56 protein-coding genes and 1 other annotated feature (2 of these 57 cut by a window edge) are annotated in these 54727 nt (G+C 70.9%); of the genes, 24 read left to right on the forward strand and 32 right to left on the reverse strand.

What is annotated here, in order from left to right; genetic code table 11:
* On the reverse strand, positions 1-422 hold the 5' portion of the coding sequence (locus ACLBXP_RS08850; protein WP_447667268.1) for an AraC family transcriptional regulator. Its footprint begins 397 nt before the window's first position; the window shows 422 of its 819 coding nt (coding positions 1-422); the start codon lies at positions 420-422; the stop codon falls past the left edge of the window.
* A gap of 105 nt (positions 423-527) precedes the next feature.
* Here ACLBXP_RS08850 and ACLBXP_RS08855 point away from each other — a divergent pair, with 105 nt between their 5' ends.
* Positions 528-1724 carry an MFS transporter gene (locus ACLBXP_RS08855; RefSeq protein WP_447667269.1) on the forward strand — a complete coding sequence of 399 codons (1197 nt, stop codon included), beginning with the start codon at positions 528-530 and terminating at the stop codon, positions 1722-1724.
* Positions 1725-1790: 66 nt separating this feature from the next.
* Here ACLBXP_RS08855 and ACLBXP_RS08860 read toward each other — a convergent pair whose 3' ends face one another.
* The 5 genes from ACLBXP_RS08860 to ACLBXP_RS08880 are packed head-to-tail and all read right to left on the reverse strand — an operon-like array spanning position 1791 to position 7976.
* Positions 1791-2870, reverse strand: coding sequence for a glycosyltransferase (locus tag ACLBXP_RS08860; RefSeq protein WP_447667270.1), 1080 nt, complete (start codon positions 2868-2870; stop codon positions 1791-1793).
* A complete protein-coding gene (locus tag ACLBXP_RS08865; RefSeq protein WP_447667271.1) occupies positions 2867-3814 on the reverse strand; it encodes a glycosyltransferase family 2 protein in 948 nt (315 codons plus the stop codon). The genes ACLBXP_RS08860 and ACLBXP_RS08865 overlap by 4 nt, the downstream gene beginning before the upstream one ends.
* Positions 3815-3872: 58 nt before the next feature.
* Positions 3873-5018 carry a glycosyltransferase gene (locus ACLBXP_RS08870; RefSeq protein WP_447667272.1) on the reverse strand — a complete coding sequence of 382 codons (1146 nt, stop codon included), beginning with the start codon at positions 5016-5018 and terminating at the stop codon, positions 3873-3875.
* A 23-nt stretch (positions 5019-5041) separates the two neighbouring features.
* Positions 5042-5893 (reverse strand): glycosyltransferase family 2 protein, encoded by an 852-nt coding sequence (locus tag ACLBXP_RS08875; RefSeq protein ID WP_447667428.1) that lies wholly within the window; start codon positions 5891-5893, stop codon positions 5042-5044.
* Between the two features lie 28 nt (positions 5894-5921).
* A complete protein-coding gene (locus ACLBXP_RS08880) occupies positions 5922-7976 on the reverse strand; it encodes an HAD-IIB family hydrolase (protein ID WP_447667273.1) in 2055 nt (684 codons plus the stop codon).
* Positions 7977-8036: 60 nt separating this feature from the next.
* Between ACLBXP_RS08880 and ACLBXP_RS08885 the strand changes: the two genes are divergently transcribed.
* Together ACLBXP_RS08885 and ACLBXP_RS08890 are read left to right on the forward strand one after the other, a co-directional pair.
* A complete protein-coding gene (locus ACLBXP_RS08885; RefSeq protein ID WP_447667274.1) occupies positions 8037-9077 on the forward strand; it encodes a glycosyltransferase family 4 protein in 1041 nt (346 codons plus the stop codon).
* The gene (locus ACLBXP_RS08890) at positions 9077-10264 is read left to right on the forward strand and encodes a glycosyltransferase family 4 protein (protein ID WP_447667275.1); all 1188 of its coding nucleotides are present in this window, start codon (positions 9077-9079) and stop codon (positions 10262-10264) included. Before ACLBXP_RS08885 ends, ACLBXP_RS08890 begins: the two co-directional genes overlap by 1 nt.
* On the opposite strand, the gene ACLBXP_RS08895 is transcribed toward ACLBXP_RS08890, so the two are convergent.
* Positions 10252-11235: a hypothetical protein gene (locus tag ACLBXP_RS08895; protein WP_447667276.1), complete on the reverse strand. Its 984-nt coding sequence runs from the start codon at positions 11233-11235 to the stop codon at positions 10252-10254. The two genes, ACLBXP_RS08890 and ACLBXP_RS08895, sit on opposite strands and share 13 nt — an antisense overlap.
* Before the next feature lie 155 nt (positions 11236-11390).
* On the opposite strand from ACLBXP_RS08895, the gene ACLBXP_RS08900 reads away from it, so the two are divergent.
* The 4 genes from ACLBXP_RS08900 (at position 11391) to ACLBXP_RS08915 (ending at position 13790) form a co-directional block, all read left to right on the forward strand.
* On the forward strand, positions 11391-11999 hold the full coding sequence (locus tag ACLBXP_RS08900; RefSeq protein ID WP_447667277.1) for a hypothetical protein: 609 nt from the start codon (positions 11391-11393) through the stop codon (positions 11997-11999).
* Positions 11996-12640 carry a hypothetical protein gene (locus tag ACLBXP_RS08905; RefSeq protein ID WP_447667278.1) on the forward strand — a complete coding sequence of 215 codons (645 nt, stop codon included), beginning with the start codon at positions 11996-11998 and terminating at the stop codon, positions 12638-12640. Before ACLBXP_RS08900 ends, ACLBXP_RS08905 begins: the two co-directional genes overlap by 4 nt.
* A gap of 105 nt (positions 12641-12745) precedes the next feature.
* Entirely contained in the window at positions 12746-13048 is a 303-nt protein-coding gene (locus ACLBXP_RS08910) for a hypothetical protein (RefSeq protein WP_447667279.1), read from the forward strand.
* A 52-nt stretch (positions 13049-13100) separates the two neighbouring features.
* Positions 13101-13790, forward strand: coding sequence for an SDR family oxidoreductase (locus tag ACLBXP_RS08915; RefSeq protein ID WP_447667280.1), 690 nt, complete (start codon positions 13101-13103; stop codon positions 13788-13790).
* 22 nt (positions 13791-13812) lie between these two features.
* Here ACLBXP_RS08915 and ACLBXP_RS08920 read toward each other — a convergent pair whose 3' ends face one another.
* From ACLBXP_RS08920 to ACLBXP_RS08960, 9 genes are all read right to left on the reverse strand, one after another.
* Positions 13813-14076 (reverse strand): GCG_CRPN prefix-to-repeats domain-containing protein, encoded by a 264-nt coding sequence (locus ACLBXP_RS08920; protein WP_447667281.1) that lies wholly within the window; start codon positions 14074-14076, stop codon positions 13813-13815.
* A gap of 171 nt (positions 14077-14247) precedes the next feature.
* Positions 14248-15621, reverse strand: coding sequence for a sensor histidine kinase (locus tag ACLBXP_RS08925; RefSeq protein ID WP_447667282.1), 1374 nt, complete (start codon positions 15619-15621; stop codon positions 14248-14250).
* A complete protein-coding gene (locus tag ACLBXP_RS08930) occupies positions 15621-16349 on the reverse strand; it encodes a response regulator (protein WP_447667283.1) in 729 nt (242 codons plus the stop codon). Before ACLBXP_RS08930 ends, ACLBXP_RS08925 begins: the two co-directional genes overlap by 1 nt.
* A 106-nt stretch (positions 16350-16455) precedes the next feature.
* Positions 16456-17265, reverse strand: a complete 810-nt coding sequence (gene phnE / locus ACLBXP_RS08935) for a phosphonate ABC transporter, permease protein PhnE (protein WP_447667284.1) — start codon at positions 17263-17265, stop codon at positions 16456-16458.
* Positions 17262-18053, reverse strand: coding sequence for a phosphonate ABC transporter, permease protein PhnE (phnE, locus tag ACLBXP_RS08940; protein WP_447667285.1), 792 nt, complete (start codon positions 18051-18053; stop codon positions 17262-17264). The genes phnE (ACLBXP_RS08935) and phnE (ACLBXP_RS08940) overlap by 4 nt, the downstream gene beginning before the upstream one ends.
* Positions 18050-18862 carry a phosphonate ABC transporter ATP-binding protein gene (phnC, locus tag ACLBXP_RS08945; protein ID WP_447667286.1) on the reverse strand — a complete coding sequence of 271 codons (813 nt, stop codon included), beginning with the start codon at positions 18860-18862 and terminating at the stop codon, positions 18050-18052. Before phnC ends, phnE (ACLBXP_RS08940) begins: the two co-directional genes overlap by 4 nt.
* A complete protein-coding gene (phnD, locus tag ACLBXP_RS08950) occupies positions 18859-19881 on the reverse strand; it encodes a phosphate/phosphite/phosphonate ABC transporter substrate-binding protein (RefSeq protein WP_447667287.1) in 1023 nt (340 codons plus the stop codon). The genes phnC and phnD overlap by 4 nt, the downstream gene beginning before the upstream one ends.
* Positions 19882-20011: 130 nt before the next feature.
* The gene (locus ACLBXP_RS08955; protein ID WP_447667288.1) at positions 20012-20452 is read right to left on the reverse strand and encodes a hypothetical protein; all 441 of its coding nucleotides are present in this window, start codon (positions 20450-20452) and stop codon (positions 20012-20014) included.
* Positions 20453-20643: 191 nt separating this feature from the next.
* Positions 20644-21540 (reverse strand): LysR family transcriptional regulator, encoded by an 897-nt coding sequence (locus ACLBXP_RS08960; protein ID WP_447667289.1) that lies wholly within the window; start codon positions 21538-21540, stop codon positions 20644-20646.
* A 161-nt stretch (positions 21541-21701) separates the two neighbouring features.
* Between ACLBXP_RS08960 and ACLBXP_RS08965 the strand changes: the two genes are divergently transcribed.
* From ACLBXP_RS08965 to ACLBXP_RS08995, 7 genes are all read left to right on the forward strand, one after another.
* Positions 21702-23078, forward strand: a complete 1377-nt coding sequence (locus tag ACLBXP_RS08965) for an NAD(P)H-dependent oxidoreductase (RefSeq protein WP_447667290.1) — start codon at positions 21702-21704, stop codon at positions 23076-23078.
* Between the two features lie 121 nt (positions 23079-23199).
* Positions 23200-24504 (forward strand): MFS transporter, encoded by a 1305-nt coding sequence (locus tag ACLBXP_RS08970; protein ID WP_447667291.1) that lies wholly within the window; start codon positions 23200-23202, stop codon positions 24502-24504.
* Positions 24505-24961: 457 nt separating this feature from the next.
* A complete protein-coding gene (locus tag ACLBXP_RS08975) occupies positions 24962-25726 on the forward strand; it encodes a calcium-binding protein (RefSeq protein ID WP_447667292.1) in 765 nt (254 codons plus the stop codon).
* Between the two features lie 328 nt (positions 25727-26054).
* Entirely contained in the window at positions 26055-27263 is a 1209-nt protein-coding gene (locus ACLBXP_RS08980) for an MFS transporter (RefSeq protein ID WP_447667293.1), read from the forward strand.
* Positions 27264-27300: 37 nt separating this feature from the next.
* Complete coding sequence (locus tag ACLBXP_RS08985) at positions 27301-28464, forward strand: MFS transporter (RefSeq protein WP_447667294.1); 1164 nt, start codon at positions 27301-27303, stop codon at positions 28462-28464.
* Between the two features lie 86 nt (positions 28465-28550).
* Positions 28551-29465, forward strand: a complete 915-nt coding sequence (locus tag ACLBXP_RS08990; RefSeq protein ID WP_447667295.1) for a manganese catalase family protein — start codon at positions 28551-28553, stop codon at positions 29463-29465.
* Positions 29466-29629: 164 nt separating this feature from the next.
* On the forward strand, positions 29630-31468 hold the full coding sequence (locus ACLBXP_RS08995) for a DEAD/DEAH box helicase (protein WP_447667429.1): 1839 nt from the start codon (positions 29630-29632) through the stop codon (positions 31466-31468).
* A gap of 33 nt (positions 31469-31501) precedes the next feature.
* Here the strand turns inward: ACLBXP_RS08995 and ACLBXP_RS09000 are convergent, their stop codons facing one another.
* The 7 genes from ACLBXP_RS09000 to ACLBXP_RS09030 form a co-directional block, all read right to left on the reverse strand.
* Entirely contained in the window at positions 31502-31693 is a 192-nt protein-coding gene (locus ACLBXP_RS09000) for a ComEA family DNA-binding protein (protein WP_447667296.1), read from the reverse strand.
* A 38-nt stretch (positions 31694-31731) separates the two neighbouring features.
* A complete protein-coding gene (panB, locus tag ACLBXP_RS09005) occupies positions 31732-32631 on the reverse strand; it encodes a 3-methyl-2-oxobutanoate hydroxymethyltransferase (protein WP_447667297.1) in 900 nt (299 codons plus the stop codon).
* Positions 32632-32712: 81 nt separating this feature from the next.
* Complete coding sequence (locus ACLBXP_RS09010) at positions 32713-33009, reverse strand: DUF6166 domain-containing protein (protein WP_447667298.1); 297 nt, start codon at positions 33007-33009, stop codon at positions 32713-32715.
* Positions 33006-33224 (reverse strand): hypothetical protein, encoded by a 219-nt coding sequence (locus ACLBXP_RS09015; RefSeq protein ID WP_447667299.1) that lies wholly within the window; start codon positions 33222-33224, stop codon positions 33006-33008. Before ACLBXP_RS09015 ends, ACLBXP_RS09010 begins: the two co-directional genes overlap by 4 nt.
* A 26-nt stretch (positions 33225-33250) precedes the next feature.
* Entirely contained in the window at positions 33251-33640 is a 390-nt protein-coding gene (locus ACLBXP_RS09020; protein WP_447667300.1) for a hypothetical protein, read from the reverse strand.
* 64 nt (positions 33641-33704) lie between these two features.
* A complete protein-coding gene (locus tag ACLBXP_RS09025; RefSeq protein ID WP_447667301.1) occupies positions 33705-34496 on the reverse strand; it encodes a sterol desaturase family protein in 792 nt (263 codons plus the stop codon).
* A 116-nt stretch (positions 34497-34612) separates the two neighbouring features.
* Entirely contained in the window at positions 34613-36028 is a 1416-nt protein-coding gene (locus tag ACLBXP_RS09030) for an MFS transporter (protein ID WP_447667302.1), read from the reverse strand.
* Between the two features lie 165 nt (positions 36029-36193).
* Here ACLBXP_RS09030 and ACLBXP_RS09035 point away from each other — a divergent pair, with 165 nt between their 5' ends.
* From ACLBXP_RS09035 to ACLBXP_RS09050, 4 genes are all read left to right on the forward strand, one after another.
* Entirely contained in the window at positions 36194-36961 is a 768-nt protein-coding gene (locus ACLBXP_RS09035; protein ID WP_447667303.1) for a GntR family transcriptional regulator, read from the forward strand.
* A 196-nt stretch (positions 36962-37157) separates the two neighbouring features.
* On the forward strand, positions 37158-37862 hold the full coding sequence (locus ACLBXP_RS09040; RefSeq protein WP_447667304.1) for a L,D-transpeptidase: 705 nt from the start codon (positions 37158-37160) through the stop codon (positions 37860-37862).
* A 200-nt stretch (positions 37863-38062) separates the two neighbouring features.
* On the forward strand, positions 38063-38617 hold the full coding sequence (locus ACLBXP_RS09045; protein WP_447667305.1) for a PAS domain-containing protein: 555 nt from the start codon (positions 38063-38065) through the stop codon (positions 38615-38617).
* Positions 38618-38783: 166 nt separating this feature from the next.
* Positions 38784-38960 carry a hypothetical protein gene (locus tag ACLBXP_RS09050; protein ID WP_447667306.1) on the forward strand — a complete coding sequence of 59 codons (177 nt, stop codon included), beginning with the start codon at positions 38784-38786 and terminating at the stop codon, positions 38958-38960.
* Positions 38961-39001: 41 nt separating this feature from the next.
* Here ACLBXP_RS09050 and cynS read toward each other — a convergent pair whose 3' ends face one another.
* The 4 genes from cynS to ACLBXP_RS09070 all read right to left on the reverse strand — a co-directional run bounded on the left by cynS (position 39002) and on the right by ACLBXP_RS09070 (position 42806).
* Positions 39002-39490: a cyanase gene (gene cynS / locus ACLBXP_RS09055; RefSeq protein ID WP_447667307.1), complete on the reverse strand. Its 489-nt coding sequence runs from the start codon at positions 39488-39490 to the stop codon at positions 39002-39004.
* A 116-nt stretch (positions 39491-39606) separates the two neighbouring features.
* Complete coding sequence (locus ACLBXP_RS09060) at positions 39607-40584, reverse strand: ABC transporter ATP-binding protein (RefSeq protein WP_447667308.1); 978 nt, start codon at positions 40582-40584, stop codon at positions 39607-39609.
* Between the two features lie 8 nt (positions 40585-40592).
* On the reverse strand, positions 40593-41432 hold the full coding sequence (gene ntrB / locus ACLBXP_RS09065) for a nitrate ABC transporter permease (protein ID WP_447667309.1): 840 nt from the start codon (positions 41430-41432) through the stop codon (positions 40593-40595).
* A 3-nt stretch (positions 41433-41435) separates the two neighbouring features.
* Complete coding sequence (locus ACLBXP_RS09070) at positions 41436-42806, reverse strand: CmpA/NrtA family ABC transporter substrate-binding protein (protein WP_447667310.1); 1371 nt, start codon at positions 42804-42806, stop codon at positions 41436-41438.
* Between the two features lie 213 nt (positions 42807-43019).
* On the opposite strand from ACLBXP_RS09070, the gene ACLBXP_RS09075 reads away from it, so the two are divergent.
* Positions 43020-44873, forward strand: a complete 1854-nt coding sequence (locus ACLBXP_RS09075) for a sigma 54-interacting transcriptional regulator (protein WP_447667311.1) — start codon at positions 43020-43022, stop codon at positions 44871-44873.
* A 114-nt stretch (positions 44874-44987) separates the two neighbouring features.
* On the opposite strand, the gene ACLBXP_RS09080 is transcribed toward ACLBXP_RS09075, so the two are convergent.
* The 4 genes from ACLBXP_RS09080 to ACLBXP_RS09095 are packed head-to-tail and all read right to left on the reverse strand — an operon-like array spanning position 44988 to position 47068.
* Complete coding sequence (locus ACLBXP_RS09080) at positions 44988-45452, reverse strand: hypothetical protein (RefSeq protein WP_447667312.1); 465 nt, start codon at positions 45450-45452, stop codon at positions 44988-44990.
* Positions 45449-46105 (reverse strand): hypothetical protein, encoded by a 657-nt coding sequence (locus ACLBXP_RS09085; RefSeq protein WP_447667313.1) that lies wholly within the window; start codon positions 46103-46105, stop codon positions 45449-45451. Before ACLBXP_RS09085 ends, ACLBXP_RS09080 begins: the two co-directional genes overlap by 4 nt.
* Entirely contained in the window at positions 46102-46665 is a 564-nt protein-coding gene (locus ACLBXP_RS09090) for a GNAT family N-acetyltransferase (RefSeq protein ID WP_447667314.1), read from the reverse strand. The genes ACLBXP_RS09085 and ACLBXP_RS09090 overlap by 4 nt, the downstream gene beginning before the upstream one ends.
* A 4-nt stretch (positions 46666-46669) precedes the next feature.
* Positions 46670-47068: an ABC transporter ATP-binding protein gene (locus tag ACLBXP_RS09095; RefSeq protein ID WP_447667315.1), complete on the reverse strand. Its 399-nt coding sequence runs from the start codon at positions 47066-47068 to the stop codon at positions 46670-46672.
* Positions 47069-47238: 170 nt separating this feature from the next.
* Positions 47239-47294: a sequence feature (sul1 is cis-regulatory element that is thought to sense ions involved in sulfur or methionine metabolism; They are found in Alphaproteobacteria), on the forward strand.
* Positions 47295-47359: 65 nt separating this feature from the next.
* Here ACLBXP_RS09095 and ACLBXP_RS09100 point away from each other — a divergent pair.
* The 4 genes from ACLBXP_RS09100 (at position 47360) to ACLBXP_RS09115 (ending at position 53351) form a co-directional block, all read left to right on the forward strand.
* A complete protein-coding gene (locus tag ACLBXP_RS09100; protein ID WP_447667316.1) occupies positions 47360-48844 on the forward strand; it encodes a SulP family inorganic anion transporter in 1485 nt (494 codons plus the stop codon).
* Positions 48845-49010: 166 nt separating this feature from the next.
* Entirely contained in the window at positions 49011-51890 is a 2880-nt protein-coding gene (locus ACLBXP_RS09105) for a response regulator (protein ID WP_447667317.1), read from the forward strand.
* A gap of 31 nt (positions 51891-51921) precedes the next feature.
* Positions 51922-52281: a response regulator gene (locus tag ACLBXP_RS09110; protein WP_447667318.1), complete on the forward strand. Its 360-nt coding sequence runs from the start codon at positions 51922-51924 to the stop codon at positions 52279-52281.
* Between the two features lie 35 nt (positions 52282-52316).
* A complete protein-coding gene (locus tag ACLBXP_RS09115; protein ID WP_447667319.1) occupies positions 52317-53351 on the forward strand; it encodes an adenylate/guanylate cyclase domain-containing protein in 1035 nt (344 codons plus the stop codon).
* A gap of 291 nt (positions 53352-53642) precedes the next feature.
* On the opposite strand, the gene ACLBXP_RS09120 is transcribed toward ACLBXP_RS09115, so the two are convergent.
* Positions 53643-53864 (reverse strand): DUF3658 domain-containing protein, encoded by a 222-nt coding sequence (locus tag ACLBXP_RS09120; protein ID WP_447667320.1) that lies wholly within the window; start codon positions 53862-53864, stop codon positions 53643-53645.
* 198 nt (positions 53865-54062) lie between these two features.
* On the opposite strand from ACLBXP_RS09120, the gene sorT reads away from it, so the two are divergent.
* Positions 54063-54727, forward strand: the 5' portion of a protein-coding gene (sorT, locus tag ACLBXP_RS09125; protein WP_447667321.1) for a SorT family sulfite dehydrogenase catalytic subunit. The gene runs 562 nt beyond the window's last position; the window shows 665 of its 1227 coding nt (coding positions 1-665); its start codon is at positions 54063-54065; its stop codon lies beyond the right edge, outside the window.

Here is a 54727-nt window from a genome sequence, read left to right on the forward strand (position 1 = left end):
CGCCGGATCTCGTCGAGCACCAGCGCGGCGAGGTGCCCGCCGCGCCCGGCCTCGTCGTAGTGCACGGGCTCCTCGGTCAGGGCGCTCAAGGCGGCGGCGAGGAGGGGCGAGACCTCGATGACCCGCGCTCGGCCCGGAAAGCCCGCCAGCGCTTCGACTGCCAGGTAGGCCGAGCACATCGCAACGGAACCGTGCATCGCCACCGCGTGGGGCAGGCGCGGCGGGATCCAGAGCGCGTGGCCCTCGGGCACTACCCAGGTCCCGTCATCCGCCGTCGCCATCATCAGGCCGGCCGTCGCGTAGAGGAGCTGCGCGCGGGGATGGGCGTGCAGTCCCGTGCGGCTGCCGGCCGCGAATTGCTTCGGCATCACCGCGACGGCGCGCGGAACGTCCTGGTAGTCCTCGGCCCGGATCGACCGCATCGTGCTCTCCCGAGCCTCCGGTTTGGCCCGAACGCGTACACCTTCGGCCCGACGCCGTTCAACGGGTCAGCTAGAATGGCGCAGGCCCGTGGAGTTGCCCGCCCGATGGAAGCCGAGACCTTGTCCCGCCGCACCCTGCGCTTCGTCAACGTGGCGCACGCCCTCGATCACTTCGTGCTGCTGATCTACCCGACTGCGGTGCTGGCCATCGCGGCGCAGACAGGCCTGAGCTACGGCGAGCTGATCGGGCTCGCCACGGGCGCCTTCGTGGCGTTCGGCCTCTGCTCGCTGCCCATGGGCTGGCTCGCCGACCGCTTCGGGCGCCGGACCATGCTGGCGATCTTCTTCTTCGGCTACGGCCTGTCCTGCCTCGGCGTGGCGAGCGCCGCGAGCCCGACGGCCTTTGCGGCGTGGCTCTGCGTGCTGGGGCTGGCCTCGGCGATCTACCACCCGGTCGGCTCGACCATGCTGGTGACCCACGCCCGCCGCCTCGGCCGGGACCTCGGCATCAACGGCGTCTGGGGCAACTTCGGCGCCGCCACCGCCTCCGGCGTCACCGCGCTCCTGGCCGCCGGGCTCGGTTGGCAGGCGGCCTTCATCGTGCCGGGCCTCGTCTGCCTCGCCTGCGGGACCGCCTTCCTGGCGCTCGTCCCAGGTGACGGCGCGGGCGTCGCCGGCAAGGGCGGGGCCGCATCCCTCATCCCGGTGGCGCGCCCGTTGCCGCTCCTCGTGGTGTTCGCCTTCGCGATCGTGGCGGGCGGCATGACCTTCAACATCACGACCATCGCCCTGCCGAAGGTCATCGACGAGCGCGTCGGCGACGGGCTGCCCCTCGCGCTGATCGGCTCGCTCGCGACGCTGGTCTTCGTGTTCGGCGCCCTGACTCAGCTCCTGATGGGGCGCCTGATCGACCGCTACAGCCTGCCGACGCTCTTCCTCGCGCTCTCCACCCTGCAACCGATCGGCCTCGGCCTCGCGGCGGTCAGCACGGGCGTGCCGCTCCTCGTCGGGCTCGTGCTGACGATGGCGGCGCTCTACGGACAGGTCGTGATCAACGACGCGATGGTGGCGCGCTACGTCCCGCCCGCCTATCGGGCGCGGGCCTACAGCGTGCGCTACTTCCTCGGTTTCACGGTGAGCGGCTTCGTCGTGCCCCTGATCGCCCTCGTGCACGACCGCGGCGGCTTCGGCCTCGTCCTCGGGATCTCGGCGGCCTTCGGGGCCGTGATCGTCGCCTCGGCCCTCGGCTTCTTCGCACTCACGCGGCAGGAACGGTCCCGCAGCCTCGCGCCCGCCGAGTGAGGCCATGCGCCGCTGCTGCTCGGCGGGCGGGGCGGCGATGCCTCACGCGTCGTGGTTCGATCCGATCTACCGGGCGGGGATCAGGCTCGGCGATCCGGCGCTCACCTGCGCGTAGAGCGCCTCGCACCGGTCGAGCCAGCGCTCTCGGGTGAACAGGCGCAGGACGCGGGCGCGCGGGATCGTCCGTGGGATGGCCGAGGCCTTCGGGATCGCCCGCGCCAGCTCGGCCTCGTCCCCGCACGGCACCAGGGTTCCGGCCTCGCCGACGATTTCGGGGGCCGCCCCGGCCGCGAACCCGGCGACCGGCAGGCCGCAGGCCATCGCCTCCACCGCCGAAAGGCCGAACGGCTCGTCCCAACAGGGCGTGAACAGGAAGACGGAGGCGCGGCCGACCGCCTCCGCCAGCGCAGGGCCGGCGAGGTGGCCACCGTAGCGGACCGGCCCGCCGAGGCGCGGAGCGACCTCGCTCGTCCAGTAATCGGGATCCTCGACCGGGCCGAACAGGGTGAGGGGCACGCCAGCCCGACGGGCCGCAGCGACCGCGTGGTGCGTCCCCTTGACCGGCGCAACGCGCCCGACCCAGACGGCGCTGCCGTCGCCGCTCTCACAAAAGGGCCAGACGGCCGGATCGATGCCGTTGTGCAGCACCGAGACCTCCGGGGGCGCCCCGTCCGGCCACCAGGCCCTCCGCTGCGCCTCCGACGTCACCGTAAGGCGGTGGGTCGGGCCCGGGCTCGCCTGCACGAACCAGCGCAGCGCGTCGTAGGGCGGCACGTGCAGGCTGGTGAGCGTGGGCGTCGCGGCCGTGCGCCGTGGCTCCAGGGCGAGGCGGCTGAGGCTGTTGTTGTGCACGATGTCGAAGCCGCCGGCCGCGATCCGATCGCAGGCCGCGCCGTAGCCGGCATCCAGATGAGCCTTGAGCCCCGCGTCGCCGCGGTGCTCCAACCCCGGAAAGCTGCGCTCGTGGTGGACCGGGATCACGGGGTCGAGGACGAAGCGCCGATCGCTGTCGCCGGAGGCAAACAGCACGACCTCGTGTCCGCGCTCCGTCAGCCCCTCGGCGAGGTGCCAGGTGTAGGCCTCCATGCCCCCCGCGAAGGGCGCGGCGACGGGGTGACGCAGGTGGGCGAGGAGCGCGATCCTCACGCCGAGGCCGGCAGGGGCTCGCCCGCCGGCGCCGCCGTGGCCCCTGCGTCCCGCGCCGCGAGGTGTCGGATCACCGAGGCGGCGTTGGTGTAGGGTTCGTGGCTCCGCTGGCCGGTCAGCGCCAGATCCTCGGCGCCGGGGCGCCGGAGGATGCGGATCGGCCGGTCGGGTGCGTCGTCGATCAGGCCCATCATGCGGAACGCGTGCAGCCAGTGGCCCATGGTCCGGTAACCCCACTTGGCCTCGAACAACTCGGCGTTGCGCACCACGCTCTCGAGGTGGTGGACGGGGGGCATGTGATGCGGATGGTACTGGTGATAGGCCAGGGCGCCCTTCATCCATGCGATCGGGATGCCGCTGCAGTCGAGGAGCTTCCCGAAATCCGTGTCCTCGCCGCCGTAGCCCGTGTAGCGCTCATCGAAGCCGCCGGTGGCCCGGAAGGTCTCCCGCCGGATGGCGAAGTTCAGCGACCAGAAGCAGCGGTAATCATTGCAGATCTCGATGCCGGAGGCTGGGGGGCCGCGCCGGTCGGAGTGCCGCTCGGCCACCGCCGCGAGATCGGCGTAGTCCCAGGCGCCGAGCGTCGCGCGTTCGGGCAGGTGCAGCACCTCGCCCATCAGGAGCCCGTCGAGCTCGCCGAGCCCGCGGGCGTAGTCCGCCACGAGGTCGGGCGCCGGGATGCAGTCGACGTCGAGGAACGCGACCGCCTCTCCGCTTGCCGCCGCGACGCCCCGGTTGCGCGCCGCCGCGAGCGGCAGCTCGCGACCCGGCACCGGGATCTGGCGGACCGGAAAGGCGACCTCCGGCAGGTCGTAGGGCGCGTCCTGCATCACCGCGACGATGAACTCGGCGGGCGGCTGCGTCTGTCGCGCGAGGCCGGCGAGCACGTTGCGCAGGTGCGCCGGCCGCCCCTTCGCGAGGGTGACGACGGAGAGGTTGAGCATGCGGCGGTCGGTCTCCGGCAATGCGGGGTGAGAATAGCGGGGCAAGATTCCTGAGCGGTCAGCCCGTGGCGACGACCCGGAGGGGGGCCGAGGCCGCGCCGGTGCTTTCGCCTGTCCAGAGCTCGTCCGTGAGCGCCTCGAGCCAGTCCGCGGCGCGGGCGGCGGCGTCCGGCGCCCAGAGGCCGTGCAGGACGCCGCCGTCCAGGGCGCGGGCGCGGGTGAGCAGGTCGCGCCAGCCCTGCAGGTCCCCGGGCCAGGCCGGCGCCTGGACGGCGGCGCCGAGGCGCACCAGGGCTTCGGCCTTGCGGGTCTGCTCGGCGAAGTAGCGCCATTCCGGCATCACGATCAGGCGGCCGCCGACCCGGGCGACCTCGTGAACCGTGTTGTCGCCGGCCGAGGCGATCACGATGTCGGCCGCCGCCAGGTAGTCGGTGATCCCGGGGACCCAGCCGAGCTCGCGCAGGTTGGAAAAATCGGTTTCGTGCCCCTCCCGGTGGGTCGGGCCGAGGGTCAGCCAGAGCGCGTCCGGCGCCGCGCGGGCCGCGACCGTGAGCGGCGCGTAGGGCGTGCCGCTGCCGCCGCCACCGGTCACCGCGACGACGATCTCGCGCGCCGGGTCGAGGCCGAGGCGGGCGCGGGCCTCGGCGCGGTCGGGCACGCGGTCGAGGGTGGTGCAGAGGCCGCCGCTGTAGAAGGTCTTGGCCCGCAGGGCCGCTGGGTAGTCGTCCTGCTCCAGGCGCGCGTCGAAGGGCGCGAGCATCCCGACGCAGGCTTCGTAGGCGCCCAGGTGCCCCACGTCGGAACGGTCGCCGTGCATGCGGATCTGCACGGCCGGCACGCTCGCGATGCGGGAGAGCAAGGCGATCTCGGCCGAGACGTCGACGACGAACAGACCGATCCCGCGCTCGTCGAGGTGGTCGAGGATGCACCGCATCGTCCGGCGCATCTCGGAGAGGCCGAGGGGCACGCAGTGCATCACACTTGGCGTCGGCTCGGCGTAGAGGCGCGGCGTCGGCACGGCGGCGCCGATCATGTTCGGCAGGGCCACGATCTCGATGTCGCGGGAAAATCCCTCGAACAGGTGCGGGCCCGCGGTCAGCACCGACACCGGGCGGTCGCGGGCGAACTCGGCCGCCACCGCCATCGTGCGGTTGGCGTGGCCCCGGCCCTGGTGGTGGACGAAGAATACAATGGGCTTCTTCATGGCTGGCGGGTTCGCGGCTCGTCTCAGGAGAACAGGGCGCCGGGCCGCAGCGCGGCGGCGATCTCGCCCGCGCTCGGGCGGCGCACGACGCGGATCGCATTCGAATCCGCGTCCCAGTCGATCAGGCCGGCCGCGCGGAACTGGCCGAGCCAGTAGGTCATGCACCAGCGGCCGTGCCGCGCGTGGAAGCGGGTGGCGTTGGCGACGATCGGCTCGAAATGCTGCAGCGGCGGCACGTGCACCGGGTGGTGCTGGTGGTAGGCGCGCGCGCCCGCGACCCAGAAGGTGGGCAGGCCCGTCGCCGCGAGGCGGGCGGCGAGGTCCGTCTCCTCCCCGCCGTAGCCCGCATAGGCCTCGTCCATGCCGCCGACCGACCGCCAGTCGGCCGCGGCGAGCGCGAACGACAGGCCCCAGAGCTGCCCGGGATCGAGCTCGCGGCGCAGGCCGGCCGCGGGCACGGGCGGGCGTGCCGGGTGGGCGCGGCCGAGCCGGTCGAGGGCTGCCGGGTCGATGGGGCCGCGCGATGTCGCCTCCGCCGGCAGGTAGAGGACTTCGCCGAGGAAGAGGCCGCGCTCCGTCGCGGCGGCCTGCCCGTAGGCCGCGACGAGGCCGGGCGCCGGGATGCAGTCGACGTCGAGGAAGACGAGAAGGTCGCCCGCGGCCGCCTCCGCCGCCCGGTTGCGCGCGGCGGCGAGCGGCATCGGCTCGCCCGGCACGCGGAGGTGGCGCACCGGGCAGCCGGGATCGGGCAGGTCCGGGGCGATGTCCGGCTGCATCCAAGCGACCACCAGCTCGCGGGGCCGCGCGGTCTGGCGGGCGATGCCGCGCAACAGCTCGCGCAGTCGGTCCTCCCGGCCGCGCACCAGGGTGAGCACGCTCGCGGCCGCGCCGGACGGGGACGCGTCAGTGCGCAAGGGCGAGCATCCGCCGGAAGTGGCCGACGCCCTCGATGATGCCGCGGGCGTGGGAGCTGCGAGCGACGTAGGAGTGCTTCAGCGCGCCGTGGCTCGCGAGATCGTCGGAGTAGTTCGCGACGATGATGGCGTGCACCCGGGCGCGCAGCATCTCGACGTCGTTGCCCGAATCGCCCGCGACGAACACGGCCTCCTCGGGCAGGCCGTAGAGGGCCCGGACGTGATCGACCGCCGTTCCCTTGGAGGCGGCCGCGGGCAGCACGTCGAGGTAGCGGCCGTGGCTGTGGATGACCCGGGCGGCGAGGCCCGCCCGGTCGAGCCGCATCCGGACATTGTGGGCCGCGGCGGCGTCGCCGAAGTAGCTCAGCTTCAGGTCCCGCTGCTCCAGCGGTCCCTGCGCCGCGAGGCCCGGTAGGCCGGCAAGAGCCTCGCGCGCCGCGTCGCGCTGCCAGCCGGCGGAGATCGCGGCGCGCCACGCGGCATCCGCCGTGTAGGTCACGCCATTGGCGTCGAGGTGGTAGATCTCCGAACCGACCGAGGTGATCATCACCTGGGGGCGCGGGCTCGCCTGCTGCTCCAGCACCGCCATGGCGCTGTGGAAGGAGCGGCCCGTGGCGACCCCGAAGGCGAGCCCGGCCTGCCGGCTGCGCCAGCGGCGGAAGGTGTCGAGCGAGGCCGCGCAGCCGATCAGCGTGTTGTCGATATCGCAGATCAGGAGCTGCCGCGGCGCCCGCATCGGCGGCACCGGCGCCAGCAGCGCGCGCACCAGGGCGTGGTAGCGCGTGGCGTGGCGGTCCCAGTCGTAGGCCGCCGCCGCACGGGCGCCGCCCGCGACGCAGCGGGCGTAGAGCTCGGGATCGCCGAGGAGGCGCAGGCAGGCCGCGGCGATCGCCGTCGGGTCGCGCGGATCGACGAGCAGGCCGTTGCCGCAGGTCTCGACGATGTCGTTCGGCCCGCCGCTGTCCGTGGCGACGAGGGGAAGGCCGGCGGCGGAGGCCTCCAGCAGGGTCAGGCCGAAGGGCTCGTTCAGCGCCGGGTTGACGAAGACGCCGCCGCGCGTGCCCGCGTAGGCGTAGACGGCCGGCACGTCGTCCGACCGGTGCGTCTTCGGGTAGGCCACGCGGCCGTAGAGGTCGTAGCGGTCGATCAGCACGAGGAGTTCGCGCATCGTCGCGGCCATGTCGCCGTCGAGCGCGTCGATGTCCTCGCGCGTGCCGGCGACGATCACCAGGTTCGCCCGGGCCTGAAGCTCGGGGCTCTCGCCGTAGGCCCGCACCAGCGCCGCGAGGTTCTTGCGCGCCACCGGCCGGGCGAGCGCCAGCAGGGGCGGCTTGCCGGGGGCGTGCAGGAAGCGGTCGATCGCGCCGTCGACGCGCGGGTGGCACCGGGCCTCGGCGAAGCGCGCGAGGTCGCTGCCCGGCGGCAGGATGCGGATGCGCCCGGGATCGTAGGCGGCGTAGCCCGCGTACTGAACCTCGGCCTCGTCGCGCGAGGAGGCGACGACGAGCCGCGCCCGCGCCAGGGCGCCCTCCTCCGCGGCGATCCGATGGGCGAGGTCGGCGCGCGCCTCCGCCCCGGGGCCGAACATCGCGGCCTTGACCCGGCCGAGGGAGTGGGCGGTGAACACGAAGGGGATGCCGAGGCGATCCTCGACGATTCCCGCGACGCGCGCCGCGTCGGCGTAGTGCGCGTGGATCAGGTCCGGCGCCCGCGGCTGCCGCGCGATCCAGGCGACGAGGTTCTCGGCGAAGCTCGCCACCTCCCCGTGCAGTTCCTCCTTGGCCCGGTAGCCCGGCGACGCGCTCGCGAGCCGCACGAGGGTGACCTTGTCCGAGATCGGCTCTTCGGGCACGGCGTAGTCGGGGCCGGGCGCGCCGTGGAACAGGCGCGTCGCCACCACGATCCGCGCGACGCCGACATCCTGGGCACAGGCCCCCACGAGATCGAGCAGGTAGCGGATGTGTCCGCCGGTATCGGCAGTGATCCCATAGGCGACGTCCGCGCCGCGCAGGCAGCCCTGCAGGGCGACGTGCAGCACGAACATCAGGCGACCGGCATCGAAATGGCGGCCAAGCGACAACATATGTTAGAAAAGGTGCAGCGTGTGATCCGTGTCGCCCAAGTGGCTCCGAACATCTTCCCCGTTCCCCCGAAGCATCATGGCGGCACGGAGCGGGTCATCTACGACCTCTGTACAGCGCTGCGCAGCTTGAATGCCGAGGTAACGCTGTTCGCGCCGTCGGACAGTGCGACAGACTTACCTTGTGTTGGCAACCATCCGAGCCTTTCTGCTTTGGAGACGCGGTACGGCCGCGTCGCCCCCGGCGTGCCGGCGGCCCTCGACGCCCTGCAGCTTGAGGCCCTGCGCCTGCGCCTCGACGCGTTCGACATCGTCCACTGCCACGGCGAGTTCGCGCACGCCGCACTCCTCGGCGCGCGCCGGCGCCACAGCCTGACGACGGTGCACTGGCGCGTGGACGAGCTCGACCGCGCCCTGTTCTTCGCGGGCTTTCCCGACCTGCCCGTGGCGGCGATCTCCGCGGCGCAGGCGGCCGGCATCCCGCCCTCGAACCGAGCGGGCGTCGTCCATCACGGCATCGCCCGGGACCGCTACTCCTTCCGCGCCGAGCCCGAGGGGCACGTCGCCTTCGTGGGCCGCCTGACCGACCAGAAGCGCCCCGACACCGCGATCCGCGTTGCCCGCGCGGCCGGCCTGCCGATCCGGCTCGGGGGCACCGTCGATGTGGGCAACCCGGACTATTTCGACGGGCAGGTGCGCCCGTTGCTCGGGCCGGACGCGACCTACCTGGGGCCGGTCGACGACGTTCGGAAGGGCGAACTCCTTGGAGGTGCCCGGGCGCTGCTGTTCCCGATCGACTGGCCCGAGCCCTTCGGCCTCGTAATGATCGAGGCGATGGCCTGCGGGACGCCGGTGATCGCCTGGAACCGCGGCTCGGTCCCGGAGATCGTGGAGGACGGCGTGACCGGCTTCGTGGTCGCCTCCGAGGCGGAAGCGGTCGCGGCGCTCGCCCGGATCGGCGGGCTCGACCGCGCCCGGGTGCGCCGCCGCTTCGAGGAGCGATTTACCGCCGAACGCATGGCGCAGGACTACCTCGCCCTCTACGAACGCCTTCTCGCGGCCTGATGCGCACCGCCCTCCTCGCCTGGGACTACCCGCCGGCCCCGAGCGGGCTCTCGACCGCGGCCCGCGAGATCGCCGAGAGCCTTGCGGAGGCGGGTGCCGATGTCACGGTCTTCACTCTCGACCGCTCCGGCCGCGAGCAGGCCGGCGGCGTCACGGTGGTGGGCCTCGCGATCCCGCCCGGAAGCGCCCTGGCGCGGCTGCGCCTCTGGGGCTCGGCCGGGCACCTAGCCGCGCCACTCGCCTTCCGGCGCGCCGTCCTCGCCGCCCATACCCGTGCGCCCTTCAGCGTCGTCGAGGCGACGAACTGGTACGCGCCGGCCGCGCTGCTCGCCGGCCGGCCGAACCTTCCGCTGGTGACGCGGAGCTCGACGCCGGCCGCCTTCACGCGCGACCACGCCACGACGATGCGCGACCGCCTCGATGGCCGGTTGGCCGATGCGCTGGAGCGCCGGCAGGCCCGGGGCAGTGCCGGCCTCATCGCGAACACCGCCGAGCACGGAGCGGTGATCGCGCGCACCTATCGCCTCACCGGCCGGCAGCCCGCCGCCGCGATCGGCCTCAGCCTGCCGCCGGAGATCGAGGCGGCCGGCCGCTCGGCGCCCTACCCGGATGCCGACGCGCCGGTGCGGCTGCTCTTCGTCGGGCGGGCGGAGACGCGCAAGGGCTTCGACGCTCTGCTCGGCGCGGTCGCGATCCTCGGCGCGGAGCAGGCGCGGGGCGCCCTGCCGCCGTTCCGGCTCGACCTCGTCGGCGTGCCGCCGGAAGATCTCCCGGCGGACCTGCCGGAAGTCGCGCGTGCCCGCATCCGCGCCCGCGGGCGGATCGACGGCCGCGACCTCGCGCAGGCCTACGCGGAGGCTCACGTGGTGCTCGCTCCCTCGCGCTATGAGAGCTTCGGCCTCGTCTACCAGGAGGCGCTGGCCTACGGCCGCCCCGTGGTGGCCTGCGCCGAGGACGCGAGCGCCCGCGCCTTCGTCGGCACCCCCGGGGCGGGGCCGCTGGCGCAGGCCGCCACCGGGCTCGCGCTGGCCGATGCCCTGCGCCCGCTCCTGAGCGATCCTGCCCTCCGAGCAGCCTACCGGGCGCGCGCCCTCGCGGCGGCCGGGCGCTTCGACCGCGCGAGCCTCGGGCGCGAGACCCTGGCGCTCTACGAGCGGGCGATCGAGGCCGCCTCTCAATCGCGGTAGGGCCGCAGCAGTAGCGCCGCCTCCTCGAGGCGCCCGCGCCCGGGGTCGAGGGCCTCGTAGCGCTGCGAGCGCGCCCGGACGTGGGCGCGGCTCAACCGGTGCTCGATCGCCCCGTGCAGGGCGATGAAGCTGCGCGGCCAGCCCCCAGTGAGGACCGGGCGCTCGTGCACGCGGCCGGAAAAGCGCAGGCCGGTCCGGTTGAGGCGGTACTGCACGTCGGGAAACACGTCGGAGAGCACCCCGTCGACGCGGTTGCGCCGCGCGAGGCCGATGGAGACCACGTCGCCCGCCTCCGCGAGCGCGGCGAGCGCGGGCAGGAGCCGGCCGGCTGCGGGATCGAGCGCCTCGTCGGCGTCGAGCTGCAGCATCCAGGGGTGGCGCGCGAGGTCCTGAAGCGCGTTGCGCTGCGCGGCGAAATCGCCGTCGATCGGTCCGGCCGCGATCCGAACCGCGCCGGGGGGGAACCCCGCGACCGCGACCGCGCGTTCGGCCGAGGCCTCGGCGTCGAGCAGGATCGCGACATCGTCCGTCCATGCCGCGTGCGCCGGGAGCGCCGCCAGCACCGCATCGCGCTCCGCCGGGCGGCAGAGAAGGCCGAGCGATACCGGGCGCCGCCCCGCGGTGCCGAGCGCGAAGAGACCTGCTCGCGCTGCCCGGCTGCTGTGCGGATGCCGGAGGGCGGCGTGGTCGTCCGCGTCGAGGGGACGGATGCCGAGTCCGACGCGGGTCGCCGCGCTGCGCAGGGTGTAGAGGTCGAGGCCGTAGGGGGCGTCCGGGTCGGACGCGAAGGTCGGGGCGTCCAGGCGTCGGGCCAGGTGCTCGCGGCAGGCGGCCGGCTCCGCGTCCCGGTCGAGCAGGACGCCGCAGGAGGCGCAGGCCCGCAGGAAGCTGCGGCGGCGTCCGTTCTCGAAGGTCAGGGACCGGTCGCTCGGCCCGAGCATGTCGGCCGCGCAGACGAAGCATCGGCGCATGGTCGTCGTTCCGGCCTTCCCGAATGCGGTGCAGGGTCTGGTTGTGCTGGGCCTGCGCCATACCTTGGCGTTTCCCCGCAGCCCTCCCCGCATCCCTGCCGCAAGTGACGAGCACCGTCGACTCCCCCACAGGCGCGTGCGCCCTCACCGCGAGCATGCCCCCCGGCTCGTCCCTCGCGATCGTCGGCAACGCGCCCGGCACGGGCGGGGCCGCCGCGATCGACGCCGCGGACTGCGTCGTGCGCTTCAACAACGCGCCGGGCTTCGGCGACCGCGCCGGCCGAAGGGTCACGCACCTCGCGCTGGTCAACCGCGGCGGCCAGCCCGGGGAATGGCTCGCGGACCCGCATTTCCTGGAAGGCGAAGCGATCCGGGCGGCGCAGGCCTTCATCCTGCCGTTCCCGATGCTGCCGGCCGAGCAGAACAGGCCCGAGCCGATCTGCTGGACCCGCGAGATGATGGTGCGGCTGCGCCCCCTCGGCCGCCCCATCTACGTCCTGCCGGAGGCGCTGCACGCGCGGGCCCGCGCCCTCCTTGGCCCGAACACGCGCGGGCGCCCGAACCCCAGCACCGGCTTCCTCGTGACGCTCGCGCTGATGCTCGCCCGGCCCGCCGGGGCGCACCCGGCGGAGGCGCACGGCTTCGCGTTCGCAGGCTGGCCCGGCCACCCCTGGGCGGCCGAGCGCGCGTGGTTCGCCGAGGCCGAGGCGGCGGGGCGGCTCCGCCTGCATCCGCCCCGCGCCCCCGGGAGGCTAGGGTCGTGAGCACGCTGATCACCGTCCTGAGGAGCGGCGGACGCTACGACGCGACCTGGGTCGAGCGCCTGGCGCGCGGCGTGCGCCGGCACGCTCCGGGCTTCGACAGGATCCTCTGCCTCACCGACCTGCCGCTCGCCGTCGCGGGGGTGGAGACGGTGCCGCTGCGGCACGCCTGGCCGGCCTGGTGGGCGAAGATGGAGGCGTTCCGCCCGGGGCTGACCGAGGGGCCGACCCTCCTGTGCGACCTCGACACCGTCCTGACCGGGCCGGCCGACGCACTGGCCGAGCCCGGCCTCGCGGCGATGGAGGATTACTTCCACAAGGACCGCCTCTCCAGCGCCCTCCTCCGCTGGACGGGGGACGAGCTGGCATCGCTCTACGCGACCTTCGCGGCCGAGCCGGAGCGCTGGATGACGTCCGGCTCCTGCGGGCCGGCGCCCAACGCGGTGCACGGCGATCAGGTGGTGATCGACCACCTGCTGCGCCGGGAGGGCCGGCGGCCGAACTTCATCCAGCGGATCTACCCCGGCCTCCTCGACTTCTACGACCCGCGGCGCGCCGACCACGGGCCGGTCGTGATCTTCATCGGGACGTCGAAGCCGGACACCGCAGAGGGACCCGTTCGAGCGGCCTGGGCCGGGCCCTGAAATGGGGGTCCTGCCGATCCTGCGTCAATGGGCGCCGCAACCCTGGCGCGGAGCCCCGGTTGCCGCTCGACAGCCAGAACGCCGCTTCTTCGGGGAGATCACTGCATGTCCGAGACCCAGCACAGCCGTTCCGCCAAGGCCCAGAAGGCCGAAGAGATCCAGGAGGCGGGCAGCGCCAAGGCCGGGGCCGGTCATCCCGTCGTCACCGAGGGCGGACGGGCACCCTCCCCGACCGATGGCAAGGGGCACCCGAAGCCCGCCGCCTCCACGGCGGATACCGACGGCTCGCCCGAGGCCGGCACCTCCTCGGCGACCGCCGGCAAGGCCGAGAAGCAGGCGGCCGCCGAGAATGCGGCCCTGACGAAGGAGCAGCACGGCCGCGGCCGGCGGAAGGCCGAGGAGGCGTGAGCCGGGGCCGCTTCGCCGCACGGCCCGGCCGCGGTCCCGACGCGTCGGTCGGGTGACCGGGCGCCGGGTCCTGATCGTCGGTGCGTCGCGCCGGCTCGGCCTGGGGCTCGTCGCCGCGTTCCTGGCACGGGGCTGGGACGTCACCGCCACGGTCCGGCGGCCGGCCCGGGCGCTCGCCGACCTGGCGGCGTCCGGTCCGCTCCGCATCGAAGCGGGCATCGACATCGACGACGATGCGGCGGTGGGCCGGCTTCGGGCGGCACTCGCGGACGAGCCCGTCTTCGACATCGTATTCGTGGTGGCCGGCGTCGCGACCCAGGCGGGGACGCCGGCGGCTCTCCTGCCGCGGGAGGTGGCGGCCGCGACCTTCCAGACCAACGCGATCAGCCCGATCCGCTTCGCCGAGGCGTTCCGCCGCCGCGTCGCCGCGGACGGGCTCATGGTGCTGATGACCTCGAAGCTCGGCTCGGTGTCGCTGAACCGCGGCGGCGGGTGGAGCAGCTACCGGGCCAGCAAGGCGGCTCTCAATACGCTGGCCCGCTCCTTCGCGGGCCGGCATTCCGGGGCCGAGTGGGGCGTCGTGCTCATGCATCCGGGCTGGGTGCGCACGGATCTCGGCGGGCGTCGCGCCACCCTCGACGTCGAGACGAGCGCGCGCGGCATGGTCTCCGTTCTGGAGAGCCGCCTCGGCCTGCGCGGCTGCGTGTTTGTCGACTACGCCGGAGAACCGGTGCCGTGGTGACGCTACCGCCGTGACTGCGGGCTCAGTTCGGCCAGCAGCGCCGTCCGTAGGGGCCGATGTGGAAGCCGGGCGGGCAGGACCGGCCCCGGACGTAGCCGCCCCACTGGCCGCCGGCCCGGCAGCCGCCGTAGGGCCCGCGATGCCCGTAGGGGCCGCAGCCGCCATAGACCTGGATGATCTCGGCCTCTCCGGTCCCGGCGGAGACCGCCGGCTGCACCAGCGGCAGGGCGGAGGCCGGAATCGTCAGGGACGCGAGGAGGAGGGCCGGGGCGAGGATCTTCAGCATCGAGGGGTTCCTTGTCGTTCCAGGGTGCGGCGCCGGAATCGATTCCGATGTCCGCGATTCCGGCGGCATGTCCACCGCATCGGGTGAGGACAGATTCGCCCCGGCCGCCTTCCGGGATGTGACGGGCCGATGCCCGGGCGTAACGTTTTGTGACGGGCGGCGCGTCCGCGATCAGGCGGCGGCCGGCAGCGTGCAGACGAGCCGCGCTCCGCCGAGGGCGGCGGCTTCGGCCACCACCGTGCCGCCGTGCGCTTCCGCGATCTGGCGGGCGATGGCGAGCCCGAGGCCGGTGCCGCCGGTGTCCCGGTTGCGGGAGCGCTCGACCCGGTAATACGGGCTGAAGACGGCGGCGCGTTCGGCATCCGGGATGCCGGGCCCGTCATCCTCGACGACGACGCGGCAGACCGCGCCGGCCCGCTCCACCGAGACGGCGACCGACGAGCGCCCGAACTTCACGGCGTTGTCGATGAGGTTCGCGACGACGCGGCGCAGGGCGACCGCGTCGGCGGCGACGACGGCATCCGTCACGCTCTCGCCGCTCAGGCTGATGCGCGCGCCCTGGGCGGCCTGCTCGGCGACCTCCACCGCCACGAGGTCGGCGAGGTCGACGGCCGGTCGGCCAACCTCGACGGCGGTGCCGCGGGCAAAGCTCAGCGACGTCTCGATCAGGGCGGTCATCGCGTCGAGATCCTCGACCAGCCGATCCCGGCGCCCGGCATCCGACACGCCCTCGGCCCGCAGGCGCAGCCGCGTCAGGTAGGTCTTGAGGTCGTGCGAGATCGCGCCGATCAGGAGCGAACGCTCGGCCATCAGGCCGACGATGCGGCCCTGCATCGCCTCGACGGCCTGCGCGAGCCGCCGGATCTCCGGCGCGCCGCGCGGTGCGACCACGGGCTCGGGCGCGCGCCCGTCGAACCGGGAGACGGCCTCCGTCAGGCGCCGGAGCGGGGCGAGTTCGTGGCGCGCGCCCACCAGCACGAGGCCGGCGACGCTCGCCCCGAGGACCGCCACCCAGAGGCTCAGGGGTTGGCCGAGGAGCCACGGCATCAGCGACCGGTGCTTCTCGATCGCCGAAATCACCAAGAATCGCCCGTCCGGGAGCTGGTAGGTGGCGGTTGCGAGGCGCCCGATGGGGCCGCGGCGGTCCGCATCGTCGGCATCCGCCGGATCGGCGCCACGGCGGAGGTGCGCGATGTCGGTGAAGGCCGTCACCCGGCCCACGGCCTCGCCGGTCACCCGGCGCAGGCGCGCCTCGAGGCGCGGCTCGCGGATCAGCCCGTCCGCATCGGGAAGCCGATCCACGATCTCGGCCTTCAGCGCCTCGCCGCTGACCGCCCGCAGGATGGCCGGGCGCTGCGCCAGGTCGGCCTCCCGCAGGAGCGTCATGATGTTCGCGGCCTGGTCGACGCGCGGGAAGCGCGTCGCGTAGGGCGCCCGCTCCTGGCGCCGCTGCCAGGTATCGAGGGTGACGGTGGCGAGCACCAGCACCGACAGGGCCCCGAGGAGCAGCAGCATGATACGGCCGAGCAGGCCGAGCCGGGCCATCACGGCGCCGGCCTGACGGGGGCGGCCAGGATGTAGCCGGCGTTGCGGACGGTCTTGAGCAGCGCGGCCGCGCCGCTTCCCGCGGCATCGAGCTTGTGGCGCAGCCGGCTGACCTGGACGTCGATTGTCCGGTCGAAGGCGTCGGCTGTCCGGCCGCGTGTCCAGTCGAGGAGCTGGTCGCGCGAGAGCACCCGCTGCGGACGCAGGATGAAGCAGTGCAGGAGGTCGTACTCGGCGCTGGTCAGGGGGATTTCGGTCCCCGGCGCGCCGGACGTCACCCGGCGGGCTGCGAGGTCGACCACGAGGTCGGCTACGTTCACGCGCTCGGGATCGGCCCCGCCGGCGGCAGCGCCCCCGGCGGCGCGGCGCAGGACCGCGCGGATGCGGGCGAGCAGCACCCGTGGGTTGAAGGGCTTCGAGACGTAGTCGTCCGCGCCCATCTCCAGGCCGAGCACCCGGTCGATGTCCTCGTCCTTGGCGGTCAGCATCACGATCGGCGGCCCGCCGGCCGCGCGCAGGCGCCGGCAGATCGAGAGGCCGTCCTCGCCCGGCAGCATCCAGTCGAGCACGATCAGGTCCGGCGGAGCGCCCGCCGCGAGGAGACGGTCCAGGCTCGCGCCGCCGTCGAGACCGACGACACGGAAGCCCTCGCCGTCGAGATAGGCGGCGAGCTGGGTGCGGATGTCGGCGTCGTCCTCGACGACGGCGATGACGGGGGGCTCGCTCATGGGGCGAGGATAGGCGGGCCGGGCAGCTCGGCAACGCGGAAAATGCCGATGTCACAAAACGTTACATTGGAAGCGCGGGAGGATCGCCGCATCCGCGGATGATCCTCTACAGGACCCGCGCGCGCACCGTCGTGACGACGATCTCGGCCAAGACCACCACGGCGAAGATCGCCGCGAGCACGACGGCCACCTGGTCCCAGTAGAGCAGGTTCAGCGCCGTATCGAGCGCAACGCCGATGCCGCCGGCGCCGACGAGCCCGAGCACCGCCGATTCGCGGATGTTGATGTCCCACCGGAACAGGGCGATCGACCAGAAGGCCGGCTTCACCTGGGGCCAGTAGCCGAGGAGGAGCGTCGAGAGCCGCCCGGCGCCCGCCGCCTGCAGCGCCTCGACGGAGCCGCGGTTCGCTTCCTCGAGCGCCTCCGCGAAGAGCTTGCCGGTGAAGCCGACGGAGCGCAGCGCGATTGCCAGCGTGCCGGCCAGAGGCCCCGGGCCGAACACCGCCACGAACAGGAGCGCCCAGACCAGGGAGTTGACCGAGCGGGACGTCACGAACACGAACTTCGCGAACAGGTTCAGGGCCGGGACCGGCGTCACGTTGCGGGCCGCGATGAGCCCGATCGGGACGGCGATGCCGATGGCGATCAGGGTGCCGAGGGTGGCGATGTGCAGCGTCTCGACGAGGGCCGCGACGGTCGGGCCGACGTAGCCGGCATCCATCGGCCACATCCGGCCGAACAGGTCGCCGATCTGCTCCGGCGCGTCGTAGAGGAATTCGGGAATGACCTCGATGGTGCGCAGGCTCGCCACGAATCCCGCCACCGCGAACAGCGTGAAGGCGAGGCGCGCCAGCCGCTTCCAGGGCGAGAAGCGCTGCCAGCGGCGCGGTTCCCCTGCGGTGATCGCCGCGCTCACTGGAACACCTTGCGGGCCCAGCCCGAGACGATCTCCGCCAGCATGATCAGCGCCACGATGACGATCAGGATGGCGAGCACGACGTCGTAGTCGAAGCGCTGGTAGGCGGTGAACAGCGTCGCGCCGATCCCGCCGCCGCCGACGATCCCCACCATGGTCGAGTTCCGGAGATTCGAATCGAGCTGGTAGGTCGCAAAGCCGATGAAGCGCGGCAGCACCTGCGGCTGCACGCCCATGATCAGGACGGACAGGAAGCCGGCTCCGGTCGCCCGCACCGCCTCGACCTGCTTCAGGGAGATCTCCTCGATCGCCTCGGCAAACAGCTTGGCGATGAAGCCGACCGAGGCGACGATCAGCGCCATCACGCCCGCGAGCGCGCCGAACCCGATCGCCTTCACGAACAGGATCGCCACGATGATCGGGTGGAACGAGCGGCACAGGGCGATCAGGCCCCGGGCCGGCCAGGTGATCCACGCCGGCATCAGGTTGCGGGCGGCGAGGAAGCCGATCGGCAGCGCGATGGCGATGCCGATCACCGTCGCGATCACGGCGATCTGCACGCTCTCGACGATGCCCGACTGGATCAGCTCCCACCGCGAAAAATTCGGCGGGATCATGCGGGCGAGAAACTGCCGGCCGTGGGCGAGCCCGCTGCTGAAGCGCTCGGGCGCGAAGCCGAGCTGGCTCGCGGCGTAGAGCGCGTAGAGCGCGAGGAGCAGCCAACCGGCCCGGGCCGCCCAGTTCGGGCGGAACGCGACGCGCGCGCTCTGGTCAGGGACGCTGCTCATGCGAGCCAGTTCTCGCCGCCGTAGATGCCCTGCAGGTCGCGCTCGGTCAGCTCGCCGGGGGGCCCGTCGTAGACGACGCGGCCGCCGGACATCCCGACGATGCGCGCGGCGAAGCGCTGGGCGAGCGCGACGTTGTGGATGTTGACCACCACCGGCACGCCGCGCTCGGCGGCGAGGCCCGAGAGGATCTCCATGATCTCGACGGAGCTCTTGGGGTCGAGGGAGGAGGTCGGCTCGTCGGCGAGCACGATCTCCGGCTCCTGCATGATCGCGCGGGCGATGCCGACCCGCTGGCGCTGGCCGCCCGAGAGGGCGTCGGCGCGGCGCGTGGCGAAGCCCGACAGGCCGACCGCGTCGAGCAGGTCGAAGGCCCGGGCAATGTCGGCGTCCGGGAACCGGCGGAGCCACGCCCGCCAGGCCGGCACGTAGCCGAGGCGACCGCAGAGCAGGTTCTCCATCACCGTGAGGCGCTCGACGAGATTGTACTCCTGGAACACCATCCCGATGCGCCGGCGCGCGCGGCGTAAAGGTCGCCCGGAGAGCCTGGCCAAATCCTCGCCGCGGAACAGGATCTCGCCCGACGTCGGCTGTACGAGCCGGTTGATGCACCGGATCAGCGTGCTCTTGCCGGTCCCGGACGGCCCGATGATCGCGGTGAGCCCCGTGCCCGCCACCGCGAGGTCGATGCCCCGAAGCACCGGCTGGCCGGCCCGGTATTCCTTGACGAGGCCGCGGATCACCAGCGCGCGCGGGTCGTCCGCTGGCGCAGCGGCGCGCGCCTCTCCCTGCGACGCGAGGCCCGCCGTCACGGCTTGCTTGCGCCGTCCGCCTTCTTGCGCGCCGCCTCGGCCTCGCGGGCGGCCTCCCGCTCGTAGGCGGCCCTGTTGTACGGCGTCCCCGAATCCTCGGCGACCTTGCGCACCACCGCCCAGTCCTTGAGGTAGGTGATCGGCGCGAAGCGATCGTCCCCCTCGAAGTCCTTCACCATCTCCGGCGGGAAGCGGAAATCGTAGAAGCACTGCTTGAGCTTCTCGGCGAGCTCCGGCTTCAGGTCGTGCGCGTAGGCGAAGCCGGAGCTCGGGAACTTCTCGCTCGTGTAGATCACCCGGTAGTCGTCGCCCTTGATCGTGCCGCGCGCCACCATCCGGTAGAACACGTCGGAGGCCACCGGGGCGGCGTCGTAGTCGCCCGTGCCGACACCGAGAGCCGACTTGTCGTGGCCGCCCGAGTACACGAGCTTGTAGTCCTCTCCGGGCTTGAGGCCCTGCTCCGGGAAGAGCGCCTTCGGGGCAAGGTTGCCGGAGTTCGAGGACGGGGCTGTGTGGGCCACGCGCTTGCCCTTGAGGTCGGCGAGGGTCTTGTAGGGGCTGCTCGCCTTGACGACGACGATCAGGTTGTAGCCCTCGGCGCCCTTCTCGGTGCCCTTGGCGGCGAACGGCACCGCGCCGGCCATGTTCACCGCGAAGCCGAGCGGCCCGGTGGAGAAGCCCGCCACCGTGAGCCGGCCCGAGCGCATCGCCTCGATCTCCGCGGAGTTCGACTGGACCGGATAGTAGACGACGCGCTTGCCCGTGCATTGCGACAGGTAGGCGGTGAATGGCTTGAACGCGTTCTCGTAGACGGCGGGGTCCTCGACGGGGGTATAGGCGAACACGATGACGCTGGGGTCGCGCGTCCTGCCCGGAACGTCGGCCACGAGGTCCTTGTCCGCGTCGCAATAGGCGTTGTCGAGCTGACCGCGGTTCGGGCAGTCGTCGGCACGGGCGGAGGATGCCGCGCCGAGACCAAGGAGCAGCGCCAGGGCCGCACCGCATCGAGCGATCTTCACGCGGGTTCCTCCCTGCGGAGCGGCGGCCGAGGCTCGCCCTCTCGTTTCCCTGCCCGGGCTCGGGCCTGGCTTGCTTCCGCGCGGTTGTAGGCGCGGTGTCCCGGCTCGCGCAAGGCAGGCGGGCGGCCCCTCAAGCAGGGCCGTCGAGCACCGCGGCGGACTGGTCCGACGCCTTCCAGACCGGGAGCGACCCCTCCCGGACGAACATCGCGAAGGCCGCGATCACCTCGGATCGATCGAGGGCGCGCGGATCGTCCACCGCGCGTCCCACGATGCAGGCTTCCTCGGGGACGGCCGCGACGGGCGGTCGACGCTCCAGCGAGAACACCACACCGCACCGGTCGGGCCGGAGCGCGTCCGGCATGGCGCCGATCCTCCGCCAGAGGCAGTGCCACCGTTCGCAGGCGAGGGGTCGCTCGTCGTAGATCCCGCAGGCCGCGCCGGTGTTGTGCCGGCAGAGGACCCCCGCGGGCTTGCCGAGTGCGGCGATCTCCAGGATCCGGCAACAGGCCGTGCAGGCCCCGCAGGACCGGTCCGGGACGAGGGCCCCGGCCGCAGGCGAATGCGTCATATCCCGGCCGCCGGGTCGGTCGATATCATGAGCACCGCTTCCCCATGGCACGGGCCGCCGCCCATCGACACCCGACACCGTCGGCACCGGACAGGATGAGGTTCGGCACCCCGCAGCGGACGTCCGCCGCGGCCCGACGACCGCTCGCCCAGGCCCGTGTGCTGGCCGAAGACCCTCCGGAGATCAAGCTCTCAGGCACCCGCGGCCCAGAAGGCGTCGCCCGCGACGGCGACCTGTCGGGTGAGGAACTCCGACACGAGGCGGACGCGGAGCAGGTCCCGCGTGTCCGCATGCGCGATGAGCCAGTAGGAGCGGGTGATGCGCACAGTGCCGGGCAGGATCGCCGCGAGGTCGTCGCAGCCGCGCGCCATGAAGTGCGGCAGGATGCCGAGGCCGGCGCCGCCGCGCACCGCTTCGAGCTGGGTGATGACGTTCGAGATCCGGGCGTGCGGGTGGATCGCGGGGGAGATCTGCGGGAGGTAGTTTAGCTCGGGCGTCCAGAGCAGGTCCTCGACGTACCCGACCCAGCGCTGGCCGGGCAGGTCGTCGATGGAGCGGACCGCCTCCGCGTGGCCGCGCGCCGCGTAGAGGCCGAGACCGTAATCGACGAGCTTGCGGGCGTAGAGCCGGCCCGATTCCGGCCGGGCCATGCTGACGGCGAGGTCCGCTTCGCGCTTCGAGAGGCTGAAGCTGCGCGGGTTGGCGACCAGCTCGACTTCGAGGGCCGGTTGCGCAGCCAGGAGCCCGCCGAGTCGCGGGGCCAGGAAGTAGGTCCCGAACGCCTCCGGCGTGCCGAGCCGCACCGTGCCGCCCACCTGGTGCGACGCCTCGTCGAGGCGCGAGCGCATGGTGATCGCCACGCTCTCCATCCGCTCGGCATCGGCGAGGAGCCGTTCGCCATCGCTCGTGAGGAAGAAGCCCGCCGGGCGCCGGTCGAACAACCGCGTGCCGAGCGCAGCCTCCAGGGCGGTCAGGCGGCGGCTCAGGGTGGAGTGATCGACGCCCATGCGCTGCGCGGCGACCGTGAGCCGTCCGACCCGCGCGATGGCGAGAAACGTCCGCAGGTCGTTCCAGTCGAAGTCGGCCATCACGGGGCGCCGCCGGAGGTTGGGATTTCCGCACGGCGCCTTTGCGATCCTTCGCATGGGCGTGCAGGGATCCGCATGATAATTCCGATCCCGCGAAAAAGTGCAAATGCGACGGTGATCACGGGATCCCCGAACGCCGCGCCACTCAGGGAGATCGCCACATGTCCATGTTCTCGAAACTGGCCCGGCGCGCCAGCGAAGGCCGTCCGGTCCGGGTCGGCCTCATCGGGGCCGGCAAGTTCGGCTCCATGTACCTGTCGCAAGCGCCCCGGACGCCCGGCATTCATCTCATCTGCGTGGCCGACCTGTCGCCGGACCGGGCGCGGCAATCGCTGCGGCGCGTCGGCTGGGACGACGCTCGCCTTGCGGCGCGTGCGCTGGAGGAGGCCGCCAAGGCCGGCACGACGGTGATCACCGACGACGCCGACGCGATGATCGCGAGCCCCTTCGTGGACATCGTGATCGACGCGACCGGTAGCCCGGCCGCCGGCATCCACCACGCCCTCAAGGCCTGCGAGCATCGCAAGCACATCGTGATGGTCAACGTCGAGGCCGACGTGCTGGCGGGCCCCCTCCTCGCCCGGCGTGCGGCCGAGGCCGGGATCATCTACTCGATGGCCTCGGGCGACCAGCCGGCGCTCATCGCCGAACTCGTCGACTGGGCCCGCACCATCGGGCTCGAGGTGATCTGCGCCGGCAAGGGCACCAAGTACCTGCCCGCCTACCACGCCTCCACGCCCGACACCGTGTGGGGCCATTACGGCTTCAGCGACGAGCAGGTCGCGGGCGGCGACTTCAACGCGCAGATGTTCAACTCCTTCCTGGACGGCACCAAGTCGGCGCTGGAGATGGCCGCCGTGGCCAATGCCTGCGGGCTGACGCCCCCGCGCGACGGGCTCGCCTTCCCGCCCTGCGGCGTCGATGACCTGCCCAACGTCCTCAGGCCGGTCGCCGACGGCGGCATCCTGGCCGACCGCGGCACCGTCGAGGTGATCTCGTCCCTTGAGCGGGACGGACGGCCCGTCTTCCGCGACCTGCGCTGGGGCGTCTACGCGGTGTTCGAGGCGCCGAGCCGCTACGTGCAGGACTGCTTCGCCCAGTACGGCCTGAAGACGGATTCGAGCGGGCGCTACGCGGCGACCTACAAGCCCTATCACCTGATCGGCCTGGAGCTCGGTGTGTCCATCGCGTCGATCGCGGTGCGGGGCGAGGCGACGGGGGCCACCACGGAATGGCGCGGCGACGTGGCGGCCACGGCCAAGCGCGCCCTGCGGGCCGGCGAGACCCTCGACGGCGAGGGCGGCTTCACCGTCTACGGCAAGCTGATGCCGACCGCCGATTCGCTGGCCCAGGACGCCCTGCCGATCGGGCTCGCCCACAACATGGTGCTGAAGAACGACGTGCCCGCCGGCCGCGCCGTGCGCTGGAGCGACGTCGCCTACGACGCCGGCAAGGAGGCGATCCGCGTCCGGCGCGAGATGGAGGCGATGTTCCGCGCGGAACTCGGCCCGGCGCAGAGCCCCCGGAAGGTCGCCTGAGGAGCGTCCTCACGAACGCCGGGCGCCGCTCAGCGAGCGCCCGGTCTCAGAGATACGCGGACGCCACGCCGCTTCGGATCGCCGCGACAGAGCCCGCCAATCGGGCCGTTTGGAGGACACCATGGATCAAGCAGCCAGCCTCGGCCTGCGCGCGCGGCCTGCGGAGACGAACGTCTACCGCAAGATCACGTGGCGGATCATGCCGTTCATCGTCATCTGCTACCTCTGCGCCTACCTCGACCGGGTGAACGTCGGGTTCGCCAAGCTGCAGATGATGTCCGATCTCGGCTTCAGCGACGCCGTCTACGGCTTCGGGGCCGGCGTGTTCTTCATCGGCTACTTCATCTTCGAAGTCCCGAGCAACCTCGCCCTGCACAAGCTCGGCGCGCGGGTCTGGATCGCGCGGATCATGATCACCTGGGCGATCATCTCGGCCCTGACGCTGTTCGTCACCACGCCGCTGCAGTTCTACGTCGCGCGATTCTTCCTCGGCCTCGCCGAGGCCGGCTTCTCGCCGGGCATCATGCTCTACCTCACCTACTGGTTTCCGGCCCGCAAGCGCGGCTTCGCGCTGGGCTTCTACTACATCGCGATCCCCCTCGCGGGCATCGTCGGGGGGCCGGTCTCGGGGCTGATCCTGCAGCACTTCGACGGCTCGACGGTGATGAAGGCCTGGCAGTGGCTGTTCCTGCTGGAGGCTGCCCCGTCGCTCCTCGCCGGCATCGCCGTGCTGTTCCTCATGGTCGACAAGCCCGACCAGGCGACGTGGCTCACCGACGCGGAGAAGGCCGAGGTGAACGCCGAGCTGCGCCGCGAGGAGGGCGACAAGATCGTCCACGCCTCCTCGATGGACTTCCTCAAGGACGCGCGGATCTGGAAGCTCAGCGGCGTCTACTTCATGACGATCATCGGCCTCTACGGGATCAGCTTCTGGCTGCCCTCGGTCGTGAAGGACTCCGGCATCAAGGACGTGGCGCTGATCGGCTGGCTCTCCGCCGTACCCTACCTCGTCGCCGTCCCGTGCATCATCCTCACCGGCATCAGCGCCGACCGCACCCGGCGGCGCCGGATCCACTTCTCCGCCGCGCTGGCGATCGGTGCCCTCGGCCTCGCGATGGCGGGCTATGTCGGCCAGAGCCCGGCCGCGGCTGTGTTCTGGCTCAGCGTCGGCACGGCCGGCATGCTCTCGGCGCTGTCGCTCTTCTGGGGGGTGCCCTGCGCCTTCCTGGCGGGCACCTCGGCCGCCGCCGGCATCGCGACCATCAACTGCATCGGGAACCTCGCCGGGTTCGTCTCGCCCTACATGGTCGGCGGCCTCAACGTGCTGACCGGCAACCCGGCGATCGGCCTCTACGCGGTGGCCGCGTGCATGCTGGCCGGTGCCGTGCTGATGCGGATCATCCCGGCCGCGCTGGGCGACCGGTAGCGTCCCCGGCGGGGCCTGCGTGAAGGACTGGGTCGCCAGCCGCCCAACCGAGCCCCGGATCCCCACTCACCTCAGGATGAGGTGAGTGGGTGGGAGACGCCCTATACCGATCCGTCTCCCACCCGCGACCTCATCCTGAGGTGCGAAGCAAAGCGAAGCCTCGAAGGAGGGCTCCAGGGATCGCGGTGGGAACTGGAGGACTCCTTCGAGGCTGCTTCGCAGCACCTCAGGATGAGGTGGGTGGGATCGGCCAGTGGGGCAGACTTCTGAACGCGCTCAAGGTCTGAAAAGACTTGAGGCTCGACTGAGATTTCCCCCTGTGTTGCATCGACCGTGGAACGTGTAGCGACCCACAACTGACGCCCGATCACTTGCAACTTCCTGTCGACAATCGATGGGTTCGACCTATGCTCGGCAGGCGCCTTCCGCCGCGCGATTCCGGCACGGACCCGCAGACATGACCGACGTGACGTACCGGGACACGCTCTACGACGGCGACGAGATTCTCTACGGCATTCCGGCGCTCGGCGGGCGCGCCGCGCTCATCTTCGATGATGCGGAGGGCAACGCGGTCCTGCAGTTCGGCGACACCGACCGGCGCGCATACTTCACCATCGCCGACGAGTACGATGGGCCGCAGACCAGGCAGGTGCGCTTCGAACTGGCCGGAAGCCTCGTGGAGGGCGCGGTCCTCCCCAGATACGACACCTACACGTTCGACATCGAGGTCGTCGGAGTGAAGGGACCGTCGGCTTCGCCGACCGCCGCGAGCGACGACCTCACCGGAACGGCGCAGGCCGACACCGTCGCGGCCCTCGCCGGCAATGACCGCGTGCTGGCCGGCTCCGGGAACGATCTGATCTTCGGCAACCAGGGCGACGACCGCCTGTTCGGCAACCAGGGCAACGACACCCTGCGCGGCGGCCAGGACAACGACGTGCTGTACGGCGGCCAGGGCGACGATGTCCTCTACGGCGACCGAGGCAACGACGTGCTGTCCGGCGACCTCGGCGCGGACCGCTACGTGTTCGGCGCGCAATCCGGCACCGACCTGATCCTGGGCTTCTCGCAGGCACAGGGCGACCGGCTCGATCTGCAGGGCCAGGGCTACACGCTCGGCACGAGCGCGCGCGGCAACGCAGTCCTGACACTCTCGGGCGGCGGCAGCGTGGAGCTGGCGGGCATCGGGGCCGGCGCGGTCTCCGGCGCCGCCTTCGCCTAGATCCCGTCCTCGGGGCGCCAAAGGGCTCACGCGGGCGCCGGGAACGCGGCAGGACTGCGACCACGTGCGCGGCCTGGTCGCGGCGATCGTCGCGGAACAGTGCCACCCTGAGGTTGCTTCCCCCGAAGCCTTCCGGCGCGTCGAGCGCTCGCGGGCGTTGCCAGTTGCGCTCGGCTTGGTCGCCGAATGAGGTCGCCCCGACGGATCGCGGGATCCGTGCGGCATCCCCATGCCCCGGGGAAACCACGGCTCCGATTCCACTCGACGCACGAACGCTCCGGCGAACCCAACCGGCCGCCGGGGACCCGCCGCATCTCGCGTGGACAATATGCAACCAGCCGTCAGCCTCAGTGCTCTGAACTTCGCCCTGGCGGGCGCCCGGGAGGGGTTCGGCCCCTTCCTCGGGGTCTACCTCCAGCAGCGCGGCTTCGACCCCGCGGCAACCGGCTTCGCCATGGGCCTTGCCGGGCTCGCGGGGCTCCTCGCCACGACGCCGGTGGGCGCGCTGATCGACCGGACCGAGTACAAGCGGACGGCGATGGCCGTCGCCGTGCTCGCGATCGCGGCCGGGGCTGTCGCCCTCGTCTCAACGGACAACCTCTGGCTGATCGGCTTGTCACAGCTCGTCATCGGCGTCGCCGACACGAGCGTCGCCCCGCTCGTCGCGGCGCTGACGCTCGGCATCGTCGGACAGCGGGCCTACAGCCACCGCGTTGCGCGCAACGAGGCCTACAACCACGCCGGCAACGCCGCGAACGCGGCCCTGTCGGGCGTGCTCGGCTACGCCTTCGGCCTTGGCTACGTCTCCATCGCAATCGTCGTCATGGCGGTGGCCTCCTGCGGCGTCCTGATGACCATCGATCGCCGCTGCATCGACCACGGCGCGGCGCGCGGGGGCGATCAGGACGAGCGCGCGACGCTCCGCGTGCTGTTCGAGACGAAGCCGCTCCTGCTCCTCGCCGGGACGGTCTTCGCCTACCAGACCGCGAACGGTGCCATGCTGCCGTTCCTTGCGCAGGCGCGCACGGCCGCGGGTGCCGACCCGAGCCTCACCACGGGCACGATGACCGTGGTCTCGCAAGTCACGATGGTCGGAGCCGCGCTCCTCGCCGCCCGCCTCGCCACGAGGCGCGGGCACAGCGGCGTCCTGTCCATCGCCCTCGCGCTGGTCGTGGCCCGCGGCGTCCTCGCCGCCTTCGCGACGTCCTGGTGGCTGGTCATTCCGGTCCAGGTCCTCGAAGGCCTGGCGATGGGGCTCGGGGGCGTTGCCATTCCGGCGCTGGTGGCCGAGATCATGAAGGGATCGGGTCACACGAATGCCGGGCTCGGCGGCGTCATGACGGCGTACGGCGCGGGAGCGGCGCTGAGCCCGCTGCTCGCCGGCCTCGTCGCCCAGTATCTCGGCTTCGCGGCCTCCTTCATCGCGCTGGCCATCGTCGCAGGCGCCGGGCTGGCGTTGTGGATCATCGGCCGCCGCATCGCGCGCGCGGGCGCCCCGGCGGATCAGACTGACGAGGCGTCCGCCGAACCGGCGTGACGGACCGGACGGCGGGCATGTGCGAACGGAAACGACGATGGCCGCGTCCAGGGTCCTGACGGGGCCGTTCCCCGCCTTCGTACTGCTGCAGGGTTCGCTCTACGCCGCCTACGGGACGGAAACGCCCTTCCTGCCGAGCTTCCTCGGCGAGCGCGGGCTGAGTCCTGGCGAGATCGGCGCCGTACTCGCGGCCGGCACGCTGATGCGGCTCGCGGCCGGCCCCGTCGCCGGCCACCTCGCCGACCGCTACGACGCGACCCGGACCGTCCTCGGCGTCGCGGCCGCGGCGGCCGGGCTGATCTCCTTCGCCTACCTCGCCGGATGGGCCTTCTGGCCGCTCCTCGCCATCAGCGTGCTGCACGCCAGCGCCATCGCCGCCCTCGCGCCCCTCGCGGACGCGCTCGCGCTCGCCGCCGCCGAGCGGGACGGCAGCTTCTCCTACGGCTGGGTCCGGGGCGCGGGCTCGGCGGCCTTCGTGCTCGGGACCCTGGCCTCGGGGCTGATGGTCGCGAGAGCCGGCCTCGCGAGCATCATCGTGTCGAGTGGAATCCTGTTCCTCGTCATGGCGGTGGCCGCGGCCCGCGTCCCTGCCGGCCCTGCGCGGGAACCCGTGCCGAGCCTCGGCCTCGGCGGCATCCGGGAACTCCTGTCGTTTCCCCGGTTCCGACGGATGCTCGCGGTGGCGGCCCTGGTGATCGGCAGCCATGCCCTGAACGACGGCTTCGCGGTGATCGCCTGGCGCGAGGCCGGCATCGGCGCGGGCGCGATCAGCCTGCTCTGGTCCGAGGCAGTCGCCTCCGAGGTGCTGGTCTTCGTGCTCGCGGGTCCCTGGCTGCTCGCGCGCCTCGGCACCACGCGGGCCGCGCTCCTCGCCGCGGGGGCCGGCGTGCTGCGCTGGTCGGCCGTGGCCACGACGGCCTCGCTGCCGGTGCTCGCCGCCGTCCAGCCGCTGCACGGGTTGACCTTCGCCCTGTTGCACCTCGCCAACATGCGCCTGATCGTCGAGATCGTCCCGGAGCGCCTCGCGGCCACGGCCCAGACCCTCTACGGCACGCTCGGTCTCGGCCTCGCCTCGGCGGTGCTGACCGCCGCCGGCGGCCTGCTCTACGGACGCCTCGGGGGAAGCGCGTTCTACGTGATGGCGGGCCTCTGCGCCCTCGCGCTCCCGCTCGCGGCGGGCCTGCGACACAACCGTGCGTAGGCAAAAAGCTCAAGGACTCAACCTGTGCATCCCGGGACATCCCCTATCTCCCAACGCGCGCACCACCGCGCCGGGAGTCCCCGTCCATGTTCATGAAGCTCGACCGCCTGCAGGCCGAACTGCCGCAGCCGAAGAAGCCCGACCCCAACGCGGCCGCTGCGCTGCAGGAGCTGCTCGGCGGCAAGTACGGCGAGATGTCGACGCTCGGGAACTACATGTTCCAGAGCTTCAACTTCCGCAACAAGTCGAAGCTGCGCCCCTTCTACAGCCTGGTTTCGAGCATCTTCGCCGAGGAGCTCGGCCACGTGGAGCTGGTCTCGACCGGCATCGCCATGCTCAACAACGGCCCGGGCGACGACACCGAGGAGGTCGACGTCTCGAAGGCCCCCTTCCACGACATGCAGGACATCCGGCTCGCCGGCAGTTTCCTGGCGAACGGCGGCGGCGCGACGCCGGTGAACTCCAACGCGCAGTCCTGGAACGTCGACATGGTCACGACGACGGGCAACATCATCATCGACCTCTTGCACAACTTCCACCTCGAATGCGGCGCGCGGCTGCACAAGCTGCGCGTCTACGAGACCCTGAAGGATCCGACCGGCCGGGAGGTCTGCGGCTATCTCCTGGTGCGCGGCTCGGTCCACGCGCACGCCTACGCCCTGGCGCTCAAGAAGCTCACCGGCGTCGAGATCGAGAAGATGCTCCCCACCCCGAACATCGTCCTCGACAAGATCCCGGAGTGCCAGAAGTACCTGCAGGAGGGCAGCCATCGGCGGCTCTACCGGTTCAGCCCGGACGACTACAAGGAAGCGGCCGGCGTCTGGTCGAACGACGAGGTGGCGCTGCCCGGCGATCCGCCCGGCAACCTCGAAGTGGTGGACGGGCTTCCCGAAGGCGGCAAGATCCCTGAGCTCGACGGCAATTACGGCGCCTTCGCGCCGAACTACGCGCCCGAGGAGATCTTCGAGATCGCGAGCAAGCTCTACAAGAAGAGCCGCTGAGACAGTTCGGGGCGGTGCTCGACCGGTGCCGCCCCGGCCCGGGCGTCGAGCCCGCCCGGGATTCACAACGTCGCTCCGGTCTGCGACGATGAAACCATGTTCGTTTCCCCCGCAGTCCATTGAGCCGCGTCCCGCCGTCCCTGCGCGCCCACCAGCGCACCCTGATGGCGCTCGTGACGGCCATCGCCTCCGGCGAGGCGCCGGCCATCACCGACATCCTGGCCGCGGTCACGCCCGGCGGCGGAAAGTCGCTCCTGCCCGTCATCGCCGCGAGCCGCCTGATCGCGGCGGGTCTGGTCGACCGGGTCGTCTGGGTTGTCCCGCGCGACTCCCTCCGCCTCCAGGCCGAGGAGGCCTTCGCCGACCCGCTCTGGCGGACGGCGCTCAGTCACGCCTTCGGCGTGCGCGCCGCCGACAACGAGCGCGATCCCGCCCGGGGCCTTGCCGGCTACGTCACGACCTACCAGGCGGTCGCGGCGGCGCCGGTCCTGCACCTCGCCGAGGCGCGCCGCCACCGGACGCTCCTCGTCGTCGACGAGGTCCATCACCTCCCAGTCGCAGGCAACGCCGGCACCGATGGCGCGAGGCCGGAGGCCTGCGAGGAGCCCGAGAGCGGAGCGTGGTCGCGGGCGATGCTGCCGCTGATGGCGGCAGCGACCTTCCGGCTGTTCCTGTCGGGCACCCTGGAGCGGGCGGACGGCCGGCGCATCCTGGGCCTTCCCTACCAGCCCGCCGCCCCGGGGCGAGCGCCGGACCTCGACCTCGACGCCCCCGGGCTCGCGGTCATCGGCTACTCGCGGACGCAGGCCCTCGCCGAGCGCGCCGTGCTCCCCGTGACGTTCGGGGCCCTCGACGGTGAGGCGAGCTGGCTGGAGGGTGGGCGGATCGCGGGTGACCCGCCCCGCGTCGGCCCCCATCGCCTGGGGGCCGGATCGGTGCGCACCACCACGCGGCCGGCGCTGTTCACCGCCCTGCGCACAGGCTTCGCCCGCGACCTCCTCAGCGAGGCCTTCCTGGCGACCCGCCGCCTGCGGGCCCGCCGCCGCGGGGAACTCGGGCTCGTTCCCGGCGAGGCCGCCCGTGGTCTGGGCAAGCTCCTGGTCGTCGCGCCCGATCAGGCCAGCGCCCGGAGCTACCTCGCGACGCTGCGCGGTTGGCTGCCGCAGGGGCAAGGCACGCGCGACGTGCGGCTGGCCACCTCCTCCGAAGGCGACGCCCATGCGGCGCTCGCGGCCTTCCGGCTGACGGCGGAGCCCGCCATCCTCGTCACCGTCGCGATGGCCTACGAAGGGCTCGATGCGCCCGAAGTCGCGGTCGTCGCGGCGCTGACCCACATCCGCTCGCGGCCCTGGCTCGAACAGATGCTCGCACGCGCCACGCGGGTCGATCCGCACGGCGGATCCTACGCCGATCAGCGCGCCCTGGTCTTCCACCCCGACGACCCGCTCTTCGCCCGGTTCCGGGCCGAGCTGGAGACGGAGCAGGGCCAGAGCGTCCAGCGCCCACGCCAGCCGACGGTGTCCGCGGCGACGCCGGAGCGCGTGCGCTGGCGCGACGAGGACCCGGGCGGGATCACGCCGCTCGAGAGCAACGCGATCGGCCTGCGCTACGCCCTGCTGCGGCCGCGCCTGGTGAAAGCCCCCGCCGCGGCGGCTGCCGCGGAGCCGCCGTCGTTGACCGAACGAAGCCTGCGGCAGCGGCTTGCCGCGGTCGTCGCCGCACAGGCCGCGGAGGACGAGGCCGCCTTCCGCGTCCCCCGCGGCGGCAACCTCGCCCACCGCTACAACGCGGTGCTGAAGCGCGTTCTCGGCAAGGGACGCGGGGCGATGACGCTGCCGGAACTGGAGGCTGCCCTGGCCTGGCTCGACCGCAACCGCCTCTGCGATCACCTCCACCGCCTCGACGGTGATGCCCGCTACGCCTGGTCGGCGCGCCAACGGAGGGGCGGCTGGGCACGCGCGGTGAGCGCGCCGCTCGACAGCCGGACAGGCTTCACGAAGTGAACCGCGCGTCCGGCCCGCGGATGCCGGGCGGTCTCAGCTGTCCGCGACGGTCACGGCACGACCGATGCCGTCCGTCTTGCCCGCGAGGCCCGGCACCTCGTCCAGCTGGCGCAGGCTGGTGAAACGACCCCGCTCCTCCCGGTAGCGCACGATCTCGAAGCCATGCCCCTTCAGGGCGGGGATCGCGTCCAGTTCCTCGGCGGTTGCGGTGTTCAGGTCGATCATCGAGCGGCTTCGCCTTTCGTCGCGGGGGCCTCCTCCACCTATATCTGCTTCCTGCGCTCCACCAGCGACCGGAACTTGTCGTACTCGGCCGGATCGACGCGGTAGGAATGGTCGTCGTCCGGGAACCTGACCGCCTTCACGTCCTCGACGTAGGCGCGGATGCCGGCGACGGCGACCTCGGTGAGATTGGCGTAGCGCTTCGTGAACTTCGGCTTGAAGTCGGTGAACACGCCGAGCAGGTCGTAGGCGAGGAGGATCTGCCCGTCGCAGCCCGCACCCGCACCGATGCCGATCGTCGGGATCGTGAGCTGCTCCGAGATCAGCTGGGCGATGGGCGCCGGAACCGCCTCGAACTCCAGCATGAAGCAGCCCGCATCCTCGATGGCGAGCGCGTCCTCCAGGATCTTCATCGCGGCCTCCGCCGTGCGGCCCTGGATCTTGAAGCCGCCGAAGTTCGCGATGGTGTGCGGGGTCAGGCCGATATGCGAGGCGGTGGGGATGCCCGCATCGACGAGGGCCTTCAGGATGCCCGCCTGGCTCCTGCCGCCCTGCGGCTTGACCGCGTCGCATAGGGCCTCCTGCATGAAGCGCGCGGCGTTCCCGAGGGCCCGGTCGACCGTGCTGTAGCTCTGGTAGGGCATGCAGCCGAGCACGAACGTGTTCGGCGCGCCGCGCCGCACCGCCTGGGCGTGCAGGATCATCATGTCCATGGTCGCCGGGATGGTGCTGGCATGGCCGTGCGCGACCATCGCGAGGCTGTCGCCGACGACGGCGACGTCGACGCCCGCCATCTCGGCCCAGCGGGCGGAGGTGTAATCCGGGACCGACATGTAGACGAACTTCTCGCCGGTCCGCTTCGCGGCGCGGATGTCGAGGATGGTCCGCTTGCCCGCCGGGCCCGCGGCCCCTCCCCCGCCGGTGTCTCCCGTCGTGCTCATGCCCGTCTCCCGTTGCGGATTCTCGCGGACGGGAGGACGCCCCGCCGCGTTCTCTTGGGGCGCCTTGAGTCCCGCGCCGCCTCAGGCGAGCCGCTGGAGCACCCGGTCGATGTCGGCCGAGCTCATCTCCCACTCGTTCTGGAAGTTCGCCACGACGCTGCGCATGAAGGACGGCTCCAGGCGCTCGGCCCGCGCGACGTCGCCCAGGTGATCGACCAGGATGGCGTAGGCGAGCTGTGACGGCTCGGGGCCCTCGTAGCTCCACTCGAACCCGTTGCGGGTGAAGCACTTCGTGTCCGTGTGCTCGGCGAGCGGCGCGCCGTCCACCGTGACGACGATGCCGTCGATGGTGCGGTCGCCGACATATTTCTTGCTCACGAGCGCACCCCCTTCAGCTGGTGGCGCGGCGTGCGGCCCTCGGACCGGGTGCGCATGACCTCGGGGAAGATCCAGAGGCTGACCACCATGAACGGGCCGAGGAAGGCGACGGCCCATTGCGGCCCGCTCTGGCCGAGGTAGCCCATGTAGAACCAGCCGGCGATTGCTGCGAGCGCCACGGCTACCGACAGGCCAAACTTGATTGGAAATGGCATGTGTTCCCTCCCCGCACCGCTTGTTGTCAGAGGCTGAAGACCGAGCCGACGTGCTGGAGGAGCCCGAGCGCGGCGCCGACGCCGCCGAGCACGATGGCGAGCCCCGCCATGCCGTCGCGCCAGCGCTGGGGCCAGACATTGAACAGGCCAGGCGCGAACAGCAGGGCGAAGCCGCTCACGATGACGAGGCTCGTCCAGCGCAGGTTCGCAGCGCCGTAGGCCGCGCTACCGCCGATCAGGGCGAGGAGGAGCAGGACGTTGGCGGCGATCAACGCAAGGCCCAGCGGACGGCTCTTCAGGTCGGGGCGCGTCTCCAGCGGGAACACCCCGGTGAGCACGTAGAAGCCGGTGCTGGCCACGCCCGCGAAGAGGGCGAACCACAGCAGGGCCGCAACGTTCGGCTCGATCATCGTCATATCGACCTCCGGAGGGATATGGGCGGCGCCCGGTCGGCGCCGCTGTGTTGCGAGTGGAGCCGGCTCACTCGGCGGGCTGCAGGGCGCCGGTCTCGGAGGCTGCCGGATTGCGCGAGGTCTTGCGCATGTCCGTCCTCACGTGGCGCGTGTCATAGCCGTTGAAGAGCGTGCCGATGAGGCCGCGGTTCAAGTCCGAGGTGCCGAACAGCCAGTCCATGATCGGGAAGGTCAGGTTCATGTTCCGCTCCATCATGATCGACTGGTCGTGATGCGCGGTGTGGTGCCGGCGGTTCGTGTTGATGAAGGGCATATTGCGGACGAACCAGTTGTCCTCGACGTGGCAGCAGAAGTGCATGAACTCGTAAATCAGGTAGATGCTCGTCGTCGTCGCGATGAACAGCCAGCCGACATTCGGCGAGAACACGTTGCCGAGCACGATGGCACCGGGGATCGACATCAGCGTGAACGAGGCCAGCGCGTAGGGTGGAAAGAAGGTGACGCGATAGTCCCTGTGATCGGCGAAGCGCATCTCGTGGTCGGTGAAGAACTGGTGATGCTGCAGCGTGTGCCGGTTGTAGACGGCCCGCGCGATCGGGTTCTTCGACGGGCGGTGCATCACGTATCGGTGCAGCCACCACTCGAAGAAGTTGCAGAACAGGAACACGACCGGAACGGTTGCAAGCTCGGCCCAGCTCGGCGCGTGAAGGTTCGAGAGGTAGATGTACAGCGCCGTGAGACCGATCGTGTAGATGATCGCGATGTGCAGGAAGCCGTTGTACCAGCCCGCGACGCGCTGGCGGTAGTTCGCCCGGTAGGCCCGCTGACGCTCGCTCATCCCGGTTGCTGCGAGTTCCATGGCTTTCGCTCCGTTCCTGATGGCCTGAGAATACCACTGATATATCAGAATGCAACAGGCGCGAGCCCTCGCGGCCTGGGCATCGTCGCGCCCGGGCCGCAGGGTCGCTCCTCGCATCAGTGGGAGATGGCCTCCAGCGACCGGCCCTTGGTCTCGATGCCCAGGAAGGCCACGCTCATGGCCGCGATCACGAACGAGCCGGCACCGAGCGCGAAGACGCCGCCATGCCCGAGCGTCGGCAGGATGATGCCGATCGCGTAGGGCCCGATCAGCGAGCCGACCCGGCCCACCGCCGAGGCGCAGCCGGCTCCCGTCGCCCGCGAGCGGGTGGGATAGAGTTCCGGCGTGTAGGCGTAGAGCACCGACCACATGCCGAACAGGAAGAACTGCATCATCAGGCCGAACGCGATCAGCCAGTTGAAGCTCGGCGAGTGGCCGTAGAGGTAGGCCGCCACCGCACTCCCGAGCAGCATCAGCACGGCGGTCGGCTTGCGGCCCCAGCGCTCGACGAGGATCGCCGACGTGATGAAGCCCGGTACGCCCGCGAGCGAGATCAGGATCGTGTAGACCACGGACTTGGTGACGCTGTAGCCGGCCTCCTGCAGGAGCGCACCGAGCCAGGTGGTGAGGCCGTAGAAGCCGAGCAGCGCGAAGAACCAGGTGAGCCAGATCATCACGGTCCGGCTGGCGTAGCCCGGGCTCCAGAGCTCGAGGAACGAGAAGCGGCGCTCGCCGCGGGCCTGCTCCGGAAGGGGCTGCGGCTCCGGAAGGGCACGGCCGTCGAGGCGCTCGCCGACCTTCGCCTCGATCGCACTCATCACCCGGTCCGCCTCCTCGTAGCGGCCGCGATCGGCGAGCCAGCGGGGCGACTCGGGCACGAGGAACCGGATCGCGAAGAGGAACAGGGCCGGCACGGCCTGCGCGAGGAAGACGGCGCGCCAGTCGAAGTAGCTCAGCAGGACGTAGCTCAGGCAGCCCGCCGCGATGAACCCGAGCGGCCAGAAGCCCTCCATGATGGCGAGGTAGCGCCCGCGGTTGGCCGTCGGCAGGAATTCCGAGACGATCGCCAGGGCCACCGGGAACTCCATGCCCATGCCGAAGCCGAGGAGCAGCCGCGCGTAGCCGAGGGTCGTCGCGTCGGGCGCGTAGGCGCACCAGACGCTGCCGAGGCCCCAGAAGATCATGCTGACCTGGAACACGACCTTCCGGCCGAAGCGGTCGGCGAGCATGCCAGAGAGGCCGGCGCCCAGGAACATGCCGACGAAGCTCATGCTGGAGAGGAGCCCCGCCTGAGCGGTCGTGAGGCCGAACTCCGTCTTGATCGACCCGAGCAGGAAGGTGAGCGAGCCGAGATCGATCGAGTCGAAGAACCACGCCGTCGCGATGATGAGGAAGATGTTGCGCTGGAACTGCGTCATCGGCAGGCGCTCAAGCCGCGCCGCGACCATCGCGCGCGAGGCGCGCGCCGTCGCGGTTTCGGCGGCCTGTTCGGGCACGGCCGCGCTGGCTCCCAAGGCGATCTGGCCTACCATCGTTTGCCTCCCGGGCATGTTATATGTGCGTGGGAAGCATGCCGGATATGCGTGAGATGCGCAAGATATATCAGATTGCAGAGATTGGGGGATGCTCCTCGTGCGGCCCGTGTGCGCACCGCCTCCCCGTGGTATCCAAGGCGCCGGCAGTTCGATGGGGGGACGATGAACTTCGTGACCGGCAAGGCCCTGACCGGCAAGACCGCGGCTGTTCGGGCGGAGACCCAGGGCCGTAAGCCTGCGCGCAAGCCGGTCGCCGGCCCATCCGGTCCGGCGGCGGGCCAGGATGACCTCCCCGACCTCACGCTGACCCAGAAGGCCTATCAGCAGCTGGAGGAGCTAATCACGACGCTCGCGCTCCCCCCCGGGATGGTGCTCGGCGAGCAGAATCTCGTGCAACGGCTCGGGATCGGGCGCACGCCGATCCGCGAGGCGCTGCAGCGCCTCGCCCGCGACGGGCTCGTGGTCGTGATGCCCCGCCGCGGCATCCTCGTGTCCGAGATCAACGTGCGGACCCAGCTGAGACTTCTGGAGACGCGCCGCGTCCTGGAGCGCCTCATCGCCCGTCTCGCCGCCGAGCGCGCGACGCCGGAGGAGCGTGCGGTCTTCGCGAGCCTCGCCGAGGCCATGCGCGAGGCAGCCGCGGCGGCCGACGACCTCGCCTTCATGCGCCTCGACAACCAGTTCAACGAACTGATCGCCGCAGCCTCGCGCAACGAGTTCGCGGTGCGCTCGCTGGCCAACATGGCCGGGCTCTCGCGGCGCTTCTGGTACCAGCACTACAAGCAGGCCGCAGACCTGCCGCTGAGCGCGACCCTGCATGCTGACGTGTGCGAAGCCGTCGCCAACCGGCACGCCGAAGCCGCCGAAGCCGCATCCGACCGCCTGATCGACTACATCGAGAGCTTCGCTCGCAAGACGCTCGACACGTAGGGGCGAAGGGCGGCGAAGCGGAGCCTGTCGGGCCCGGTTTCCCGCGCGCCCGCGCCGTTCATCAAGCCGCCCCAATCGTTTGCCTTCTGCAGCTTGCGTTTGCAGGACGGGCGGCCCAACCCTTAAGCTTGACCGTGAGCGCGACCGGCGTAAGCCGGGGGCTCATCGCGTTGCAGGCCAGGGGAAAACCGGGATCATGAGCATGGACGGTGGAGCCGCCCTTGTCGGCGAGATGGACGAGACGGATCAGCTTCGGGCACGGCGTCCCGACCGTCGGTCGTTCCTGCTCGGCTCGGCCGCCAGTCTCGGTGCTCTGGGGCTGGCTGGTTGCGCGACGTCCGACGGGTTGCTCCTCGCTGAGGCGGCGAAGACCTACGGACCGATGCCGGACGAGAAATTCCCGATTCCGGCGGTGGACGTCAGCAAGGTCAACCCGAAGTACTTCCGCCGGACGGTTCAATACGACACCAAGGAAGTGCCCGGCACGATCGTCGTCGATCCGCGCAACTTCTACGTCTACCGCATCGAAGAGGGCGGAGCTGCCACCCGTTACGGCGCCAATGTCGGGCGCGACGGGTTTCTGTGGAGCGGCGATGCGTATGTGGGCCGCAAGTCTGAATGGGCGACCTGGACGCCTCCCAAGGAGATGATCAAGCGCCAGCCCGAGGCCGCGAAGTACGCCCGCGGCATGCCGGGCGGCCTCGACAATCCCCTCGGCGCCCGCACGCTGCATCTCTACCAGAACGGCGCCTACACGCTCTACACGATCTACGCCAGCAGCGAGCCTGAATCGATCGGCAGCGGCATCACGAGCGGCTGCGTCGGCCTGCTCAGCCAGGACATGATACACCTCTACGCGCGCACCCCGGTTAAGACGAAGGTCGTCGTGCTGCCCGCCTAAGAGAAGCGCATCCGCGAGGCGGCAGCGAATAGCCGATGCGGGCAGAGTTCACGGTTGCGCTACAGATATATCAGCCCTCCCGGTGCAGGCAGCGAGCGACGAAGCTGCTATATGCTGCCGTAAGCCGACACATCACTGTCATTCGAGGATCAACCCCTTCCTGAATGCAGGCGCTGCATCGAAAGGGACGAGGAACGCCGATGATCTTCGTGGCCGACACGACCGGCGCCGTGAGCTACGTCAGCCCGGAATGGTGCGCCTTCACCGGCCAGCCGGCGGCGGAAGCATCCGGCCACGGCTGGTTCCGCTGCGTGCATCCCCAGGATTATGAGACCGCGGTCACCTTCCTGGCCAGCGTCCGCGATCAGCGGAGCGAGTACTGCATCCGCCTGCGGCTGCGCCGTGCCGATGGATCGTACGCCTGGGTCATGATCGGCGCCGTGCCGTCGTTCGGCCCGCCCGCCCACACCTTCCTGGGGTATCTCGGCTCGGTCACGCAGCTCAGCCCGAGCGCCGGAGAGGGTCTGACCGCCTACGGCACGGCGGGGCGCTACGTCCCGCCACCCTCCCACCCGGCGACGCCGCCCGGGAACATCACCGAACTCATCGCCGACCACCTGCTGATCGCGCACGGTCTGGTCGAGGCCGACAGCGTCAAGGAGGCGTTGCCCGGCATCAAGCAGGCGCTCTTCGCCGTCGGCATGGCGCTGGCCCGCGAGCAGCGGGGCCAGAATCCCTCGGCCCAGGTCCACTGAACGGATTCACCGGACCGGTCTCCGACGCCCCGTTCGACCGATCCGTCGATCGTGTTGCCGGTTGAACCAAGCTTCCCGGGGTCCGTTGCCCTGTATCATCGGCAGACTCCCAGGCGTCGGTGGCTGAGGGAACGAGTACCCCCGCCTGAGCGTACCGGAGCCTGCCATGACCGACGACCTGCCGCACGCGGTTGACGTGGCGCGCCTGAAGCGTGCGATCAGCGAGACGGCCCGACTGCATGAGGAGGGCGTGCGGGCCCTGGCCGTCACCCGCCTCCTGCTCGCCGAGCGACGAGCCCTGCTGCTGGATCTTCGCCGGACGATCACGGAGAGCCAGCGCTAGGCCGGTGCCGCTCCCACTCGCACCCGGCCGGGGCGATCCGCTCAGGCTTCCTTGAAGCCGTATTCCGGCACGCCCTCCTCGTTGCCGTAATATTTGTAGGGCAGGAACTTGCCCGACATGGCGAGCTTCACGCGGTCGCCCTTGTTGTTCGGCTCGCGCTCCATGGTCATGTTGAAGTCGATCGCCGACATGATCCCGTCGCCGAACTCCTCCTGGATCAGCTCCTTCCAGGTGGTGCCGTAGACCATGACGAGCTCGTAGAAGCGGTAGATCAGCGGGTCGGTCGGCGGCAGCTGCGGGATCGAGCCGCGGTAGGGCGCCTCGTTCAGCATCCGCTCCTCGGCCTGCGAGAGGCCGAACAGCGCAGCGGCGCGGGCGGCCTGAGCCTTGGGCAGCTTCATCTGGCCCATGCAGGCCGCGGTGATCAGGATCGGCGAGATGCCGCCGATCTCCTCCTGGATGTACTTCCAGGTCCAGCCCTTCTCCCGCTTGATGTCGAGGAGCTTCTCGGTGAGGTCTTCGCGCTTCATGGGGTCTCTCCGGATCGGAGCCGCCCCGGCGGGGCGGCGGGTGTCTGGGGTCGTCATCGGACGGAGGCGGCCCGGCGGGCCATGCCCCGGGGCCGTGGGAACGCCTCCGGTGCGGGTCAGGCCCGCCGGGCGGGGGGCTCCGCCGCGATCGCCGCGGCGTCGGCTTCGCTGAGCAGGGGTCGCACGACGGGCGGGTGGCGCGGGTCGTAGCCGGCCGGCATCGCGTCGCGCAGCGTCTTGGAGCGCGTCACGAGGAAGTCGATCAGGTGGTTGCGCAGCGCGTAGTAGCCCGGCGCGTGGTGGAGTTGTGTGCGGTCGCGGTCCTTCGGCAGAGGGTTCTCGACGATCTCGGCGACCTTCGCCTCGGGCCCGTTCGTCATCAGCACGATCCGGTCCGCGAGGTAGATCGCCTCGTCCACGTCGTGGGTGATCATGAACACGGTCTGTCCGGTCTCGACGCAGATCCGGCGCACCTCGTCCTGCAGCGTGCCGCGGGTGAGCGCGTCGAGCGCCGAGAAGGGCTCGTCCATCAGCAGGATCTTCGGCTCGATCGACAGCGCGCGGGCGATGCCGACGCGCTGCTTCATGCCGCCCGACAGCTCGGAGGGCCGCTTGTGCTCCGACCCGGCGAGGCCGACCGTGGCGATGGCGCGCCTGGCCCGCGCCTCGATCTCGGCCTTCGGCGCCTTGCGCCAGCGCGAGGAGACCGCGTAGGCGACGTTGCCGAGCACGCTGCGCCAGGGCAGCAGAGCGTGGCCCTGGAAGATCACGGCGCGATCGAGACTGGTGCCCGCGATGGCCTGCCCGTCCACGATGACGACGCCCTCGCTCGGCGCCTCGAGCCCCGCCAGGATGTTCAGCACAGTGGTCTTGCCGCACCCCGAATGGCCGATCATGCAGACGAACTCGCCGCGCCGCATGGGCAGCCAGAGGTCCTCGAAGATCGTGGTCGCCCGGCCCCCGGGCGCCGGGTAGCGCCGGGCGATCCCCTCGATGGAGATGAACTTTTCCGAGTTGGACATGCGGCCGGTCCCGGCGTTCTGGTCGGGGGCGGTGCCGGTGGCGCGCCGCGCGAAGGGGAGGAGCTTGCTCATCGGGGGCCTCACTCCGGGAAGGTGACGAGGCGCTGCGCCCGGGCGAGCAACTGGTCGAGGACCATGCCGACGAGGCCGATCACCAGGATCGAGGTGATCACATTGGTGATCGAGAGGTTGTTCCACTCGTTCCAGACGAAGTAGCCGATGCCCGTTCCGCCGACCAACATCTCGGCCGCCACGATGACGAGCCAGGCGATGCCGATGGAGATGCGCATGCCGGTGAGGATGGTGGGGGCGGCCGCCGGCAGGATGACCGTGAAGGCCCGCCGGATCGGCCCGACCTCGAGGGTCCGGGCGACGTTGAGCCATTCCTTGCGAGTGCTCGATACGCCGAACACCGTGTTGATCAGCATTGGCCAAAGCGAGCAGATGAAGATCACGAAAATCGCCGAGAGCCCCGAATCCTTGATCGTGTAGAGGGCGAGCGGCATCCAGGCGAGGGGCGAGACCGGCTTGAGGATCTGGATGTACGGGTCGAGGGCCCGGCTCATCAGCGGCGACATGCCGATCAGGAAGCCGACCGGGATCGCCACAAGCACCGCGAGCCCGTAGCCGAGCGCGACGCGCCCGACCGAATAGGCGAGCTGGATGCCGAGGCCCTTGTCGTTCGGGCCCCGGTCGTAAAACGGGTCCTTGAGGTGCTTCCAGATGGTCGCGCCGACGTCGAGCGGCCCCGGCATCGCCGATTTGCCGGTCGTGGCGGTAGCACCCATGAGCGCGGCGTATTCGGGGTCCATCGCCTCGGTCTTGGCGGTCCCGCTCACCGCGACCTGCCAGACGAGCAGGATTGCGGCGAGCATCGCCAGCGAGAGCACGCCGGCGCGGAGGTTGAGGGCGCGCGCCATGGCTCAGCTCGCCCGCTTGATCTTGAAGGAGTCGAGGTACTCTTTCGGCTTGGCCGGATCGAAGGTCTTGCCCATCACCACGAAAGTCTTCGTTGTGGTCTCGGGCGCTGCGAAGCCGTCCTGCTTCATCAGCTTGGCGGCGTCGGTCGCGAGGTAGACCTGGCGGGCCACCGCCGCATAGTCGACCTCCTCCTTGAGCTGGCCCCAGCGCTTCATCTGGGTCAGGATCCAGACCGCGAAGGACTGCCACGGGAAGGCGTCGAAATCGACGCGGTCGGGCACCTTGCGCACCTGCCCCAGCCCATCCGCGAAGGTGCCCGTGAGCACCTGCTCCACCACGGTGAGCGGCTGGTTGAGATAGTTCGCCGGGGCGATCGCGGCGGCGATCTCCTTGCGGTTCTCCTTGTTCGAGGCGTAGGCGGTCGCCTGGATGATCGCCCGCAGCAGCGCCGCGTAGGTGTTGGGCGTCTCGCGGATGAAGGCCTCCGAGGCCGCGAAGGCGCAGCAGGGGTGCCGGTCCCAAATCTCTTTCGACAGGATGTGGATGAAGCCGACGCCGTCGTAGACCGCGCGCTGGTTCACCGGATCGGGCGCGAGGAAGCCGTCGATGTTGTCGGCCCGCAGGTTCGCGACCATCTCGGGCGGCGGCACGGCACGGATCTGCACGTCGGTGTCCGGGTCGATACCCGCCTCCGCCAGGTAGTAGCGCAGCAGGTAGTTGTGCATCGAGTAGTCGAACGGGACCGCGAGCTTGAAGCCCTTCCAGTCCTTCGGGTCGCGCCGCTCCTTGTGCTTCAGCGCGAGCGTGATGGCCTGGCCGTTGACGTTCTCCACCGCGGGCATCGTGTAGGCCTGCGGGTTCGAGCCGAGGCCCAGCGAGATCGCGATCGGCATCGGCGCCAGCATGTGAGCGGCGTCGTATTCCTTGTTCAGGGTCTTATCGCGGATCACCGCCCAGCCGGCGGTCTTCACGACCTCAACGTTGAGGCCCTGCTTCTCGTAGAATCCCATGGGCTTGGCCATGATGATCGGCGTGGCGCAGGTGATCGGGATGAAGCCGACCTTCAGATCGGTTTTCTCGGGTTTCGATCCTTGCGCGAAGGCCTCCGCGGCGAACCGCGTCGGGAAGAACTGGCTCACCGCTGCGAGCGCGGTGGCGGCCCCGACGCTGCGCAGAAAGGCGCGACGCTCGCCGTCGTGGGGGAAGAGCGCGCGCATCACCGCGCCCTCGACCGCGCGCCCGAGGGCGGCCTCGCCCGCCGACGCGACGTCGCGCTCGGCATCGTGGGCGGCCTGCGTCGCATGCATGCCACAGGAGCAGCCGCCACGACCCAGGCGGCGCTTGGCATCGAAGGGATTGTCGAACAGGGCCATCTGCGCCTCGCGATCCGGACACAGGGGATATGGCAAGGTGTGTGCCAGTCGGGCAATTCCCTAAAGACAAGCGACACCAGCGGTTTACCGGCTTGGTGCGCAGCTACGAAATGTCGTGTAGAACGGAATTTCGTAGTCTTTAAACGAGATTTCGTAATGCGTGGCGCGATGCCCGACGATCCATTCGTCCCTCCCACCGGATCCAACTTCGGGATGGTCTTCGAGGCGGGCGCCGAGGCCATGCTGGTGCTCGACCCGGAGGCCGACCGGATCGTCGATGCCAACGACGCCGCGGCGCGCCTGCTCGGCCATGCGCGGACCGGCTTGCTGGGCATGGCGGCGAGCGCCCTGCACCCGGGCCAGCTCCCGGCGCTGATCGTGTTCACCCAAGGCGTCGAGGCCAAGGGCCGCTGGTGGACTCACGCGCTGACGCCACGGCACGGGGCAGGTCGCGCCCTCAACGTCGAGATGGTCGGCACGATGTTGCCGGACGGGCTCGTCCTCGTCACGCTGTTCGATCTGGACGAGCGGCGCCAGCGCCAGGTCGACCGAGAGGCCGACCGCCACATGCGCGCCGGCCTCTCCGAGTGGCAGCGCATGGAGCGGATCTTCCGCGACATCGAACGGGAAAACCAGCTGATCCTGCGCGCGGCCGGCGAGGGCATCTACGGGGTCAACGCGGAGGGCGTGACGACCTTCCTCAACCCGGCCGCCGAACGCATGCTCGGCTGGGCCGCCGCCGACCTCGTCGGGCGGGACATGCACAGCACCGTGCATCACACCCACCCGGACGGATGCCACTACCTGCACCGGGACTGTCCGATCTACGCCGCCTTCCGCGACGGCGCGGTGCATCAGGTTGACGACGAGGTGTTCTGGCGTCGCGACGGCACGTCGTTCCCGGTCGCCTACACCTCGACGCCGATCCGCGACCGCGGCGCCCTCGTCGGCGCCGTCATCGTGTTCCGCGACATCAGCCAGCGCCGCGAGGCGGACGAACGCCTGCGGCAGGCACTCGCCGAGGTCGAGTCTCTGCGCGAGCGCCTGGAACTCGAGAATGCCTACCTGAAGGAGGAGATTCGGGCCGGCAGCCACCACCAGGGTATCATTGGCCGCAGCCCGGCCATCGAGGCGATCCGCCGCCAGATCGACCTCGTGGCGGGCACCGACGCCACGGTGCTCGTCACGGGCGAATCCGGCACCGGCAAGGAGCTGATCGCCCGCGCGATCCACGAGGCCAGCCGGCGCCGCGAGCGCCCCCTCATCCGCGTGAACTGCGCCGCCGTGCCGCGCGGGCTGTTCGAGAGCGAGTTCTTCGGCCATGCCCGCGGCGCCTTCACGGGCGCGCTGCGGGACCGGGTCGGGCGCTTCGAACTGGCCGACGGCGGCACCCTCTTCCTCGACGAGGTCGGCGAGATCCCCCTCGATCTCCAGGGCAAGCTTCTGCGGGTGCTGCAGGAACGCTCGTTCGAGCGCGTCGGCGAGGAGCGCACCCGCGCCGTCGACGTGCGCCTCGTGGCGGCGACGAACCGCGACCTGAAGGAGGAGGTGCGCCGCGGCCGCTTCCGCGGCGACCTCTACTTCCGCCTCAACGTCTTCCCGATCGGCGCGACCCCCCTGCGTGAGCGGCCGGAGGACATTCCGCTGATCGCCCAGCACATGCTCACCGGCGCGGCCCACCGCCTCGGCGTGCCGGAGCCACGGCTCACCGAGGGTGATGTCCGCCGTCTCACCTGCTATGGGTGGCCCGGCAACGTGCGCGAGTTGGAGAACGCCATCGAGCGCGGCGTGATCCTGGCCCAGCGCGGACGCCTCCGCCTCGACCTGTCGGAACTGGAGGACGCGGCCCCCGTCGAGGCCGTCGCTCGCACTGCCCCACCGATCGACGTCCAGGGACCCCGTCCGCGGAACGAGGCAGAGCGCCGCGCCCGCGACCGCGCCGAGATCGTCGAGGCGCTGGCGCTGTGCGGCGGCAAGGTGTTCGGGCCGGGTGGCGCTGCGGAGCTCCTCGGCCTGCGCCCGACGACCCTCGCCTCTCGGATCAAGGCCTGCGGCATCAGGAAGTGATGGCGGAGGGCGCGGGCTTCGCTCATCGCGCCGTTTGCGCGACCCGAAGCCTGCATGGCTCACATCCGTGCGAGCCCCAGCCGTCGCCAGGGAATGCAGGCGCGTGTTCCCGGATCAACGCGGCCAGAGTTCGATGTCGATGACGTCGGGCTCGACGGGCACGCTGTCGTCCCGACTTCCCTGGAATTCCATCCAGCTGACCCGGACGCCGACCGTCCCCTCGTCGAGAAGGAAGAAGGGGCCGCACGGAAGCGGGTCGGGCATCGACGGGCTCGAAAGCAAGAAGCGGCGCGAGGGAAACCTGGCTACGGCCGTCTCGACTTGGCTCCACGGCTTCCCGCTCATTGGCTCGGTGTCCCGGCGATCCGGCTCGGCGTCGTGGATGGCGATGCGGACATGCTGCTGCAGGCAGTCCTGCGTGTAGACGACGAGGCCGGTTGCGGGCACATGGAGGCGCCGCGCCTCCATCTCGCCCGTGATCTCGGTCGGAGCCGGGAAGGCCGCGTCCTCGCCGTCGACGAGGTAGAACTGGCCGTAATCGGCCTGCCACGCGAAGGTTGCCCAACCCCGTAGCGTCATCGGTTGGTATCCGCTGCCGCGTCGCGAAGGTCCTGCTTCGCGCGCACCCAGCGCCAGAACGGATCGTCCGAGGTCTCGGCCAGTGCATCCGGAACCTCGCCCAGGATCTCGGCCGCAGTGGCGGGCACCGAGACCCCGAAATGGCCGGTCAGCCACGCGCGGAAGGTGGTGTTGCGGCCCGGGATGGCGGGCGGCTCGGCCGGCCCGTCGAGGCAATCCCCGCTGATCTCCTCGTAGCCGACAGCGACGAGCCGCAGGAAGTCGAGCGGCGTGCGACCGAGGAGGCAGACGAGGCCTTCCGATCCGAGGTGGACGATCTGCAGGGCGCCGTCGTCGTCGATCCAGAAAGCGGCGTGCGAGCCGTCCCCGCCGGTGCGGGCGAACGGGACAATGCGGCCGTCGACCTCCGCTCCGAACCATGCCTCGGCGTACGCCCGCGCCTGTTCGGGCGTCGCGACCCGGAAGAGGATCGCCGTCACGCCACCCGCCTGCACCTCGGCGTCCGTGCCCAGAAGGCCGAGCCGGTCGCCCGGAAATGCCCCGCTCGCCATGAAGAAATCGTTCCGCTCGATCCAGTCGAACGTTGCCCTGAACGCGTCCGGTAGCGGCAGCGTCGGCGGGAGCCGGTCGGCCATCTCGTCGGCGTAGCTCATGCGGGTCGTCCCGGGCGCGGATGTCGGGCAGTACGACGGTGATGCGGCGGTGTCGCGACAGATCTTGCGACGTCCCCGGAATGGCGGTGCATCGGGACGGCGCGTCCCCAGCGGGTGTCCAGCGGTTCGCCCGCGACCGTGAAGCCGGCCTTCAGGAAGGACCGGATGGCGCGCGGGTTATCCGGATGGGGGTCGATGCCGACCGCGGGCACGCCGTCGGTGAACAGCCGGTCGACGTGCTGGCGCAGGATGCGCTGCCCATGTCCGAGACCTAGCGCCGCCGGCTCGCCGATGTACAGGTCCAGCCCGCGGGAGCCGATCGGCAGGTCGTCGAAGTGGTGCGGAGACCAGTCGGCGACGCGGTAGCCCTGGATGAACGCGAGCGGCACGTCATCGCGTTCGGCGATCCACATGGCAACGCGCGGCTCGGCGAGCTTCTCGGCCTCGGGCTCGACCTCGGGCGGCCCCCACCAGCGCCGGACGTGCTCTCGTGCCCGCCAGCGGGCGAGGAGGGGCAGGTCGGCCTCGGTCGCCCGGCGGATCTCGTAGTGGCCTGCCACAGGGCTATTGCCGGGCGGGCCGCAGCGGCCCGAGGAAGCCGCTCCACGCCATGCCCCGCGCATGCGCGTGCTGCGCGATGACCTGCAGGCCGCTCAGGATGCCGACGATGGGGAATGCGAGCAGCGTCCGGTCGTCCAGCAGGCAGCCGAGCTTGCGGCCGGTGACCCAGAGGTAGCCGAAGAGCCCGGCAAGCAGCAGGACGAGGCCCCATTCGGTCAGGCTCCAGCCCATGATCCGCAGGCCGTAGGGCGGGGCGAGCCAGGTGCCGAGGAACGACAGGCCGATCACGGACGGGAAGCCGAGCACGACGATGGCCAGCGCGGTCAGGAGGAGGCGCCGATATGTGCGCAGAGCGGCATCGAGATCCTCGACGGTTGGGCGGTCCGGGAGCTTGTGGTCCATGGTCGTCCTGCGTCTGATCGTGGGAACTCAGGTAGCGCGGGCTGGAGCGACGGCGCAAACGGCCGGTGGCGTAGGTGTCACGGCTGCATCCGAAGCAGCGTCGGCGCTGCATTCGCACGGGGAGCAGATGTTGCATTGCGGCACGCGGTTCCGCTATGGAGCGGCATTCGCAAGGACCCGGTGCAAGCCCGGGTGGCTCTTCCGGCCGCCGATCCGCCGGACCACGCACACGACCTGACGCTCCTCGTAGTCGCCCGAGCGGCCGACGCGCGTCCCGTTGCGGAACTCATCATGCCTGCTCCGACATCGTCCCTGCGCGGCCGGTTCGCGAACGCGCGTGCCGACATCCTCTCCGGCATCGTCGTCGCCCTCGCGCTGATCCCGGAGGCCATCGGCTTCTCGGTGATCGCGGGCGTCGATCCGAAGGTCGGCCTTTACGCCTCCGTCGTCATCGCCTGCGTCATCGCCTTCACGGGTGGACGACCGGCGATGATCTCGGCCGCCACCGCTGCCACGGCCGTGGTCATGGTCGACCTCGTCCGCGAGCACGGCGTGCAATACCTCTTCGCCGCCACCATCCTAATGGGCGCTCTCCAGATCGTCGCCGGGCTCCTCAAGCTCGGGCGCCTGATGCGCTTCGTCTCGCGCTCGGTCATGACGGGCTTCGTCAACGCGCTCGCGATCCTCATCTTCCTGGCGCAGCTTCCCGAGCTGCACGGCGTGCCGCCCGCTACCTACGGCCTCATCGCGCTCGGGCTTGCCATCATCTACGGCTTGCCGCGCCTGACCCGGGCCGTGCCCTCCCCTCTGGTCGCCATCGTCGTCCTGACCGCCCTGACCGCCGCCCTCGGGCTCGACGTGCGGCGGGTCGCCGATCTCGGCGCACTGCCCGCGACGTTGCCGCACTTCGCGCTGCCGCAGGTGCCGCTCACGTTCGAGACGCTGCGCATCCTCCTGCCCTATGCGGCGGCGCTCGCGGCGGTCGGTCTGCTCGAGAGCCTGCTCACCGCACAAATCGTCGACGACATGACCGACACACCGAGCAACAAGAACCGGGAGTGCGTCGGGCAGGGCCTCGCCAACATCGCCTCCGCCGCGTTCGGCGGCATGGGCGGCTGCGCGATGATCGGCCAGTCGGTGATCAACGTCTCCTCGGGTGCGCGCGGGCGGCTCTCCACCCTTACCGCGGGCGCCTGTCTCCTCGTTCTCCTCGTGGCGCTCCAGGGCCTCCTAGCCCTGGTGCCGGTGGCGGCGCTGACGGCCGTGATGATCATGGTCTCGGTCAACACCTTCGCCTGGCGCTCGCTTCTGCAGCTGCGCACGAATCCGCTGCCGTCCTCCTGCGTGATGCTCGCGACCGTCGCGGTGGTGGTGGCGACGGGCAACCTCGCGATTGGCGTCCTCATCGGCGTGCTGCTGTCGGGCGTGTTCTTCGCGGGCAAGGTCTCCCGGCTGAGCCACGTGGCATCCGAACTTTCGGAGGATGGGCGCACCCGCACCTACCAAATCACAGGTCAGGTCTTCTTCGCCTCGGCCGGAGCCTTCGCGGAGGCCATCGACGTGTCGGAGCCGGTGGACCGCCTGATCATCGACGTGCAGGCGGCGCACTTCTGGGACATCTCGGCGGTCAGCGCGCTCGACGGTGTCGTGCTGCGGGCCCGACGTCAGGGACGGTCCGTCCAGGTCATCGGCCTCAACGCGGCGAGCGCGACGATGGTCGAGCGCTTCGGGACGCACGACAAGCCGGGCGTGTCCGCAACGCAAGCGGCCCACTGACACGCCCCCGCTCCAGGGACGACACCGTCCCGGCTTCTCCGGAAGTCGAACCGTGGCGGCTACCCATGGCCGCTACCATGCAGTAGCCTCCCCTCCGGCTCGGTCCGATATACCGGTCAGGCCAGCCTGTCGGACTGGATCCGACGTTCGAGGCGGCAGGCAGTTCATGGGAGCCTTCGACACCGACCCTGCCTTCGGCGACGGCGTGCGGCAGCGTCTGATCGAGGCCATCGAGAGCAGTTCTGATGGTTTCGCGCTGTTCGATGCCGAGGACCGCCTCCTCCTCTGCAATGAGCATTTTCGGCAATTTCATCCCGGTCTGATCGACATGATGCGGCCGGGAGGCTCGTTCTCGTCGATCGCGCGCGCCGCTGCGGAACGCTGCTTCGTCCGGGATGAGGGCGACACGGTCGAAGGCTGGCTCGAGGGCCGCCTCTCCCACTACCGCGACCCGCACGGGCCGCTTCTCCAGCAGCTGGTCGACGGGCGTTGGATCCAGATCAACGAGCGCAGGACCCGGGACGGCGGGACCGTCGCCGTCTACACAGACGTCACCGATATCAAGCGCACGGAGGAAGCCCTGCTGACGACGCAGGGGCGGCTGACCTACCTCCTGACCGCGTCCCCGTCGATGGTCTGCAGCTTCGAGGTCGGCGGCCGGAACGCGCCGACCTTCATCAGCGAGAACGTGCGCGACCTCCTCGGCTACGAACCGAGCGACTACCTCGCTGGCCCCGAATTCTGGCTGGACCGGCTCCATCCCGAGGACCGGGACCGGGTGCTGGGCGAGTTCCCCCGCCTCCTGGAGCTTGGCCACAACGTCATCGAGTACCGGTTCCTGCGCAAGGACGGCACCTATCGGTGGGTCCGGGACGAGCAGCGCCTCGTGCGCGGCCCGCACGGCGAGCCGGTCGAGGTCGTGGAATCCTGGAGCGACATCACCGAGCGCAAGGAGTCCGAGTTCGCCCTCCGGGAGCAGACGGCCTTCGTCGAGCTGCTACAGGCGGCCGCGACTGCGGCCAACGAGGCCCCGACCGTCGAGGACGCGCTGCAATTCTGCCTGGACCGGGTGGCCGCCCATACCGGGTGGCCCCTCGGACACGCCTACGCGGTGGCCGAGGACGGGAGCCGATCCCTCCTGTCGACCGGTCTCTGGCACTGCGACGAGCCGGAGCGCTTCGCGCGCTTCCGGGCGGTCACCGCCGAGATGCCGCTCGCCGCCGGCGTCGGGCTGCCGGGCCGCGTGCTAATCTCCGGCGAGCCGGCCTGGGTTCTCGACCCCGCGCCGGAGCCCGGCCAGCCTCGGGCGGCGGCCGCTGCCGCCGACGGGATACGGGCCGCTTTCGCCTTCCCGGTCACGATCGGACGCGAGGTCGTCGCGGTACTGGAATTCTTCGCCTGCGAGGCGCGGGCTCCGAATGAGGGGCTCCGCAAGGTCATGGTGAACATCGGCGCGCAGCTCGGGCGGGTGGTCGAGCGCAAGCGCGCCGAGGAGAGCCTGCGCCAGGCCAAGGACGCCGCGGAGAACGCGAGCCAGGCCAAGAGCAGCTTCCTCGCCAACATGAGCCACGAGCTGCGCACGCCCCTCAACGCGATCATCGGCTTCACCCGCCTGGTGATGCGCCGCGCCAAGGACGTTCTGCCCGTCAAGCAGTTCGAGAACCTCGAGAAGATCCTGACGAGTTCCGAGCACCTGCTGTCGCTCATCAACACCATCCTCGACCTGGCCAAGGTGGAGGCCGGCCGGATGGAGGTGAAGGCGTCGGACTTCGCGCTCGAATCCACCATCGACCTCTGCCTCCGGACGGTCGAGCCCCTGGTCCGGAGCGAGCGCGTGCGGCTCGTCAAGGACGTCGAGGGCCTGCCGGAGATGGTCCGCACCGACCAGGAGAAGCTGAAGCAGATCCTCATCAACCTGCTCAGCAACGCCATCAAGTTCACCGAGGCCGGTTCGGTCACGCTGCGCGCGCGCGTCGTCGGCGACAGGATCGCGCTCGCCGTGGTGGACACCGGCATCGGCATCCCGGGCGAGGCGCTGGCGTTGATCTTCGAGGAATTCCAGCAGGTCGACAACTCCGCGAGCCGGGCGCATGGCGGCACGGGCCTCGGCCTCGCCATCAGCCATCGGCTGGCCAGGATGCTGGGCGGCGAGGTCTCGGTCGAGAGCAGGGAGGGAGAGGGCTCGACCTTCACCCTCACCATCCCGCCAAGCGTCGCGGGCGCGCTCGAACTCCCGCCGGTGCAGCCGGCGCCGACGCCCCCACCGGCGGCGGACGCCGTGCCCCTGCCGGGGTCACGGCTCGTGCTGGCGATCGACGACGACCCGAACGTCGTCTACCTCCTGAAGGAGAACCTGTCCGATGCGGGCTACGAGGTGGTCGGCGCCCCCAACGGCGAGGACGGCCTGCGCAAGGCGCGCGAGCTTCGGCCGCGGGCCATCACCCTCGACATCATGATGCCGGGCACCGACGGGTGGCAGGTGCTGCACGCGCTCAAGACCGACCCCGCGACGCGCGAGATCCCCGTGATCCTGATCTCGATCGTCGACCAGAAGGAGCTCGGCTTCCGCCTCGGCGCCAACGACTACATCGTGAAGCCGTTCGAGCGCGAGTCGCTGATCGGCGCCCTCGGGCGCATCGCCCCCAACAGCGAGCGCATCCTCGTCGTCGACGACGACCCTAACGTGGTCGACCTCGTGCGCCAACTGCTGGACGGCGAGAGCTGCACGATCGACTGGGTCCCGGACGGGGCTGCGGGTCTGGAGAGCATCGCCAAGATCCGCCCGAGCGTGATCCTCCTCGATCTCCTGATGCCGCGCATGGACGGCCTCACCTTCCTCGACCACCTCCAGGCCGACCCCGTCAACCGGACGATCCCGGTCGTCGTGCTGACGGCCGCCGCGCTCGATGCGGCCGAGCAGGGCATGCTGCGGGAGCGCGTGCTGGGGCTGATCGACAAGCGGGTGCTGGATCGCGAGGCCCTCGTCCGCGAGGTCCGCCGGGTCCTGCCGCTCACCGAGCAGGCGTGTGCCGGGGGCGGGCGATGAGCGGCGCTGCTCCGGCACGGATCCACGCGCGATGAAGACCATCCTCATCGTCGAAGACGTCGCGCTGAACCGCGACCTGCTGATGCAGCTCCTCGAGGACGACTACGCCCTGGTGATGGCGGTCGACGGGGGTGCGGGCGTTGCGATGGCGGCGAGCCACGCGCCGGATCTCATCCTCATGGACCTTTCGCTCCCCGTCATCGACGGCTGGGAGGCGACGCGACGCATCAAGGCCGATCCGGCGACGGCGGGCATCCCCATCATCGCCATCACCGCCAACGCGATGAGCGGCGACGAGGACAGGGCCAAGGCGGCGGGCTGCGACGAGTTAATGACGAAGCCCGTGGACGAGGACCTGCTCTTCGCCAAGCTGCGTCACTGGCTCGACTGAGCGCAGGTGCCCCCGAAGCGCCGAGAGAGAGATCTGTGGACCCGGCACGCATCTTGATCGTCGATGACGAAGCCTTCAACCTCGACCTGCTGGAGCAGGAGCTGGAGGACCTCGGGCACGCCAGCGTCCGGGCCGCGAACGGCCGCATCGCCCTCGACCTCCTGGACACGGAGCCGTTCGACCTCGTCCTGCTCGACGTGATGATGCCGATGCTCGACGGCTACGCCGTGCTGGAGCGGATGAAGGCGCACGACCGGCTGCGCCACACGCCGGTGGTGATGATCTCGGCGCTGACCGACATCCGCAGCGTCGTGCGATGCATCGAGATGGGCGCCGAGGATTATCTGCCGAAGCCCTTCGAGCCCGTGCTGCTGGAGGCCCGGATCCGCGCCTGCCTCGACAGGAAGCGGCTCCACGACCGGGAGATGGCGCACCTGGAGGCCATCGAGCACCAGCGCAGGCGCGCGGACGACCTGCTCCACGCCATCCTGCCCGTGGCGGCGGTGACCGAGTTGATGGCGACCGGCCGGGTCAAGCCCCGGCGCTTCGAGGACGTCGCGGTGCTCTTCATCGATCTCGTCGGCTTCACGGCCTGGTGCCACGACCAGAGCCCCGAAGCGGTCGTCGCCGAGGTCCAGCGCCTGGCCGAGGCGTTCGAGGTGGTCGCGAAACGGTACGGCCTGGAGAAGATCAAGACGATCGGCGACGCCTTCATGGCGACCGGCAACCTGCTGTCACCCCACGATGATCCGGTTAAAGCCGCCGTCTGCTGTGCGCGGGACATGGTCGCCGTCGCAGATGGCGGGGCCATTCGGTGGCGGGTGCGAGCAGGCGTCCACGTCGGCGCGGTCGTCGGCGGCATCGTCGGCCGGTCGAAGTTCACGTTCGATCTCTGGGGCGACACCGTGAACGTCGCCGCGCGGCTGTGCGCGCTCGGGACCGGAAACGCGGTTCATCTTTCGGAAATGGCCTTCAGGCGGATCAGGAGCGAAGAAAATCTATGCCCCGTCGGCAAGGTATTCCTCAAAGGGAAAGGTGAGTACGAAGTCTACAGCTGTGATCTCAAATAGACGGATTGTTCTGCCGAGATCGATGAGTTCCCCGTCGTAACAATGTCGGCCCGGGTCAATGTGCTTCGCGGACTCTGCGGGCGGTACCGCACGGCGCTCTCATCGGATCTCAGGTCGGCAATCAGCCAGCGGGCCGGCGAACCTTGTAGTCCCGCAATCCCGGTCCAGAATCCGTCATCTCAAGAACTCCCGCGTGGCCGAGAGCCTGAATGCGCCCGAACAGGACGATGTCGCTGACACCTTGACCCGGCGGGTCAACCGCGACGGACACGTGATGCAAGGCGTGCCCGATCAACGCCACAGCGATCGCCCCTTCGCGCTGGCCTGGGCGGTGAGCACGGCATCGAAGTGCGTGAGTGGGGCCGAGATCAGGCGGCCGTCGCGCACGATGCGCAGCGGTGCATCCTTGCGCCTCAAGTTCGACCAGGCGGCTGCGGCGGCCTCGCACTCGGCGCGTGAGACGGTGCGTCGCTTGTCCCGCAAGCCGGATGCAAGGATGTCCTCGCACCGCATGAACCTCGATCGGCCGCGCAAGCGTTGTGATCGGTATCCCGCGGACGCGCATCCGGTCCATGACAGGCTGTCGGGTGCGAGGGGTAGAGACGCAGTGGCGTACCCTGTCAGGTCTCGCGACGCGCAACGCTTGACGGTCAACCTCCCGCGCAGCAGTAACATTCTTCTCTATAATGCCGAAACGGGAGGATGTTCTGCGTGTCTGAGCCGACGATCCTGCATCGCCGCCACATCCTCACCGCTGGAGCCTCCGCGGTCGCCGCCGGCATCGCAGCGCCCGCGTCGGCCTTCGAGACGGGCCAGCCCGGGACGGAGCCGCCCAAGGCAGCCTCGAAGCTGCCGGCCTACGTCGCCTGGAAGGATGGCGATGCGTTCACCGTCCATTCGAACCAGACGCTCGAGACCAAGCGCGGGCTGACCGACGGCGTGATCACGCCGATCGACCGCCTGTTCATCCGCAACAACGTCAACCCGCCCACCGAGGCCATCGTGGCCGACCGGGAGGCCTGGCGGGTCGAGATCGCGGGCGTCGCCAGACCCGCGACGCTGACCCTGGCCGATTTGAAGCGGCTCGGACTCGCGAGCGTGGCCACCGTCCTGCAATGCTCCGGCAACGGCCGCAGGTACATGCAGGACATGCTGCAGCCCGGTCAGAAGATCTCCGGCACCCCGTGGACGGTGGGCGCTGCGGGCTGCGTGATCTGGACCGGCGTCCCGCTCAAGGCCGTGGTCGAGTCGCTCGGCGGAGCGGCATCGGGGGTGAGATTCATCACCGGTACGGGCGGCGAGGACTTGCCCCCCGCGCTCAAGCCCAAGGATATCGTCGTCGAGCGCTCCGTCCCGCTCTCCACTCTCGACACGGT

Source organism: Methylobacterium sp. A54F, assembly GCF_053346035.1.

Coding starts and splice junctions, on each gene's coding strand:
- ACLBXP_RS09015 (WP_447667299.1), bottom strand. CDS start 33,224: ATGCCATTTCCAATCAAGTTTGGCCTGTCGGTAGCCGTGGCGCTCGCA.
- ACLBXP_RS08855 (WP_447667269.1), top strand. CDS start 528: ATGGAAGCCGAGACCTTGTCCCGCCGCACCCTGCGCTTCGTCAACGTG.
- panB (WP_447667297.1), bottom strand. CDS start 32,631: ATGAGCACGACGGGAGACACCGGCGGGGGAGGGGCCGCGGGCCCGGCG.
- ACLBXP_RS08980 (WP_447667293.1), top strand. CDS start 26,055: ATGCAACCAGCCGTCAGCCTCAGTGCTCTGAACTTCGCCCTGGCGGGC.
- ACLBXP_RS08865 (WP_447667271.1), bottom strand. CDS start 3,814: ATGCTCAACCTCTCCGTCGTCACCCTCGCGAAGGGGCGGCCGGCGCAC.
- ACLBXP_RS08990 (WP_447667295.1), top strand. CDS start 28,551: ATGTTCATGAAGCTCGACCGCCTGCAGGCCGAACTGCCGCAGCCGAAG.
- ACLBXP_RS08960 (WP_447667289.1), bottom strand. CDS start 21,540: ATGGCCGACTTCGACTGGAACGACCTGCGGACGTTTCTCGCCATCGCG.
- ACLBXP_RS09060 (WP_447667308.1), bottom strand. CDS start 40,584: ATGAGCAAGCTCCTCCCCTTCGCGCGGCGCGCCACCGGCACCGCCCCC.
- ACLBXP_RS08880 (WP_447667273.1), bottom strand. CDS start 7,976: ATGTTCGTGCTGCACGTCGCCCTGCAGGGCTGCCTGCGCGGCGCGGAC.
- ACLBXP_RS09070 (WP_447667310.1), bottom strand. CDS start 42,806: ATGGCCCTGTTCGACAATCCCTTCGATGCCAAGCGCCGCCTGGGTCGT.
- phnE (WP_447667285.1), bottom strand. CDS start 18,053: ATGAGCAGCGTCCCTGACCAGAGCGCGCGCGTCGCGTTCCGCCCGAAC.
- ACLBXP_RS08975 (WP_447667292.1), top strand. CDS start 24,962: ATGACCGACGTGACGTACCGGGACACGCTCTACGACGGCGACGAGATT.
- ACLBXP_RS09000 (WP_447667296.1), bottom strand. CDS start 31,693: ATGATCGACCTGAACACCGCAACCGCCGAGGAACTGGACGCGATCCCC.
- ACLBXP_RS09110 (WP_447667318.1), top strand. CDS start 51,922: ATGAAGACCATCCTCATCGTCGAAGACGTCGCGCTGAACCGCGACCTG.
- ACLBXP_RS08965 (WP_447667290.1), top strand. CDS start 21,702: ATGTCCATGTTCTCGAAACTGGCCCGGCGCGCCAGCGAAGGCCGTCCG.
- ACLBXP_RS08930 (WP_447667283.1), bottom strand. CDS start 16,349: ATGAGCGAGCCCCCCGTCATCGCCGTCGTCGAGGACGACGCCGACATC.
- ACLBXP_RS09075 (WP_447667311.1), top strand. CDS start 43,020: ATGGTCTTCGAGGCGGGCGCCGAGGCCATGCTGGTGCTCGACCCGGAG.
- ACLBXP_RS09120 (WP_447667320.1), bottom strand. CDS start 53,864: ATGCGGTGCGAGGACATCCTTGCATCCGGCTTGCGGGACAAGCGACGC.
- ACLBXP_RS09040 (WP_447667304.1), top strand. CDS start 37,158: ATGAGCATGGACGGTGGAGCCGCCCTTGTCGGCGAGATGGACGAGACG.
- ACLBXP_RS08910 (WP_447667279.1), top strand. CDS start 12,746: ATGTCCGAGACCCAGCACAGCCGTTCCGCCAAGGCCCAGAAGGCCGAA.
- ACLBXP_RS08890 (WP_447667275.1), top strand. CDS start 9,077: ATGCGCACCGCCCTCCTCGCCTGGGACTACCCGCCGGCCCCGAGCGGG.
- cynS (WP_447667307.1), bottom strand. CDS start 39,490: ATGAAGCGCGAAGACCTCACCGAGAAGCTCCTCGACATCAAGCGGGAG.
- ACLBXP_RS08895 (WP_447667276.1), bottom strand. CDS start 11,235: ATGCGCCGATGCTTCGTCTGCGCGGCCGACATGCTCGGGCCGAGCGAC.
- ACLBXP_RS08970 (WP_447667291.1), top strand. CDS start 23,200: ATGGATCAAGCAGCCAGCCTCGGCCTGCGCGCGCGGCCTGCGGAGACG.
- ACLBXP_RS08995 (WP_447667429.1), top strand. CDS start 29,630: ATGGCGCTCGTGACGGCCATCGCCTCCGGCGAGGCGCCGGCCATCACC.
- ACLBXP_RS08920 (WP_447667281.1), bottom strand. CDS start 14,076: ATGCTGAAGATCCTCGCCCCGGCCCTCCTCCTCGCGTCCCTGACGATT.
- ACLBXP_RS08985 (WP_447667294.1), top strand. CDS start 27,301: ATGGCCGCGTCCAGGGTCCTGACGGGGCCGTTCCCCGCCTTCGTACTG.
- ACLBXP_RS09100 (WP_447667316.1), top strand. CDS start 47,360: ATGCCTGCTCCGACATCGTCCCTGCGCGGCCGGTTCGCGAACGCGCGT.
- ACLBXP_RS09030 (WP_447667302.1), bottom strand. CDS start 36,028: ATGGTAGGCCAGATCGCCTTGGGAGCCAGCGCGGCCGTGCCCGAACAG.
- ACLBXP_RS09105 (WP_447667317.1), top strand. CDS start 49,011: ATGGGAGCCTTCGACACCGACCCTGCCTTCGGCGACGGCGTGCGGCAG.
- ntrB (WP_447667309.1), bottom strand. CDS start 41,432: ATGGCGCGCGCCCTCAACCTCCGCGCCGGCGTGCTCTCGCTGGCGATG.
- ACLBXP_RS08955 (WP_447667288.1), bottom strand. CDS start 20,452: ATGACGCATTCGCCTGCGGCCGGGGCCCTCGTCCCGGACCGGTCCTGC.
- ACLBXP_RS09095 (WP_447667315.1), bottom strand. CDS start 47,068: ATGGACCACAAGCTCCCGGACCGCCCAACCGTCGAGGATCTCGATGCC.
- ACLBXP_RS09035 (WP_447667303.1), top strand. CDS start 36,194: ATGAACTTCGTGACCGGCAAGGCCCTGACCGGCAAGACCGCGGCTGTT.
- ACLBXP_RS09045 (WP_447667305.1), top strand. CDS start 38,063: ATGATCTTCGTGGCCGACACGACCGGCGCCGTGAGCTACGTCAGCCCG.
- ACLBXP_RS09085 (WP_447667313.1), bottom strand. CDS start 46,105: ATGAGCTACGCCGACGAGATGGCCGACCGGCTCCCGCCGACGCTGCCG.
- ACLBXP_RS08925 (WP_447667282.1), bottom strand. CDS start 15,621: ATGGCCCGGCTCGGCCTGCTCGGCCGTATCATGCTGCTGCTCCTCGGG.
- ACLBXP_RS09080 (WP_447667312.1), bottom strand. CDS start 45,452: ATGACGCTACGGGGTTGGGCAACCTTCGCGTGGCAGGCCGATTACGGC.
- ACLBXP_RS09025 (WP_447667301.1), bottom strand. CDS start 34,496: ATGGAACTCGCAGCAACCGGGATGAGCGAGCGTCAGCGGGCCTACCGG.
- ACLBXP_RS09020 (WP_447667300.1), bottom strand. CDS start 33,640: ATGACGATGATCGAGCCGAACGTTGCGGCCCTGCTGTGGTTCGCCCTC.
- ACLBXP_RS08870 (WP_447667272.1), bottom strand. CDS start 5,018: ATGAAGAAGCCCATTGTATTCTTCGTCCACCACCAGGGCCGGGGCCAC.
- ACLBXP_RS08900 (WP_447667277.1), top strand. CDS start 11,391: ATGCCCCCCGGCTCGTCCCTCGCGATCGTCGGCAACGCGCCCGGCACG.
- ACLBXP_RS09050 (WP_447667306.1), top strand. CDS start 38,784: ATGACCGACGACCTGCCGCACGCGGTTGACGTGGCGCGCCTGAAGCGT.